Annotated in this window: 66 protein-coding genes, 2 tRNA genes, 2 rRNA genes and 1 other RNA gene (2 of these 71 running past the window's edge); 53 read left to right on the top strand and 18 right to left on the bottom strand. The window is 27.5% G+C overall.

From position 1 onward, the window contains the following. The 3 genes from aroB to trpS form a co-directional block, all read left to right on the top strand. Positions 1–924 carry the 3' portion of a 3-dehydroquinate synthase gene (gene aroB / locus D9V76_RS02765; protein WP_158337580.1) on the top strand. 159 nt of this gene lie to the left of the window's left edge, so the window shows 924 of its 1,083 coding nt (coding positions 160–1,083); the start codon falls outside the window, past its left edge; it ends in the stop codon at positions 922–924. Between the two features lie 623 nt (positions 925–1,547). Beyond that, positions 1,548–2,234 (top strand): ribulose-phosphate 3-epimerase, encoded by a 687-nt coding sequence (gene rpe / locus D9V76_RS02760; protein WP_158337578.1) that lies wholly within the window; start codon positions 1,548–1,550, stop codon positions 2,232–2,234. Between the two features lie 29 nt (positions 2,235–2,263). After that, complete coding sequence (gene trpS, locus D9V76_RS02755; protein WP_158337576.1) at positions 2,264–3,274, top strand: tryptophan--tRNA ligase; 1,011 nt, start codon at positions 2,264–2,266, stop codon at positions 3,272–3,274. Between the two features lie 75 nt (positions 3,275–3,349). On the opposite strand, the gene tsgA is transcribed toward trpS, so the two are convergent. Then, positions 3,350–4,513 carry an MFS transporter TsgA gene (gene tsgA / locus D9V76_RS02750; protein ID WP_158337574.1) on the bottom strand — a complete coding sequence of 388 codons (1,164 nt, stop codon included), beginning with the start codon at positions 4,511–4,513 and terminating at the stop codon, positions 3,350–3,352. A 265-nt stretch (positions 4,514–4,778) separates the two neighbouring features. Between tsgA and D9V76_RS02745 the strand changes: the two genes are divergently transcribed. Further along, positions 4,779–5,993 carry an aspartate aminotransferase family protein gene (locus D9V76_RS02745; protein WP_158337572.1) on the top strand — a complete coding sequence of 405 codons (1,215 nt, stop codon included), beginning with the start codon at positions 4,779–4,781 and terminating at the stop codon, positions 5,991–5,993. Between the two features lie 81 nt (positions 5,994–6,074). Here D9V76_RS02745 and D9V76_RS02740 read toward each other — a convergent pair whose 3' ends face one another. Further along, a complete protein-coding gene (locus D9V76_RS02740) occupies positions 6,075–6,275 on the bottom strand; it encodes a hypothetical protein (protein WP_158337570.1) in 201 nt (66 codons plus the stop codon). A gap of 140 nt (positions 6,276–6,415) precedes the next feature. Here D9V76_RS02740 and fkpA point away from each other — a divergent pair, with 140 nt between their 5' ends. The 36 genes from fkpA to rplQ all read left to right on the top strand — a co-directional run bounded on the left by fkpA (position 6,416) and on the right by rplQ (position 26,747). Continuing rightward, the gene (gene fkpA / locus D9V76_RS02735) at positions 6,416–7,174 is read left to right on the top strand and encodes an FKBP-type peptidyl-prolyl cis-trans isomerase (RefSeq protein ID WP_158337568.1); all 759 of its coding nucleotides are present in this window, start codon (positions 6,416–6,418) and stop codon (positions 7,172–7,174) included. A gap of 79 nt (positions 7,175–7,253) precedes the next feature. Then, positions 7,254–7,640, top strand: a complete 387-nt coding sequence (tusD, locus tag D9V76_RS02730; protein WP_158337566.1) for a sulfurtransferase complex subunit TusD — start codon at positions 7,254–7,256, stop codon at positions 7,638–7,640. 18 nt (positions 7,641–7,658) lie between these two features. Further along, complete coding sequence (gene tusC / locus D9V76_RS02725; RefSeq protein ID WP_158337564.1) at positions 7,659–8,018, top strand: sulfurtransferase complex subunit TusC; 360 nt, start codon at positions 7,659–7,661, stop codon at positions 8,016–8,018. A gap of 11 nt (positions 8,019–8,029) precedes the next feature. Then, complete coding sequence (gene tusB, locus D9V76_RS02720) at positions 8,030–8,317, top strand: sulfurtransferase complex subunit TusB (RefSeq protein WP_158337562.1); 288 nt, start codon at positions 8,030–8,032, stop codon at positions 8,315–8,317. A gap of 127 nt (positions 8,318–8,444) precedes the next feature. Continuing rightward, the gene (gene rpsL / locus D9V76_RS02715) at positions 8,445–8,819 is read left to right on the top strand and encodes a 30S ribosomal protein S12 (protein WP_158337560.1); all 375 of its coding nucleotides are present in this window, start codon (positions 8,445–8,447) and stop codon (positions 8,817–8,819) included. 57 nt (positions 8,820–8,876) lie between these two features. Next, positions 8,877–9,347: a 30S ribosomal protein S7 gene (rpsG, locus tag D9V76_RS02710; RefSeq protein ID WP_158337558.1), complete on the top strand. Its 471-nt coding sequence runs from the start codon at positions 8,877–8,879 to the stop codon at positions 9,345–9,347. Between the two features lie 101 nt (positions 9,348–9,448). Continuing rightward, positions 9,449–11,557 carry an elongation factor G gene (gene fusA, locus D9V76_RS02705; protein ID WP_158337556.1) on the top strand — a complete coding sequence of 703 codons (2,109 nt, stop codon included), beginning with the start codon at positions 9,449–9,451 and terminating at the stop codon, positions 11,555–11,557. A gap of 58 nt (positions 11,558–11,615) precedes the next feature. Then, complete coding sequence (gene tuf / locus D9V76_RS02700; protein ID WP_158337554.1) at positions 11,616–12,800, top strand: elongation factor Tu; 1,185 nt, start codon at positions 11,616–11,618, stop codon at positions 12,798–12,800. Positions 12,801–13,079: 279 nt separating this feature from the next. Further along, a complete protein-coding gene (rpsJ, locus tag D9V76_RS02695; protein ID WP_011054015.1) occupies positions 13,080–13,391 on the top strand; it encodes a 30S ribosomal protein S10 in 312 nt (103 codons plus the stop codon). 36 nt (positions 13,392–13,427) lie between these two features. Then, a complete protein-coding gene (gene rplC, locus D9V76_RS02690) occupies positions 13,428–14,057 on the top strand; it encodes a 50S ribosomal protein L3 (RefSeq protein ID WP_158337552.1) in 630 nt (209 codons plus the stop codon). 17 nt (positions 14,058–14,074) lie between these two features. After that, complete coding sequence (rplD, locus tag D9V76_RS02685) at positions 14,075–14,680, top strand: 50S ribosomal protein L4 (RefSeq protein WP_158337550.1); 606 nt, start codon at positions 14,075–14,077, stop codon at positions 14,678–14,680. Next, complete coding sequence (gene rplW, locus D9V76_RS02680; protein WP_158337548.1) at positions 14,677–14,979, top strand: 50S ribosomal protein L23; 303 nt, start codon at positions 14,677–14,679, stop codon at positions 14,977–14,979. Before rplD ends, rplW begins: the two co-directional genes overlap by 4 nt. 15 nt (positions 14,980–14,994) lie before the next feature. Further along, the gene (rplB, locus tag D9V76_RS02675; protein ID WP_158337545.1) at positions 14,995–15,816 is read left to right on the top strand and encodes a 50S ribosomal protein L2; all 822 of its coding nucleotides are present in this window, start codon (positions 14,995–14,997) and stop codon (positions 15,814–15,816) included. 16 nt (positions 15,817–15,832) lie between these two features. After that, positions 15,833–16,111 carry a 30S ribosomal protein S19 gene (gene rpsS, locus D9V76_RS02670; protein ID WP_158337543.1) on the top strand — a complete coding sequence of 93 codons (279 nt, stop codon included), beginning with the start codon at positions 15,833–15,835 and terminating at the stop codon, positions 16,109–16,111. Positions 16,112–16,130: 19 nt separating this feature from the next. Beyond that, a complete protein-coding gene (gene rplV / locus D9V76_RS02665; RefSeq protein ID WP_158337541.1) occupies positions 16,131–16,463 on the top strand; it encodes a 50S ribosomal protein L22 in 333 nt (110 codons plus the stop codon). A 19-nt stretch (positions 16,464–16,482) separates the two neighbouring features. Then, entirely contained in the window at positions 16,483–17,184 is a 702-nt protein-coding gene (gene rpsC / locus D9V76_RS02660; protein WP_158337539.1) for a 30S ribosomal protein S3, read from the top strand. A 12-nt stretch (positions 17,185–17,196) separates the two neighbouring features. Then, positions 17,197–17,607 carry a 50S ribosomal protein L16 gene (rplP, locus tag D9V76_RS02655; RefSeq protein WP_158337537.1) on the top strand — a complete coding sequence of 137 codons (411 nt, stop codon included), beginning with the start codon at positions 17,197–17,199 and terminating at the stop codon, positions 17,605–17,607. Continuing rightward, positions 17,607–17,804 carry a 50S ribosomal protein L29 gene (rpmC, locus tag D9V76_RS02650; protein WP_158337535.1) on the top strand — a complete coding sequence of 66 codons (198 nt, stop codon included), beginning with the start codon at positions 17,607–17,609 and terminating at the stop codon, positions 17,802–17,804. Before rplP ends, rpmC begins: the two co-directional genes overlap by 1 nt. Beyond that, positions 17,801–18,055, top strand: a complete 255-nt coding sequence (gene rpsQ / locus D9V76_RS02645; protein WP_158337533.1) for a 30S ribosomal protein S17 — start codon at positions 17,801–17,803, stop codon at positions 18,053–18,055. Before rpmC ends, rpsQ begins: the two co-directional genes overlap by 4 nt. A 129-nt stretch (positions 18,056–18,184) precedes the next feature. After that, the gene (rplN, locus tag D9V76_RS02640) at positions 18,185–18,553 is read left to right on the top strand and encodes a 50S ribosomal protein L14 (protein WP_158337531.1); all 369 of its coding nucleotides are present in this window, start codon (positions 18,185–18,187) and stop codon (positions 18,551–18,553) included. Between the two features lie 26 nt (positions 18,554–18,579). Beyond that, a complete protein-coding gene (gene rplX, locus D9V76_RS02635; RefSeq protein ID WP_158337529.1) occupies positions 18,580–18,894 on the top strand; it encodes a 50S ribosomal protein L24 in 315 nt (104 codons plus the stop codon). Positions 18,895–18,909: 15 nt separating this feature from the next. Next, on the top strand, positions 18,910–19,449 hold the full coding sequence (gene rplE / locus D9V76_RS02630; protein ID WP_158337527.1) for a 50S ribosomal protein L5: 540 nt from the start codon (positions 18,910–18,912) through the stop codon (positions 19,447–19,449). Between the two features lie 17 nt (positions 19,450–19,466). After that, positions 19,467–19,772: a 30S ribosomal protein S14 gene (gene rpsN, locus D9V76_RS02625; protein WP_158337525.1), complete on the top strand. Its 306-nt coding sequence runs from the start codon at positions 19,467–19,469 to the stop codon at positions 19,770–19,772. 30 nt (positions 19,773–19,802) lie between these two features. Further along, positions 19,803–20,195: a 30S ribosomal protein S8 gene (rpsH, locus tag D9V76_RS02620; protein ID WP_158337523.1), complete on the top strand. Its 393-nt coding sequence runs from the start codon at positions 19,803–19,805 to the stop codon at positions 20,193–20,195. Between the two features lie 10 nt (positions 20,196–20,205). Then, the gene (gene rplF / locus D9V76_RS02615) at positions 20,206–20,742 is read left to right on the top strand and encodes a 50S ribosomal protein L6 (RefSeq protein ID WP_158337521.1); all 537 of its coding nucleotides are present in this window, start codon (positions 20,206–20,208) and stop codon (positions 20,740–20,742) included. A 1-nt stretch (position 20,743) separates the two neighbouring features. Further along, the gene (gene rplR / locus D9V76_RS02610; protein ID WP_158337519.1) at positions 20,744–21,109 is read left to right on the top strand and encodes a 50S ribosomal protein L18; all 366 of its coding nucleotides are present in this window, start codon (positions 20,744–20,746) and stop codon (positions 21,107–21,109) included. 14 nt (positions 21,110–21,123) lie between these two features. Next, positions 21,124–21,627, top strand: coding sequence for a 30S ribosomal protein S5 (gene rpsE / locus D9V76_RS02605; RefSeq protein WP_158337517.1), 504 nt, complete (start codon positions 21,124–21,126; stop codon positions 21,625–21,627). An 8-nt stretch (positions 21,628–21,635) separates the two neighbouring features. Continuing rightward, positions 21,636–21,815 (top strand): 50S ribosomal protein L30, encoded by a 180-nt coding sequence (rpmD, locus tag D9V76_RS02600; RefSeq protein WP_158337515.1) that lies wholly within the window; start codon positions 21,636–21,638, stop codon positions 21,813–21,815. Between the two features lie 4 nt (positions 21,816–21,819). Continuing rightward, positions 21,820–22,254: a 50S ribosomal protein L15 gene (gene rplO / locus D9V76_RS02595; protein WP_158337513.1), complete on the top strand. Its 435-nt coding sequence runs from the start codon at positions 21,820–21,822 to the stop codon at positions 22,252–22,254. A gap of 10 nt (positions 22,255–22,264) precedes the next feature. Further along, positions 22,265–23,584, top strand: a complete 1,320-nt coding sequence (gene secY, locus D9V76_RS02590; protein ID WP_158337511.1) for a preprotein translocase subunit SecY — start codon at positions 22,265–22,267, stop codon at positions 23,582–23,584. A gap of 31 nt (positions 23,585–23,615) precedes the next feature. Then, positions 23,616–23,732 carry a 50S ribosomal protein L36 gene (gene rpmJ, locus D9V76_RS02585; protein WP_158337509.1) on the top strand — a complete coding sequence of 39 codons (117 nt, stop codon included), beginning with the start codon at positions 23,616–23,618 and terminating at the stop codon, positions 23,730–23,732. 112 nt (positions 23,733–23,844) lie between these two features. After that, entirely contained in the window at positions 23,845–24,201 is a 357-nt protein-coding gene (gene rpsM, locus D9V76_RS02580) for a 30S ribosomal protein S13 (RefSeq protein WP_158337507.1), read from the top strand. Positions 24,202–24,218: 17 nt separating this feature from the next. Beyond that, positions 24,219–24,611, top strand: a complete 393-nt coding sequence (rpsK, locus tag D9V76_RS02575; RefSeq protein ID WP_158337505.1) for a 30S ribosomal protein S11 — start codon at positions 24,219–24,221, stop codon at positions 24,609–24,611. Positions 24,612–24,636: 25 nt separating this feature from the next. After that, positions 24,637–25,257: a 30S ribosomal protein S4 gene (gene rpsD / locus D9V76_RS02570; protein ID WP_158337503.1), complete on the top strand. Its 621-nt coding sequence runs from the start codon at positions 24,637–24,639 to the stop codon at positions 25,255–25,257. Positions 25,258–25,285: 28 nt separating this feature from the next. After that, on the top strand, positions 25,286–26,275 hold the full coding sequence (locus D9V76_RS02565; RefSeq protein WP_158337501.1) for a DNA-directed RNA polymerase subunit alpha: 990 nt from the start codon (positions 25,286–25,288) through the stop codon (positions 26,273–26,275). A gap of 55 nt (positions 26,276–26,330) precedes the next feature. Then, positions 26,331–26,747 carry a 50S ribosomal protein L17 gene (rplQ, locus tag D9V76_RS02560; RefSeq protein WP_158337499.1) on the top strand — a complete coding sequence of 139 codons (417 nt, stop codon included), beginning with the start codon at positions 26,331–26,333 and terminating at the stop codon, positions 26,745–26,747. A gap of 111 nt (positions 26,748–26,858) precedes the next feature. On the opposite strand, the gene fmt is transcribed toward rplQ, so the two are convergent. Both fmt and def read right to left on the bottom strand, forming a co-directional pair. Beyond that, positions 26,859–27,803: a methionyl-tRNA formyltransferase gene (gene fmt / locus D9V76_RS02555; RefSeq protein ID WP_158337497.1), complete on the bottom strand. Its 945-nt coding sequence runs from the start codon at positions 27,801–27,803 to the stop codon at positions 26,859–26,861. A gap of 32 nt (positions 27,804–27,835) precedes the next feature. Then, positions 27,836–28,342, bottom strand: coding sequence for a peptide deformylase (gene def, locus D9V76_RS02550; RefSeq protein WP_158337495.1), 507 nt, complete (start codon positions 28,340–28,342; stop codon positions 27,836–27,838). A gap of 237 nt (positions 28,343–28,579) precedes the next feature. On the opposite strand from def, the gene D9V76_RS02545 reads away from it, so the two are divergent. The 7 genes from D9V76_RS02545 to cspE all read left to right on the top strand — a co-directional run bounded on the left by D9V76_RS02545 (position 28,580) and on the right by cspE (position 34,505). Then, a complete protein-coding gene (locus tag D9V76_RS02545; RefSeq protein ID WP_158337493.1) occupies positions 28,580–29,053 on the top strand; it encodes a DUF494 family protein in 474 nt (157 codons plus the stop codon). A 69-nt stretch (positions 29,054–29,122) separates the two neighbouring features. Beyond that, positions 29,123–29,656, top strand: coding sequence for a Sua5/YciO/YrdC/YwlC family protein (locus D9V76_RS02540; RefSeq protein WP_172599443.1), 534 nt, complete (start codon positions 29,123–29,125; stop codon positions 29,654–29,656). Next, on the top strand, positions 29,643–30,464 hold the full coding sequence (aroE, locus tag D9V76_RS02535; RefSeq protein WP_158337489.1) for a shikimate dehydrogenase: 822 nt from the start codon (positions 29,643–29,645) through the stop codon (positions 30,462–30,464). The genes D9V76_RS02540 and aroE overlap by 14 nt, the downstream gene beginning before the upstream one ends. Before the next feature lie 161 nt (positions 30,465–30,625). Then, positions 30,626–30,697: transfer RNA gene (locus D9V76_RS02530), tRNA-Glu, on the top strand. 166 nt (positions 30,698–30,863) lie between these two features. After that, positions 30,864–33,782 (top strand): 23S ribosomal RNA (locus D9V76_RS02525). A 101-nt stretch (positions 33,783–33,883) separates the two neighbouring features. Then, positions 33,884–33,999: ribosomal RNA gene (rrf, locus tag D9V76_RS02520) — 5S ribosomal RNA — on the top strand. A 296-nt stretch (positions 34,000–34,295) separates the two neighbouring features. Further along, the gene (cspE, locus tag D9V76_RS02515) at positions 34,296–34,505 is read left to right on the top strand and encodes a transcription antiterminator/RNA stability regulator CspE (RefSeq protein WP_009874442.1); all 210 of its coding nucleotides are present in this window, start codon (positions 34,296–34,298) and stop codon (positions 34,503–34,505) included. An 87-nt stretch (positions 34,506–34,592) separates the two neighbouring features. Here cspE and ybeD read toward each other — a convergent pair whose 3' ends face one another. Beyond that, complete coding sequence (gene ybeD / locus D9V76_RS02510; protein WP_011053982.1) at positions 34,593–34,856, bottom strand: DUF493 family protein YbeD; 264 nt, start codon at positions 34,854–34,856, stop codon at positions 34,593–34,595. 201 nt (positions 34,857–35,057) lie between these two features. Between ybeD and cysS the strand changes: the two genes are divergently transcribed. Continuing rightward, positions 35,058–36,449, top strand: a complete 1,392-nt coding sequence (cysS, locus tag D9V76_RS02505) for a cysteine--tRNA ligase (RefSeq protein WP_158337487.1) — start codon at positions 35,058–35,060, stop codon at positions 36,447–36,449. 14 nt (positions 36,450–36,463) lie between these two features. On the opposite strand, the gene folD is transcribed toward cysS, so the two are convergent. Next, on the bottom strand, positions 36,464–37,321 hold the full coding sequence (gene folD, locus D9V76_RS02500; protein WP_158337485.1) for a bifunctional methylenetetrahydrofolate dehydrogenase/methenyltetrahydrofolate cyclohydrolase FolD: 858 nt from the start codon (positions 37,319–37,321) through the stop codon (positions 36,464–36,466). Positions 37,322–37,470: 149 nt separating this feature from the next. Here folD and D9V76_RS02495 point away from each other — a divergent pair. Beyond that, positions 37,471–37,544 (top strand) — tRNA-Arg (locus tag D9V76_RS02495). A gap of 11 nt (positions 37,545–37,555) precedes the next feature. On the opposite strand, the gene adk is transcribed toward D9V76_RS02495, so the two are convergent. The 4 genes from adk to dnaX form a co-directional block, all read right to left on the bottom strand. Continuing rightward, positions 37,556–38,197, bottom strand: coding sequence for an adenylate kinase (gene adk / locus D9V76_RS02490; RefSeq protein WP_158337483.1), 642 nt, complete (start codon positions 38,195–38,197; stop codon positions 37,556–37,558). Positions 38,198–38,269: 72 nt separating this feature from the next. Further along, positions 38,270–40,147: a molecular chaperone HtpG gene (gene htpG / locus D9V76_RS02485; protein WP_158337481.1), complete on the bottom strand. Its 1,878-nt coding sequence runs from the start codon at positions 40,145–40,147 to the stop codon at positions 38,270–38,272. Between the two features lie 212 nt (positions 40,148–40,359). Further along, positions 40,360–40,689 carry a YbaB/EbfC family nucleoid-associated protein gene (locus D9V76_RS02480; protein ID WP_158337479.1) on the bottom strand — a complete coding sequence of 110 codons (330 nt, stop codon included), beginning with the start codon at positions 40,687–40,689 and terminating at the stop codon, positions 40,360–40,362. Positions 40,690–40,755: 66 nt separating this feature from the next. Beyond that, entirely contained in the window at positions 40,756–41,847 is a 1,092-nt protein-coding gene (gene dnaX / locus D9V76_RS02475; protein ID WP_158337477.1) for a DNA polymerase III subunit gamma/tau, read from the bottom strand. A gap of 200 nt (positions 41,848–42,047) precedes the next feature. On the opposite strand from dnaX, the gene ffs reads away from it, so the two are divergent. Next, positions 42,048–42,142, top strand: an RNA gene (ffs, locus tag D9V76_RS02470) — signal recognition particle sRNA small type. Between the two features lie 11 nt (positions 42,143–42,153). On the opposite strand, the gene D9V76_RS02465 is transcribed toward ffs, so the two are convergent. Together D9V76_RS02465 and D9V76_RS02460 are read right to left on the bottom strand one after the other, a co-directional pair. Further along, complete coding sequence (locus D9V76_RS02465) at positions 42,154–43,896, bottom strand: SmdB family multidrug efflux ABC transporter permease/ATP-binding protein (protein WP_158337475.1); 1,743 nt, start codon at positions 43,894–43,896, stop codon at positions 42,154–42,156. 23 nt (positions 43,897–43,919) lie between these two features. Further along, complete coding sequence (locus D9V76_RS02460; protein ID WP_158337473.1) at positions 43,920–45,665, bottom strand: SmdA family multidrug ABC transporter permease/ATP-binding protein; 1,746 nt, start codon at positions 45,663–45,665, stop codon at positions 43,920–43,922. Positions 45,666–45,914: 249 nt separating this feature from the next. Between D9V76_RS02460 and queC the strand changes: the two genes are divergently transcribed. Continuing rightward, positions 45,915–46,613, top strand: a complete 699-nt coding sequence (gene queC / locus D9V76_RS02455; RefSeq protein ID WP_158337471.1) for a 7-cyano-7-deazaguanine synthase QueC — start codon at positions 45,915–45,917, stop codon at positions 46,611–46,613. A gap of 58 nt (positions 46,614–46,671) precedes the next feature. Here the strand turns inward: queC and ppiD are convergent, their stop codons facing one another. The 6 genes from ppiD to D9V76_RS02425 all read right to left on the bottom strand — a co-directional run bounded on the left by ppiD (position 46,672) and on the right by D9V76_RS02425 (position 55,159). Then, positions 46,672–48,537, bottom strand: a complete 1,866-nt coding sequence (gene ppiD, locus D9V76_RS02450; protein WP_158337469.1) for a peptidylprolyl isomerase — start codon at positions 48,535–48,537, stop codon at positions 46,672–46,674. A 104-nt stretch (positions 48,538–48,641) separates the two neighbouring features. Beyond that, positions 48,642–50,975, bottom strand: coding sequence for an endopeptidase La (gene lon, locus D9V76_RS02445; protein WP_158337467.1), 2,334 nt, complete (start codon positions 50,973–50,975; stop codon positions 48,642–48,644). A gap of 185 nt (positions 50,976–51,160) precedes the next feature. Next, a complete protein-coding gene (gene clpX, locus D9V76_RS02440; protein WP_158337465.1) occupies positions 51,161–52,444 on the bottom strand; it encodes an ATP-dependent protease ATP-binding subunit ClpX in 1,284 nt (427 codons plus the stop codon). An 83-nt stretch (positions 52,445–52,527) separates the two neighbouring features. Beyond that, positions 52,528–53,121 carry an ATP-dependent Clp endopeptidase proteolytic subunit ClpP gene (clpP, locus tag D9V76_RS02435; RefSeq protein ID WP_158337463.1) on the bottom strand — a complete coding sequence of 198 codons (594 nt, stop codon included), beginning with the start codon at positions 53,119–53,121 and terminating at the stop codon, positions 52,528–52,530. Positions 53,122–53,247: 126 nt separating this feature from the next. Further along, positions 53,248–54,573, bottom strand: a complete 1,326-nt coding sequence (tig, locus tag D9V76_RS02430) for a trigger factor (RefSeq protein WP_158337461.1) — start codon at positions 54,571–54,573, stop codon at positions 53,248–53,250. A 277-nt stretch (positions 54,574–54,850) separates the two neighbouring features. Continuing rightward, positions 54,851–55,159 carry a BolA/IbaG family iron-sulfur metabolism protein gene (locus D9V76_RS02425; protein ID WP_172599436.1) on the bottom strand — a complete coding sequence of 103 codons (309 nt, stop codon included), beginning with the start codon at positions 55,157–55,159 and terminating at the stop codon, positions 54,851–54,853. 329 nt (positions 55,160–55,488) lie between these two features. On the opposite strand from D9V76_RS02425, the gene cyoA reads away from it, so the two are divergent. Together cyoA and cyoB are read left to right on the top strand one after the other, a co-directional pair. After that, positions 55,489–56,361, top strand: a complete 873-nt coding sequence (gene cyoA / locus D9V76_RS02420) for a ubiquinol oxidase subunit II (protein ID WP_158337459.1) — start codon at positions 55,489–55,491, stop codon at positions 56,359–56,361. 40 nt (positions 56,362–56,401) lie between these two features. Continuing rightward, positions 56,402–57,394, top strand: the 5' portion of a protein-coding gene (cyoB, locus tag D9V76_RS02415) for a cytochrome o ubiquinol oxidase subunit I (RefSeq protein ID WP_158337457.1). It continues 987 nt past the right edge of the window; only the first 993 of its 1,980 coding nucleotides appear in the window; it begins with the start codon at positions 56,402–56,404; the stop codon falls past the right edge of the window.

Raw genomic sequence — 57,394 nt, 5'->3', positions numbered from 1 at the left:
TTCTTTCATTTAAGAAAATCCGGCATAAAAATAGATCAAGTTATTCTTTCAGATGGAGAACAATTTAAGACATTAAATGAAATGGAAGTAATAATTTCTGCTCTATTAGAAAAAAAACATTCCCGTGATACAACTTTGATTGCATTAGGTGGAGGAGTAATAGGTGATCTAACTGGATTTTCGGCATCTATTTACCAGAGAGGTGTACGATTTATTCAAATTCCGACTACTCTTTTGTCTCAAGTAGATGCTTCTGTTGGTGGAAAAACCGGAGTCAATCATTTGCTTGGTAAAAACATGGTAGGCTCGTTTTGGCAACCTTCTTCTGTTATTATTGATATCGATTTTTTAAAAACTCTTCCGTATAATGAATTGGTTTCTGGTATGGCAGAAGTTATTAAATACGCTGTTATTTTTGATGCAAATTTTTTTAATTGGTTAGAAGAAAATATTGAAAATTTATTATTGTTGAATCATGAATTAATGTCTTATTGTATTAAAAAGTGTTGTGAATTAAAAGCAAAAATAATTTCTCTTGACGAAAGAGAAAATAATTTTAGAGCATTGTTAAATTTTGGGCATACATATGGTCATGCTATTGAAGCTCATGCAGGCTACGGTAATTGGTTACATGGTGAAGCAATTTCAGTAGGAATGGTCATGGCATCTCGTACATCAGAATTAATAGGATGTTTAAAAAAAACAGATTATAAAAGAATATTGTCTTTATTAAAAAAAACAGGATTACCTATTAAAGCACCTAAAAATATGTCTGCCGCTTCATATTTACCATATATGATAAGAGATAAAAAAGTTATGTCTGGAGAAATGAGGTTAGTTCTTCCGGTTTCTATTGGAAAAGCTGAAATTTATTCTGGAATAGACAAAAATATTATTTTAAGTGCAATTAAAGATTCTCAATAAAATTTTTAATATTTGGGATTAAAAATTATTTATTATAATTATAACTTTATAAGTTTTTTTTTAAAATAAAAATTTAGGTTTTTCATTTTATATAGTTTTGAAGTTTAATTACATATTACAATTTTTCTTCTAAACTATATTCTTTTTTAAAAATGTTTTCTTTTGTACAGATTAAATTTAATTTTTCAGTTTTTTATTAATATTTAAAAAAATAAATGTTGATAGATGAAAATAATTTTTATTTAAAAGTTTAACTTAATTAAATTTAATATACATTTTTTTAAAAGTTTTTTTGATAATAATTAGAGTATTATTTTTTTATCAAACTAACTTTTAATATTAAAAAAAATTTTATAAAATATTGTATTAATAACTTTACTTCTTACTAAATATAAAAATTTAGTATGTCTTAAAAAATATATTCCCTGTTTAATATTTAATTAAAATATCGTCAATCAATGCGTTTTTCATGCAAAAAAAATGTCAATAATATTATTATATTTTTTTAATTTTTATTATGAAAAATAAAAGAAATATTAAAATTAACTAATAATTTTTTTTATTTAAAATTTGTTTTGTCTATTTTTTATAAAATTATTTCAATCAAATATGGGATGACTAAGATGAAAAAGTTTTTTTTAGCGCCTTCAATTTTATCTGCTGATTTCGCTCGTTTAGGAGAAGATGCAAAAAAAGTTATAGATGCAGGTAGTGATTGGATACATTTTGATGTAATGGATAATCATTATGTTCCAAATTTAACAATGGGTCCTATGATTTTAAAAGCTTTACGAAATTATAACATTACTGTACCTATTGATGTACACTTGATGGTAAAACCAGTAGATAATTTAATTCCTCAATTTGCTGAAGCTGGAGCAGATTTTATTACTTTTCATCCAGAGGCGACAGATCATATTGATCGTACTTTAAATTTAATTAAGGAGTGCGGATGTAAAGCAGGTTTAGCTTTTAATCCGGCCACTTCTCTTAATTTTCTTGATTATGTAATGGAAAAATTAGATTTAATTTTATTAATGTCAGTAAATCCTGGTTTTGGTAATCAATCATTTTTACCATCTTCATTCAAAAAATTACGTGAAGTTCGCAAAAAAATTGAGTTAAATTCATCTAACATTCTTCTAGAAGTTGATGGAGGAGTTAAATTAGAAAACATTTCTGAGATAGCTTTTTCAGGAGCTAATGTTTTTGTGATTGGTTCAGGACTTTTTGGATATTCTAATTATGATATTATCATAAAAAAGATACGTGAAGAATTAAAACATGTTTATTCAACTTCTATTCATTGATATTTTTATATACCTTAGGATCATTTAATATGATTAACTCTAAACCAATATTATTCAGTGCTGTACAACCTTCAGGTAATTTAAGTATTGGAAACTATATAGGAACAATGCGTCATTGGTCTTCATTTCAAGATAATTATGAATGTTTATACTGTATTGCTGACTTACATTCTTTAACTACATTAAATAAAAATTTTTTTTTAAAAAAATCAGTATTAGATACATTAGCATTATATTTAGCCTGTGGAGTGAATCCGACAAAAAGTATTATTTTTATTCAGTCACATGTTTATCAACATAGTCAATTACATTGGATTTTAAGTTGTTTTAGCCAATTTGGTGAATTATCTAGAATGACACAATTTAAAAATAAAAGAAAAATAGAAGAAAATTGTGTTGAAAATATAAATATTGGATTATTTAATTATCCTCTATTAATGTCATCAGATATTTTATTATATCAAACGAATTTAGTACCAGTAGGAAAAGATCAGAAACAGCATTTAGAATTAACTCGTAATATTGCTAATCGTTTTAATCTTTTATATGGAGACATATTTACCTTACCTGATTCATTAATTACTAAAAATGGATCTAAAATTATGTCTTTATTAGATCCTACAAAAAAAATGTCTAAATCAGATACTATTAAAAATAATGTAATTTTTTTATTAGAAGATATTTCATCAGTTTTTTTAAAAATAAAAAACGCTGTTACAGATTCAGAAACACCACCTAAAATATACTATGATATAAAAAAAAAACCAGGTATTTCAAATTTATTAGAAATTCTTTCTGCTATTACAAACAAAAACATTTCTATCTTGGAAAAAGAATTAGACGGCATAATGTACAGTGAATTTAAAAATATTATTTTTGACAATGTATCTAAATTTTTATATAAATTGCAAAAATCTTACTTAGATTATCGAAACGACGAATCTTATTTAAAAAAAATAGCTAAAGAAGGAGCAATTAAAGCGAGATTAAAATCTGAAAAATTTTTAAAACGTGTATCTTCTGCTATAGGTCTAGATTAGTTATTTAAATAAACCAGAAGTCATTATTTATTCTAGTTTATTTAAAAAAATATAACTATTTAATGATAATAGTTTTTAAAAATAGTATTTATTTTTACTACTACTCAAAATCACAAAAGATAGTAAAAAAACTATTCCATACAATATATTTGAAAAAATTAAAGTTGCATATAATCCTTTTTTTGCAACAATTGGACTAGTGATGACAAATGTTAATAGTGTTCCAATGGTTCCAAAAAATAAAATTAAATTAATCAATTTCGCAGATGGTTTTTTAGTTTCTAATGATGCTAATGTTATAATAATAGTGTAAATTGCACTAGAAAAAAACCCTAAACTAATAATGGTATATTTTAGTGCGGAGTAACTTTTACTATAAATAAAACAGTACATAAGTATTGAAGAAACACCTGTTAAAAAAATAAACATACGTTGTAAATTAAAAAATTTAATTATAAAACTAAAACACCACATACCAATCATATATGCCATCCAAAAATTACTTACTAAAGTACCAGTTTTTTTGATATTGATATTTATGATTTCAGTAGCATATTGTGGAACCCAAGAAATAAAACTTAATTGTCCTAAAATATATAACAAAGCTGAAATAGATAATAAAATTATATTTATATTAAATTTTTTAATATTATCGTGATTTTTTGTTTTTTCTTCTAATATTGGAAATTGTGATTTTATTGTTAAAATAAAAATAAGGAAATAAATAATTCCTATAAATACATAAATCCAATACCATAAAAAATTTTTTTCTAATAGGTATGCGGAAATAATCGGAAATATCATTCCAGACATGCTAAAAAAAGAATCAGTAATTAACAATTTTGATCCTCTTTTTTCACCTGAATATAAATACGTAATAATGAAAGTACCAAGTGACATAGTTATTCCACTGACTAAACCAAGTATAAATATGTTTATAGAAAACACAAGTATATTACTTGAGAATACTATACCTATTATAGCTAATATTGAAAATAAAAAACCAAATATCAATTGTTTTTTTATTGATATAATATCCATTAGCCAAGAATTTAAAAAAATTGATATTAAAATACCTGCATTTAAAAAAGTAAAAATATTACTCATTTGTGATACAGATAAACTAAAATAATTGGCAATATCCCCCATTATCATTCCAGTAACAACAATTAACGCACCTGTGAAAGCGTATGAAAAAAAACTAATCCATGTAAGTTTTATTTGGTTGATATTTTTCATTTTTTTACCTTTTTTATTATAAAAATTAAAATTTTAAGATGTTTTATTTAAAATATCTTATTGGTAATTATTAAAATTATTGTATCAAGATGTTAAAATGTAAAATAGTTTTTTACTTTAATAAAATTTGTTTTGATGTTTTTAAGTTTGTTAATAAAATAAGTTTAAATTTAATAAAATATAATGTATATTTTAATTTTATCAGTTTATCTGTTTTAGCTGTAAAATGTTTTATTATTTTAGCAAATATGTTTTAGGAAAATTAATGATAAAAAAAATAAAATTAATTACGCGAGATAGTTTTAATCAATTAATTTTACCTGTTTATAATCCAGCATTTTTTATTCCAGTTAAAGGAAAAGGTAGTCGTATTTGGGATCAAAAAGGAAAGGAATATATTGATTTTTCAGGTGGAATTGCGGTGACATCGTTAGGTCATTGTCATCCCGTATTAAATAAAGTTTTAAATCAACAAAGTAAAAAATTATGGCATATTAGTAATGTTTTTACAAATGAACCAGCTTTACGTTTAGCCGATAAATTAATTTCATCGAGTTTTGCATCTCGTGTTTTTTTTGCGAATTCAGGTGCTGAAGCAAATGAAGCAGCGTTTAAATTAGCTCGTTATTATTCATCTAAAATATATAATTCAAAAAAAAATAAAATTATATCTTTTTATAATTCATTTCATGGACGAACTTTTTTTACTGTTTCTGTAGGTGGACAATCAAAATATTCTGATTTTTTTGGACCAAAACCTCCAGCAATTATGCATGCTAAATTTAATAAAATTGATACTGTTAAAGATATGATTGATGAAAATACTTCTGCTGTAGTTATGGAACTTATTCAGGGGGAAGGAGGAATTATACCAGCAGATGTTTCTTTTGTTAAAGAAGTTAGAGATCTTTGTTGTAAATATAATGCACTTTTAATTTTTGATGAAATCCAAACTGGAATAGGTAGAACTGGTAAGTTATATTCATATGAATATTATGAAGTACAACCTGATATTTTAACTATTGCAAAGTCGTTAGGTGGTGGTTTTCCAATAAGTGCAATGTTAACAACAAATCAAATTGCATCTGTAATGAAACCTGGTATTCATGGTACTACATATGGAGGAAACCCTCTTGCTTGTTCTGTTGCAGAATCTGTTATTGACATTGTTAATACAAAAAAAATTTTATCAGGTGTAGAAAAAAAATCAGAAAAAATTATTTCTGAATTACATTTTATTAATAAACGTTTTGAATTATTCACAGAAATACGAGGAAAAGGGTTGCTTATTGGTATTGTATTAAGACCAGAGTTTTCTGAAAAAATATATGATATTTTAAATTCTTTATTTTTAGAAGGTGTCATTGTTTTAACTGCAGGTAAAAATGTTATTCGATTAGCTCCTTCATTAATTATTAGTAAACGTGATATTGTTGAAGGTATGAAGCGTTTTTATCGTGCTCTAGAAAAATGTTTGTAGAAAACACGGTTTTATAAAGCTGTATTTTTAAAATTAATAAAATAGTGAAAAAAATTTATATTTTTTAATTTTTTAATATGTTTAATAATGTGGTGGTAGTTGAATTTTTGATAAACGATTAACACATAGTGTTATATAATTTAATTTCTTTGATAGTTCTTGCATTTTTTTTTGAATATTTATTATTTCCATTTGATATAGCAATATAGCTTCTTTAATTTCATTAATATCTTTTTTTTGAGTATCTAAAATTTTTCGTAAAATATGTTTTTTTTTATTCATTGTTAAAATTTTTTTTTAATTTTTAATATGTAAAATTATAATAATTAAATAATTTTATATTAAAAAATATGAATTTAATATAAAATTTTTTAAAAATAAAATAAATTTATTATTTTTTGCATTTTTTTTTGGAGTAATAAATGATTTTTTTTCTATTAAAAAGAATTTTATTGTTATATTTAATTTTTTTTATTCCAAAATCATTTTCAGAAAACCTACCTTTCTTTAAAATTCAATCTTATTCAGAAAAGAAAGAATTCTTTAAAAATGATAATGAGAAAATAGGATACTCTTTAGGAGTATCTTTAGGTAATTATGTAAACGAATCTTTTGAAAGACAAAAGAAAATGGGAATAAAACTAGACAAGTATAATATTTTATTAGGAGTTCAAGACGCTATTTCAGGCAATTTAAAACTATCACATGAAGAAATTTCTATTATTCTTCAAAAATTAGAAGAAAATTTAAAAAATATAGCAAAAATTCAATTTGAAAAAAGTGAAAAAGAAAATTTAATTCAAGGAAAACTATATATGAAAAATTTTTCTGAAATGAAAGGAGTAAATAAAACACCAAGTGGTCTTTTATATATTGTTGAAAAATCAGGTGAAGGTGAAGAAATAAAAACAAAAAATACAGAAATTACGGTTCATTATAAAGGATCGTTGATTAACGGTATGGAATTTGATAGTTCTTATAAACGAGGAAAACCTATAACACTAATGTTAAAAGATGTTATATTAGGTTGGCAAGAAGGTTTAAAGTATATTAAAAAAAGTGGTAAAATTAAATTAATTATACCTCCAAATTTAGGATACGGAAATAATACAATTAACGGAATTCCAGCAAATTCTATTTTAATTTTTGAAATAGAATTATTAGATGTAAAAAACATCTAATATTGTTTTTTTCTTTATTATTTATAGATATTAAATTCATTATACAAATAATATTCATTTTGAAACAAGATATTTTAACATGAATTATACAGTTTTAGTTACAGGTTCTGCTTATGGAACACAGAATGCCAGTACAGCCTTCCTATTTTGCCAATCATTAATAAAGATGTCTCATACATTAAATAGTGTTTTTTTTTACTGTGATGGAGTTCTTAATGCTAATAGTTTGAATAAACCAGCTGTCGATGAATTTGATTTACTTTCAGCATGGCAAGAATTAAATCAAAAAAATAAGGTAAAACTATATGTTTGTGTTAGTGCTGCTTTAAGACGAGGAATAATAGAAGATCAAAAAAAATTAAATATAAAAACTAAAAAAGGTAATTTTTCTTCTTTTTTTGAGTCGAGCGGATTGGTAGAATTAGCAAACTCTATAAAAATTTCTGATCGTATAATACAATTTTAATATAATATGTTTATTTCAATGAAAAAAATTGCTTTTGTTTTTTCTCATGCACCGCATGGGACTAGTTTTGGTAGAGAAGGATTAGATGCTGTTTTGGGTGTTTCTTTAATTATAGAAAAAATTAGTTTATTTTTTATTGGAGATGGAGTTTTACAGATTTTAAAAAGTTATAAATCCGAAAATATTTTAGCACGCAATTATACATCTTCTTTTCGTATATTACCTATATATGGTATTAAAAATTTTTATTGTTGCAAATCTTCATTGATTGATAGAGGATTAAATTTTCCTAATCAATTTATATTAAAAGTAAATATATTAAGTTCATATTTTTTTCGTCTAAAATTAGACGATCATGATGCAATTATTAATTTTTAAGGTACATAAATATGCTGCATACTTTAATGAAATCCCCTTTTGAAACTAACGTTTCTCTTTTTTCAAGTATGTTAAAAAAAACAGATGATTTTTTAGCTTTACAAGATGGGGTTTTAATTGCATTAATTGACAATATTTTTCTAAAAAATATCATTTTTTCTTCAGCAAATTTATATGTCATAAAAGAAGATGTTTACGCTAGGGGAATTCATAAAAATATTTCTAGTGATTTCATTTTAATTAGTTATATACATTTTGTCACTTTAACACTTAAAAACAAAAAACAAATGAGTTGGTAAAATATACTTATTTATTCTTTTGTTTATATATCCAATCCTAAAATTCTACATGATATAATATGACCTCAATTTTTTTATATTATCTTAATATTGCTCGTAGTATTAATTATTAATAAGGAGTTTATATATGGCCACGGTAAATCAATTGGTCCGTAAACCTCGTTTACGAAAAACAGTTAAAACGAACGTTCCTGCTTTAGAAAGTAGTCCTCAAAAAAGAGGTGTCTGCACTCGAGTTTATACAACTACTCCTAAAAAACCTAATTCAGCATTACGAAAAGTTTGTCGTGTAAGATTAACAAATGGTTTTGAAGTTACTGCTTATATTGGTGGAGAAGGGCATAATCTACAAGAACATTCTGTAATTTTAATACGTGGTGGTCGAGTAAAAGATTTGCCTGGAGTTCGATATCATATTGTTAGAGGTTCTCTAGATTGTGCTGGTGTTAAAGAACGAAAAAAGGGGCGCTCTAAATATGGTGTAAAAAAAGCAAAAGTTTAATTATATTTAATTTAGAGAATAAACAAATTTTTTATTTAATTTAATGGAGTGTTTTTGATGCCTCGTCGTCGTATTATTAGTACTCGTAAAATTTTACCGGATCCAAAATTTTCCTCAGAATTGTTAGCTAAATTTATTAATATTTTAATGGTAGATGGTAAAAAATCTATTGCAGAAGTAATTGTTTATACTGCATTAAAAAATTTATCTAAACGAACAGATAAAAAAGAATTAGAAGCATTTGAAATTGCTTTAGAAAATGTACGTCCAACAGTAGAAGTAAAATCTCGTCGTGTTGGTGGTTCAACATATCAAGTACCTGTCGAAGTTCGACCAGTTCGTCGTAATGCATTAGCAATGAGATGGATTGTAGATTCTGCTCGGAAAAGAGGGGATAAATCTATGGCGTTACGTTTATCTAATGAACTTTATGATGCCGTTGAAAATAAAGGAACATCTGTTAAAAAAAGAGAAGAAGTACATCGCATGGCTGAAGCAAATAAAGCTTTTGCTCATTATCGTTGGTAATTATTTTTAAAATATTTTCTAATTTATATAACATTGGGGCAATTGTTTTATTTTGCTCATACGGTGATAACTTTTAAAAACCTAAAGATGAGAAAACAATTATGTCTCGTACAACACCTATTTCTCAATATCGTAATATTGGTATCAGTGCCCATATAGATGCAGGGAAGACTACTACCACTGAAAGAATTTTATTTTATACTGGCATTAATCATAAAATTGGTGAAGTTCATGATGGTGCTGCTACTATGGATTGGATGGAACAAGAACAAGAAAGAGGAATTACTATAACATCTGCTGCTACTACTGCATTTTGGAGTGGTATGGCCAAACAATTTAGACCTCACAGAATTAATATTATTGATACACCTGGACACGTTGATTTTACCATAGAAGTTGAACGTTCAATGCGTGTATTAGACGGTGCTGTCATGGTTTATTGTGCAGTGGGAGGTGTACAACCTCAATCAGAAACTGTATGGCGACAAGCAAATAAATATAATGTTCCTCGTATAGCTTTCATAAATAAAATGGATCGTATGGGGGCTAATTTTTTAAGAGCAGTAAAACAAATTAAAACACGATTAGGAGGTAATCCTGTACCACTTCAATTGGCTATTGGATCAGAAGAAAATTTTAAAGGAGTGATAGATTTAATAAAAATGAAAGCCATTAAATGGAAAGATGTCGATCAAGGAATAACTTTTACTTATGATGAAATTCCATCTGATATGGTTGAATTATCTGAAAAATGGAATCAAAATTTAATTGAGGCAGCTGTTGAATCTAACGAAGACTTAATGGAAAAATATTTAAGTGGGATTACATTATCTGAACAAGAAATAAAATCAGAGTTACGAAAACGATCTTTAAATAATGAAATTACACTGATTACCTGTGGTTCTGCCTTTAAAAACAAGGGAGTACAAGCCTTATTAGATGCGATAATTGAATATTTGCCTGCTCCTAACGACATTCAAGATATTAAGGGGATTTTAAATGATCAAGTCAGCACTGTTTCCGTAAGATCATCAAATGATGAAGCCCCATTTTCAGCGTTAGCATTTAAAATTGCTAGTGATCCGTTTGTAGGAAACTTAACGTTTTTTCGTGTATATTCAGGAATAGTAAAATCTGGAGATACTGTTTTTAATTCTGTTAAATCTCAACGTGAAAGATTTGGTAGGATTGTTCAAATGCATGCAAATAAGAGAGAAGAAATAAAAGAAGTGTATGCAGGAGACATAGCGGCAGCTATTGGTTTAAAAGATGTAACTACTGGTGATACATTATGTGATTTAAATGAACCTATTATTTTAGAACGAATGGAATTCCCAGAACCCGTGATATCTATTTCTGTCGAACCTAAAACAAAGGCTGATCAGGAAAAAATGGGTTTATCATTAGCTAGATTAGCAAAAGAAGATCCTTCTTTTAGAGTTCGAACAGATCAAGAATCTAATCAAACAATCATTTCTGGAATGGGAGAATTACATTTAGAAATAATTGTTGATCGAATGAAACGAGAATTCAGTGTTGATGCTAATGTTGGAAAACCACAAGTTGCATATCGTGAAACTATTCTGAATAAAGTCACAGATATTGAAGGAAAACACATCAAACAATCTGGTGGAAGAGGTCAGTATGGTCATGTTGTTATAGAATTATTTCCATTAGAACCAGGAGGTAAGGGGTATTTATTTGTTAATGACATAAAAGGAGGTGTAATACCTAGTGAATATATTTCAGCAATTGATAAAGGGATTCAAGAACAGTTAAAATATGGGCCTTTAGCCGGATATCCTGTTGTAGATATAGGAGTACGACTATATTTTGGTTCATATCATGATGTTGATTCTTCAGAATTAGCTTTTAAATTAGCAGCTTCTTTAGCGTTTAAAAACGGATTTAAACAAGCAAAACCAATTTTATTAGAACCTATTATGAAAGTAGAAGTAGAAACACCAGATGATTATATGGGAGATGTAATTGGTGATTTAAATCGTCGAAGAGGAATTATTGAAGGAATGAAAGATTTAGAAATGGGTAAAATTATTAATGCATGTGTTCCTTTGTCTGAAATGTTTGGTTATGCTACTGATTTACGTTCTCAAACTCAAGGTAGAGCTTCTTATTCCATGGAGTTTTTAAAATATGTAGAAGCACCATCTGTTATTTCTGAATTAATAATCAAAAAAAGAGAGAGATAGAAAAAATTTTTCTATAAAATAATTTTTGATAAAATTTTAAATTTAAAAGGGTATAATAATGTCAAAAGAAAAATTTCAACGTTTAAAACCTCATATAAACGTAGGAACTATAGGTCACGTGGATCATGGAAAAACAACATTAACTGCAGCAATTACCACTGTCTTATCAAAAAAATATGGAGGTTCCGCTCGTGCTTTTGATCAAATAGATAATGCTCCAGAAGAAAAAGCAAGAGGTATTACCATTAATACTTCTCATGTAGAATATGATACTGAATTTAGGCATTATGCACATGTAGATTGTCCTGGTCATGCTGATTATATAAAAAATATGATTACTGGTGCAGCTCAAATGGATGGTGCAATTTTAGTCGTGGCTGCTACTGATGGACCAATGCCTCAAACTCGAGAACACATTTTACTTGGTAGACAAGTTGGAGTTCCTTATATTATTGTTTTTTTAAATAAATGTGATATGGTAGATGATGAAGAATTACTAGAATTAGTAGAAATGGAAGTTCGTGATTTATTGACACAGTATGATTTTCCTGGAGATGATACTCCTATTATTCGTGGTTCTGCTCTTAAAGCTTTAGAAGGTGATTCGGAATGGGAATCAAAAATACTTGATTTATCTAAATTTTTAGATACTTATATTCCAGAACCAAAAAGAGCGATTGATCAACCGTTTTTATTGCCTATAGAAGATGTTTTTTCTATATCAGGAAGAGGAACTGTTGTTACTGGAAGAGTTGAAAAAGGTATTATTAAAGTCGGAGAAGAAGTAGAAATTGTAGGCATTAAAAAAACAACTAAAACGACTTGTACAGGCGTTGAAATGTTTAGGAAATTATTAGATGAAGGTCGTGCTGGAGAAAATGTAGGTGTTCTGCTTCGTGGTACAAAACGAGATGAAATTGAAAGAGGTCAAGTTTTAGCAAAACCAGGTAGTATTCATCCACATACAACATTTGAGTCTGAAGTCTATGTTTTATCCAAAGAAGAAGGTGGGCGTCATACTCCATTTTTTAAGGGATATCGTCCTCAGTTTTATTTTCGAACTACTGATGTAACAGGTTCTATTGAGTTACCTGAAGGAGTAGAGATGGTCATGCCAGGAGATAATATTAAAATGACTGTTACTTTAATTCATCCAATCGCTATGACAGATGGTTTACGATTTGCTATACGAGAAGGTGGTCGTACTGTTGGAGCCGGTGTCGTTTCTAAAGTTTTAGTTTAATTTTTTATACTGTACTTAGTTGAATTTATTAAGAAAAGAGTATAAAATGCTCTTTTCTTGATTGATTGTAATTAAACATATCATAAATTTTGGATGGATATTTGTGAAATAAAATATTTTTAAAAAAATAAATTTTTATATATTTATATTCTAAAAACCCTACAATACTCCTAATATAGGAGTTATATAAGAGCAATTAATTTCATCTGATCTCTAAAAAATATATATAGAGATAGGATAAAATTTTTATTTTTAAAATAAAATTGGAGTTCTGGTCTAATGCAGAACCAAAGAATTCGTATTCGTTTAAAAGCTTTTGATCATAGATTGATTGATCAATCAACTGCTGAAATTGTTGAGACAGCTAAAAGAACTGGTGCGCAAGTTCGCGGACCAATTCCCTTACCAACTCGTAAAGAACGCTTTACTATTTTAATTTCTCCACATGTAAATAAAGATGCACGTGATCAATACGAAATTCGTACACACAAGCGATTAATCGATATAGTGGAACCTACTGAAAAAACTGTTGATGCGCTTATGCGTCTGGATCTTGCTGCTGGTGTAGATGTTCAAATCAGCCTGGGTTAATCAAATGTGTATATATGATTAAAAAGGGTTTGAAAAATGATTGGTTTAGTTGGCAAAAAACTCGGTATGACTCGTATTTTTACTAAGGAAGGAAGTTCAATTCCTGTTACAGTAATTGAAATACAAGAAAATCGAATAACACAAATAAAGAATATTAAAACTGATAAATATTGTGCCATTCAAGTAACAACTGGTCTAAAAAAATTAAATAGGCTTAAAAAACCAGAGTCAGGTCACTTTTTAAAATCAGGTGTAATTCCTGGTCGTGGTTTATGGGAATTTAGAATTAATAGCAATGAAAACTTTCAAATAGGTCAAAGTATAAAAATTAATATTTTTAATGATGTTAAGAAAGTAGATGTTACAGGTATTTCTAAAGGAAAAGGCTTTTCTGGTACTGTAAAACGTTGGAATTTTCGGACTCAAGATGCAAGTCATGGAAATTCTTTATCTCATAGAGTGCCAGGTTCTATCGGTCAAAATCAAACTCCAGGTAGAGTATTTAAAGGAAAAAAAATGGCAGGGCACTTAGGTAATAATCGTGTTACAGTGCAAAATTTAAACATAGTAAATATTGACCAAAATCGTAACTTACTTTTAGTAAAAGGTGCTGTTCCAGGACCTACCGGTAGTGATCTTATCGTTAAACCAGCTGTTAAGATTTGAGGAATAAGGAGTTAAGCATGGAATTAGTGATTAAAGACGTGCCAAGCCTTCTTAGTGTTTCTGAAATTATTTTTGGTCGAGATTTTAATGAAGCTCTAATTCATCAAGTAGTTGTTGCCTATTCAGCTTCTACTCGTCAAGGTACACGAGCTCAAAAAAGTCGTGCTGATGTTTCTGGATCAGGTAGAAAACCATGGCGTCAAAAAGGTACTGGTCGCGCACGTGCAGGTTCTTTTAGAAGTCCTATCTGGCGGTCAGGAGGAGTAACATTTGCTTCAAAACCACAAGAACATTCTCAGAAAATTAATAAAAAAATGTATCGTGGTGCGCTAAAAAGTATTTTTTCTGAATTAATACGTCAAAAAAGATTAATTATATTTGAAAAATTCTCGTTAAATTTACCTAAAACAAATCTTTTAGTCAAAAAATTGAAAGAAATAAATTTAAATAATGTTCTTATTTTAACTAAAGAGATAGAAAATAATTTATTTCTTGCTTCTAGAAATTTATATTCAGTTGATGTAAAAGATGTATGTTCTATGGATCCAGTTAGTTTAATTGCTTTTGAGCATATTATAATTACTGTTGAAGCATTAAAGAAGGTAGAGGAAATACTTTCATGATTTCTGAAGAACGTTTGCTTAAGATATTACTTTCTCCACATATATCTGAAAAATCGTCTATATCTATGGAAAAATTTAATACTGTCGTTTTAAAAGTTTCTAGAAATGCAACTAAAAATGAAATTAAATTTGCAGTACAAAATTTATTTAATATAGAAGTTGATAGCGTAAAAACAGTATATGTTAAAGGTAAAAAAAAGCGTCAATCTAATCGTGTTATTCATCGAAGCGATTGGAAAAAAGCTTATATTAAAGTCAAAAAAGGTCAAAACTTAGATTTTATGGGTAACATAGAGTAGTCGGAGGAGAAAACAATGGCAATTGTGAAATGCAAACCGACATCTCCCGGTCGTCGCCACGTTATTAAAGTTGTAAATAAAGAACTGTATAAAGGAAAGCCATATTCTTTCCTTTTATCAAAAAAAAGTAAAACTGGAGGACGAAATAATAACGGTAGAATTACAACTCGTCACATTGGTGGAGGACATAAGAGAGCATATCGAATAATAGATTTTAAAAGAAATAAAGATAATATAGAGGCATCTGTAGAACGATTTGAATATGATCCTAATCGTTCATCTAATATTGCATTAATATTGTATAAAGATGGAAAAAGAGATTATATTTTAGCACCTAAAAATTTAAAAGTAGGTGATACTATTTTATCTGGTATAAATATTCCTATTAAAATAGGAAATGCTTTGCCTATAAAAAATATCCCAGTTGGTTCGTTTATTCATAATGTAGAAATGAAACCAGGAAAGGGAGGTCAAATAGCTCGCTCTGCTGGAAGTTATGTACAATTAGTTGCATGTGACAAAGATTATGCCACCTTAAGATTAAGATCAGGTGAAATGAGAAAAACAGAGGCTAATTGTAGAGCTACGATTGGTGAAGTTGGAAATTCTGAACATATGTTGAAAGTTTTAGGAAAAGCAGGTGCTTCACGTTGGATGGGAATTCGACCAACTGTTCGAGGTACAGCTATGAATCCAGTTGATCATCCTCATGGAGGTGGTGAAGGAAGAAATTTTGGAAAACATCCAGTAACACCATGGGGACTTCAAACTAAAGGTAAGAAAACCCGGAAAAACAAGCGTACTGAAAAATTTATTTTGCGTCATCGTCATAAATAACTTTAGAGGATCATTTATGCCACGTTCTCTTAAAAAAGGTCCTTTCATCGATGTCAGTCTGTTAAAAAAAGTAGAAAAAGCAGTAAAGATGAATGATAAGAAACCTTTAAAAACATGGTCTAGACGTTCAACAGTTTTTCCGAATATGGTGGGTTTAACAATATCTGTTCATAATGGACGTCATCATATTCCAATTTTTATTACTGAAGAAATGGTTGGTCATAAATTAGGTGAATTTTCTTTAACTCGGACTTATAGAGGACACGTTGCCGATAAAAAAGTAAAAAAACGTTAGATAAAAAAATGAGGAACAAATGGAAACTTTAGCTCAACATCGTCAAGCCCGTTGTTCTGCTCAAAAAGTTCGTTTAATAGCAGATTTGATTCGTGGTAAAAAAGTCCCTAAAGCACTAAACATTTTAAATTTTAATAATAAAAAAGCTGCTGTTTTAGTAAAAAAAGTTTTGGAATCGGCCATAGCAAATGCTGAACATAATAACGGTTTAGATGTAGATCAATTACGAATAAAAAATATATTTGTTGACGAAGGTTCAACTATGAAAAGAATGATGCCACGTGCTAAAGGACGTGCAGATCGTATTTTAAAACGTACTAGTCATATTACTGTAATTGTGTCTGATCGTTAACATTTTGGAGAAGAGGTAAATGGGTCAAAAAGTACATCCTAATGGTATGCGACTAGGTATAATAAAAAAATGGAATTCTGTATGGTTTGCGAATACTAAAGATTTTGCTGATCATTTAGACAGTGATTATAAAGTTCGTCAATTTTTGATGAAAAAATTAATAAAAGCATCAGTTTCTCGAATTATTATTGAAAGACCAGCTAAAAGTATTCGTGTTACCATTTATACAGCTAGACCAGGTATTGTAATAGGAAAAAAAGGGGAAGATGTAGAAAAACTTAGGATTAAAATCGCAAGAATTACTGGTGTACCAGCTCAGATAAATATTTCTGAAGTTCGTAAACCGGAGTTAGATGCTAAACTTATTTCCGAGAGTATTACCTCTCAATTAGAAAGACGAGTCATGTTTCGACGTGCTATGAAAAGATCTGTCCAAAATGCCATGAGACAAGGTGCAAAAGGTATTAAGGTAGAAGTTAGTGGTCGATTAGGAGGTGCTGAAATCGCCCGAAGAGAATGGTATAGAGAAGGACGAGTTCCATTACATACTCTTCGTGCAGACATTGATTATAGCATTTCAGAAGCACATACAACATATGGTGTAATAGGTGTAAAAGTATGGATTTTTAAAGGAGAAATATTGGGTGGAATGTCAACTGTTGAAAAATTAGAAAAACCTTCTGTTCAAATAAAAAAGCAACATCGCAAAAATCGTAAGTAGGAGAACATATTAATGTTGCAACCAAAACGTACTAAATTTCGTAAAATGCATAAAGGTCGCAATCGTGGACTTGCTATTGGTGCTAATGTTAGTTTTGGTATGTTTGGATTAAAAGCAATTGATCGAGGACGTTTAACAGCTCGACAAATTGAATCTGCACGTAGAGCTATAACTCGCTGTATTAAAAGGCAAGGCAAAATTTGGATACGTGTTTTTCCTGATAAACCTATAACTCAAAAACCATTAGAAGTAAGAATGGGTAAAGGAAAAGGTAATGTTGAATATTGGGTTGCTTTAATTCAACCGGGTAAAATTCTTTATGAAATGGATGGAGTTTCTGAAGAAGAATCACGTGAAGCATTCAAATTAGCGGCAGCAAAATTACCTATTAAAACTACTTTTGTAACTAAAATGGTGATGTAATGAAGGAAATACTAAAATTGCGCAAAAAAAATCACCAAGATCTTAATGTAGAACTCTTACAATTATTAAGAGAACAATTTAATCTTCGTATGCAATCTGCATCTGGAAAATTAAAGCAACCACATTTATTGCGTAAAGTTAGAAGAAATATTGCACAGGTAAAGATGTTATTAACGGAAAAGGAATGTGCAAAATGAAAGAAAAAATCAGCACTTTACAAGGTCGTGTTACAAGCAATAAGATGAACAAATCTGCTGTTGTTGCAATTGAACGTTTTGTAAAACATCCAATTTACGGAAAATTTGTTAAAAAAACAACAAAATTACATATCCATGATGAAAAAAATGAATGTTCTCTTGGTGATTTAATAGAAATTCGTGAATCTAGACCCATTTCTAAAACTAAGTCTTGGGTTTTAGTTAGAATTATTGAAAAGAATATTTTTTAAAAATTATTTTTAAAAACATGAACAAACTTAGGTCTGCTCATGTTTTCTATTCATTCAAGATAACTGATGTTATAATATTTTAAACTTTTTTTTAATCAAATTACTATAATTATTCGGAATTTTATAAAAATGATTCAAGAACAAACTATTTTAAACGTAGCTGATAATTCTGGTGCTCGTTCGGCTATGTGCATTAAAGTACTCGGTGGTTCCCGTCGTCGATATGCTCGTGTTGGTGATATAATTAAAATTACAATTAAAGAAGCAATACCTCGTGGAAAAGTAAAAAAAGGAGAGGTATTAAAAGCTGTGGTTGTTAGAACAAAAAAAGGAGTAAGACGACCTGATGGTTCGATTATTCGTTTTGATAATAATGCTTGTGTTGTTTTAAATAACAATGAACAACCTGTTGGTACTCGTATTTTTGGACCAGTGACTCGTGAACTTAGAACTGAAAAATTTATGAAAATTATTTCCTTGGCTCCTGAGGTCTTATAACATAAAATTTTTTTAAGGAATAAAAAATGGCATTAAAATTACGTCGTAATGATGAAATTATTATTTTGACAGGAAAAGATAAAGGAAAAAAAGGTATTATTAAAAATATTTTATCTTCAAATAAAGCTATTATTAATGGTTTAAATTTAATTAAAAAACATCAAAAACCACTTCCTTCTCAAAATAAAAATGGTGGTATTCTTGAAAAAGAAGCACCTATTCACATATCAAATATTGCTATTTTCAATCCCGAATTAAGCAAATCTGATCGAATTGGTTTTAGATTTGAAGAAGGAAAAAAAGTTCGTTTTTTTAAATCTAATAGAAAAACGATTAAATAGTTTTGGAGTAATTTAATGGCTACATTTTATGATTATTATAAATCAAAAATAATTAAAAAACTTATGATGGAATTAAATTATAGTTCTGTTATGCAAGTTCCTAAAATTGATAAAATTACTTTAAACATGGGAGTAGGTGCTGCTTCTTCTGATAAAAAAGCACTAGATAATGCTGTTTTAGATTTGACCGCAATTTCTGGACAGAAACCTCTTATCACCAAAGCTCGAAAATCCGTAGCTGGTTTTAAAATTCGTCAAGGTTATCCTATTGGTTGCAAAGTAACTTTACGTAAAAAAAGAAAATGGGATTTTTTTGAGCGTTTAATTGTTATTGCTATTCCGCGTATTCGAGATTTTAGAGGTTTGTCGATAAATGCTTTTGATGGAAACGGAAATTATAGTTTAGGAATACGAGAACAAATTATTTTTCCTGAAATTGATTACGATAAAATTGATCGTGTTCGTGGTTTAGATATTACTATTACTACTACTGCAAAGTCTAATCATGAAGCTCGTTTGTTATTATCTTCTTTTAACTTCCCTTTTCGTAAGTAAATTAATAGGGTTATTCAATGGCTAAAGAATCAATGAAAGCACGTGAAATTAAACGTGTAAAATTAGCTAATAAATTTTACGCACAACGTGTTGCATTAAAAAATATTATTACTAATGTTAAATTGTCAGAAGAAGAGCGTTGGGATGCAGTTCTTAAATTACAAGTGTTTCCACGAGATTCAAGTCCATCTCGTCAGAGAAATAGATGCCGTCAAACTGGTCGTCCACATGCTTTTCTCCGAAAATTTGGACTTAGTCGTATTAAAGTTAGAGAAGCAGCTATGAAGGGTGAAATTCCTGGTTTAAAAAAAGCTAGTTGGTAATTTTTTTATAAATTTTGGAGTAGTTTAAAAATGAGTATGCAAGATCCAGTCGCAGATATGCTCACTCGAATTCGAAATGGTCAATCAGCGAATAAGTATTCTGTTAAAATTCCTTGTTCTAAATTAAAAAGTTCTATCATTAAATTATTAAAACAAGAAGGTTACATTAAAAATTTTAATATTCAAGGTAATAATAAATTAGAGATAGAAGTTATTTTAAAGTATTTTAAAGGAAAGTCTGTAATAGAGACAATTCAACGTGTTAGTAGACCTAGTTTAAGAATATATAAAAAAAAGAATAATTTACCTAAAGTAATGGCAGGTTTAGGAATAGCAATAATTTCTACTTCTAAGGGAATTATGACAGACCGTTCAGCACGTCGACTTGGTCTTGGTGGTGAAATTATATGTTATGTAGCTTAATGGAGGAAAAATGTCTCGTGTTGCTAAACGTCCAATCTTAATTCCTGAAGATATAAAAATTGAATTAAATTTACAATCAATATCTATTAAAGGAAAATATGGTCATCTCTTACGTACTATTCATGATTCAGTTAAGATGGAATATTTAAATGATAAAATAACTTTTTCAGTACGTTCAGGTTTTTCTGATGCTTGGGCTCAAGCAGGAACTTCAAGGGCTCTTGTAAATTCAATGATTATAGGAGTTTCAAGGAAATTTAGTAAAAAATTGCAATTTTCTGGAGTAGGATATCGTGTTTCAATAACAAAAGGCAATATTATTAATATGTCATTAGGTTATTCTCATCCTATTGTTTATTCTTTGCCTCCTTATATTGAAGCAGAAAACCCATCTCCAACAGAGATTATTATCAAAGGAGTAGATAAGCAATTAGTTGGTCAAATAGCTGCTAATTTAAGATCTTATCGTAGACCTGAACCTTATAAAGGAAAAGGAATTAGATATTCAAATGAAATTGTTCGTATAAAAGAGGCGAAGAAAAAATAAAATGATATTTCATAGAAATAAAAAAATAATTTCTCGTATACGTCGATCTGTTAAAGCACGTTGTAAAATGAAATCATTAGGTGCGATGCGTTTAGTTGTACATCGAACTTCTCGTCATATGTATGCTCAAATAATTTCTTCCAAATCAGAAGTTTTAGCTTTTGCTTCGACTTTAGAGAAAAACATTAAATTAGATTTACAACATACTGGAAACAAAAAAGCTGCAGAAATTATTGGTAAAATCATTGCTGAAAGAGCTTTATCAAAAGGGATATCCAATGTTTCTTTTGATCGATCTGGATTTAAATATCACGGACGCGTAAAAAAATTAGCAGATTCTGCACGTAATTTTGGATTAAAGTTTTAGGGTGAAAATATAGAATGGCTAACATCGAAAAAAAAAATAATAGTGAATTACAAGAAAAGTTAATTACTGTAAATCGTGTTTCAAAAACAGTGAAAGGTGGTCGTATATTTTCATTTACTGCTTTAACAGTTGTTGGGAACGGAGAAGGGCGCGTTGGTTTTGGTTATGGAAAAGCTCGTGAGGTTCCAGCTGCAATTCAAAAAGCTATGGAAAAAGCTAGACGAAATATGATCACTATACCATTAGTAAATAAAACTTTACAACATTCATTAAAAGGCTCACATACTGGATCTAATGTTTTTATGAAGCCAGCTTCAGATGGAACGGGGATAATTGCAGGTGGAGCTATGCGTGCAGTATTAGAAGTGGCCGGTGTGCATAATGTATTAGCTAAAACTTATGGTTCAACGAATCCTATTAATGTAGTTCGTGCTACTATGAATGGTTTAACTAACATGAAATCTCCAGAAATGATAGCTGCTAAAAGAAATAAATCTATTGAAGATATAATAGGATAAATTTTTTAATGAAAACAATCAAAATAACTCAAACTAAAAGTTCAATAGGACGAATACCTAAGCATAAAAAAACATTATTAGGACTCGGTTTGCGTCATATTGGGCATAGTGTAATACGTCAAGATACTCCTGCTATTAGAGGTATGATAAAAAAAATATCTTATATTTTAAAAATAAAAGAGGAATAATAAGATGCGTTTGAATACTCTTTCTCCAGCTTTAGGAGCTCGAAAAAACCACAAAAGATTAGGTCGTGGTATTGGTTCTGGTTTTGGAAAAACTTCAGGTCGAGGTCATAAAGGTCAAAAATCTAGATCTGGAGGTCATGTAAATCGTGGTTTTGAAGGAGGTCAAATGCCTCTTTATAGAAGACTTCCTAAATTTGGATTTAATTCCCGTAAAAAGAATATCACAACAGAAGTTCGTTTATCAGATATATCAAATTTATCTACTAGTATCATTGATTTAAGAGTTTTAAAAAAAGAAAAAATTATTAATAAAAACATTAAATATGTAAAAATCATTCTTTCAGGAAAATTAGAAGTTCCTTTAACATTACACGGCTTACGTGTAACTCGAGGTGCTCGTCTTGCAATTGAAAACTATGGCGGTAAAATTGAAGGATAAGCGGTAAATAATGATCAAGAAATTAGGATTAAATTTTAAAAACACTCAGAAAGGCACAAATGAACTTAAGCAAAGAATTATTTCTGTAATTATTGCATTAATTATTTTTCGTATTGGTTCTTTTATTCCTATTCCTGGAATTGACACTACAATTTTATCTAGAATATTAAATGATCAGAAAGGCACTATTATTGAAATGTTTAATATGTTTTCTGGTGGTGCTTTAAGTCGTGCCTCTATCTTTGCATTAGGTATTATGCCGTATATATCATCTTCTATTATTATTCAGTTGTTAACATTAGTCATTCCTTCTTTATCTGAAATTAAAAAAGAAGGAGAAGTTGGACGTAACAAAATCAACCAATACACACGGTATACTACTTTAGTGTTAGCACTATTTCAATCAATTGGTATTATTACAAGTCTACCTAAAATATCAGGTATGCATCAAATTATAATTCATCCTGATTTTTATTTTTATTTTACTGCTATTATTATTTTAGTTACTGGTACAATGTTTTTAATGTGGTTAGGAGAATTAATTACAGAATGTGGTATTGGTAATGGAATTTCTATTATCATTTTTATAGGTATAATAGCAGGTTTACCATCAGCCATTGTTCATACAATTGAACAAACTAGACAAGGCAATTTACATATATTATTATTTTTGTGTATTTTAATATTAATTTTTTGTGTTGTTTTTTTTGTCGTGTTTATTGAACGTAGTCAAAGAAAAATTATTATTCATTATGCTCAACGTCAAAAAGGTCGTCGTATTTATTCCACTCAAAGTACTCATTTACCTTTAAAAATAAATATGGCAGGTGTTATACCAGCTATTTTTGCTTCTAGTGTTGTCTTATTTCCTGTAACAATTATATCTTGGTTTGGAATAGATCGAAAATGGCCTTTACTAAAAACTATTTTTTTTTATTTTCAACCTAATCAACCTTTATATTTAGTATTATATATTTTTTCTATAATGTTTTTTTGTTTTTTTTATACTGGATTAGCTTTCAATCCTCGTGAAACTGCAGATAATTTAAAAAAGTCAGGTGGTTTTATTTCAGGAATTCGACCAGGTGAACAAACGGCTAAATATATTGATAAGATTATGATTCGATTAACACTTTTTGGTTCTTTATATATGACATTTATTTGTTTAATGCCTGAATTTATGAGAAGTGCTATGAATGTTCCATTTTATTTTGGTGGAACATCGTTATTGATTGTTGTTGTTGTGATTATGGATTTCATTTCTCAAATTCAAACTTTAATTATGTCTAGTCAGTATGAATCTGTATTAAAAAAAGCCAATTTAAATTAAACCATTTCTCGTTAAAGAAAAGGAAAATAGAGTGAAAGTTAAAGCTTCTGTAAAAATTCTTTGTCGAAATTGTAAAATAGTACGAAGAAACAATGTTGTTCGAGTTATTTGTAGTAATGATCCTAAGCATAAGCAGCGTCAGGGTTAAAGTTGTCTTTGTTAATAAAATATTCTAATAAGATACTTTATTAAAATTTATTAATATATTTTAAGAAAATTATTATATCAATAATTTTCATCAATTTAAAAGGTTTTATAAAATGGCTCGTATTGCAGGTATTAATATTCCTGAACATAAACATACTTTAATTGCATTAACCTCAATATATGGAATTGGAAAAAAACGTTCTAAAATAATTTGTTTTAATTCAAATATTTCTGAGAACTCTAAAATTTCTGATTTGAAAGAAGAAGAAATAGAATTATTAAGAGAAAACGTTGCTAAATATGTTGTTGAGGGTGATTTAAGAAGAGAAAAAACTTTAAATATTAAACGTTTAATTGATTTAAATTGTTATCGTGGCTTACGTCATCGAAGAGGTTTGCCAGTCCGTGGGCAAAGAACAAAAACTAATGCTCGAACTTGTAAAGGTCCTCGAAAAGCAATAAAAAAATAATTTAGGTGATATTAATTATGGTAAAAAATTCAGCTGTTCGAACACGAAAACGTGTAAAAAAACAAATTACAGATGGTATAGCTCATATTCATGCTTCATTTAACAATACTATTGTTACGATTACTGATAGGCAAGGTAATGCTTTAGGTTGGGCAACTTCCGGAGGATCAGGTTTTAGAGGTTCTCGGAAATCAACTCCTTTTGCAGCACAGATTGCTGCTGAACGATGTGCTGAAATAGTTAAAGATTATGGTATAAAAAATTTAGAAGTTATGGTTAAAGGACCTGGACCAGGTAGAGAATCTACTATTCGAGCTTTGAATGCCGCTGGTTTTCGTATTACAAATATTACTGACGTAACACCTATTCCTCATAACGGTTGTCGTCCTCCTAAAAAACGTCGTGTTTAAATTTTAGGAAATATTGGAGAATAAAATGGCAAGATATTTAGGTCCTAAATTAAAGTTAAGTCGACGTGAAGGTACTGATTTATTTTTAAAATCAGGATTTCGTTCAATAGATTCTAAATGTAAGTTAGAACATCCACCTGGACAGCATGGAATTAGAAAACCAAGATTATCAGATTATGCTATTCAATTACGCGAAAAGCAAAAGGTTCGTCGTTTTTATGGTGTTTTAGAACGTCAATTTAGAATATATTATAAAAAAGCGTCTCGTTTAAAAGGTAATACTGGAGAAAATTTATTACAATTGTTAGAAAGAAGACTTGATAACGTAGTTTATAGAATGGGATTTGGCTGTACTCGTTCTGAATCCAGACAATTAATAAATCATAAATCAATTAAAGTGAACAATAATATTGTTAATATTGCTTCGTATCAAATATCTCCTAATGATCGTATCTCTGTACGCGATAAATCTAAAAATCAATCTAGAATAAAAGCTGCTTTAGAACTTACTGAACAAAGAGAAAAATCAATATGGATTGAAGTTGATGCAACTAAAATGGAAGGAATTTTTAAACGATTTCCTGAACGTTCTGATTTATCTGCAGAAATTAATGAGCATTTAATTGTTGAACTTTATTCTAAATAAGAAGTTCACTCTTAATAGAGAGGATATTATGCAGAATTCTATTATCGGTTTTTTAAAACCACGTTTAGTAGAAATTGAACAAATTACTGCAACTCATACTAAAGTTACTTTAGAACCATTGGAAAGAGGTTTTGGTCATACACTTGGTAATGCACTTCGTAGAATTCTTCTTTCTTCTATGCCAGGATGTGCTGTAACTGAAGTTGAAATCGATGGAGTACTACATGAATATAGTACTAAAGAAGGTGTACAAGAAGATATTCTAGAAATTTTATTGAATTTAAAAGGATTGGCAGTAAAAGTACATGGAAAAGACGAAGTTTTTATTTCTTTAAAGAAATCAGGCATTGGTTCTGTAACGGCGGCTGACATAATTCATGATGGTGACGTAGAAATTATTAAACCAGATCATTTAATTTGTCATTTAACTGATGAAAATGCTTCTATTCAAATGAGAATTAAGGTACAACGTGGAAGAGGCTATATTCCCGCTTCTTCTAGAATTCATATGGAAGATGACTTAAGACCAATAGGTTGTTTGTTAGTAGATGCATGCTATAGTCCAATAAATCGTATTTCTTATAATGTAGAAGCTGCACGTGTAGAACAAAGAACAGATTTGGATAAATTAATTATCGAAATGAAGACAAACGGAACAATAGATCCTGAAGAAGCAATTCGACGTGCTGCTACTATTTTATCAGAACAATTAGAAGCATTTGTTGATTTAAGAGATGTGAGAGAGCCTGAAATAAAAGAAGAAAAACCTGAATTTGAACCTATTTTATTACGCCCTGTAGACGATTTGGAATTAACTGTTCGTTCTGCAAACTGTCTTAAAGCTGAATCAATACATTATATTGGCGACTTAGTTCAAAGAACAGAAGTCGAACTTTTAAAAACTCCTAACTTAGGTAAGAAATCGTTAACTGAAATTAAGGATATATTAGCAGCTCGAAATTTATCTCTTGGAATGAAATTAGAAAAATGGCCTCCATTAAGTATTTTAGAAGAATAATATTAAATATCAATTTAAAATTATTTCTCTTCTTTTTTTTAAAAAGGATAAATTCATGCGCCATCGAAAAATTGGTCGTAAATTAAACTGTAAGAGTAATCATCGTAATGCCATATTCAAAAACATGGCCTGTTCGTTGATTCTTAATGAGATTATTAAAACTACATTAGCAAAAGCAAAAGAATTACGAAGAATTGTGGAACCTATGATTACTCTATCTAAAATAGATAGCGTAGCACATAGAAGGTTGTTATTTTCTCGTATTCGTAATAATGAAGTAGTCGCTAAATTATTTAAAAAAATAGGTCCTGTTTTTTATAATAGATCAGGTGGTTATACTCGTATTTTAAAGTGTGGATTCCGATCTGGAGACAAGGCACCTATGGCTTATATTGAGTTAGTTGATCGTGTTAAAAAAAATGAAGAAAAAAAGAAATTGTTGAGTAATAAAACTCCTATAAAAAATAATTAAAATTTTTAAGAAAAGTATATTGACAGTTTTGATAATCAAAAGCAAACGGAAGTTCACCGTTTGCTCATCTTTTTAATAAACATTAAAGTAGTATATATTTTTATATATAATTTAGATAATTTTTCCTACATTAAACCAATCTTTCTTAGAAAAAACTATTTTTTCTATATTTGTAATTTTTTTTCCAGGAAATTGTATTTTTTGAAGGTTTAATATTTGATGAGCTGTATTTATTTGAATTCCATATTTGTCAAAAGAAAGAATTTCTCCTATATTAGCACTTTTTTTAATATTTTGTATAACGTTTGCTTTCCATACTCTTATTCGTGTTTGATTTATTATAAAGTAGCAGATAGGCCAAGGATTGAAAGCACGTATTAATCTTTCTAAAAGATACGCTTCAGTATTCCAATTTAGTAAAGCATCTTTTTTACATATTTTTTTTGAAAAAGTTGCATTTTTTTCATTTTGTTTTTTTTCAAAAACAATGTTTTTATTTATAAAATATAAAGTTTCTAATAATGCTTGAATTCCAATTTCAATTAATTTAAATGTTAATGTTTCAGTTGTATCTTCAGATGAAATATTACATTTAACTGAATTTATTATAGTTCCAGTATCTATTTTTTCATTCATTTTAATAATACTTATACCTGTTTCTTTATCTCCAAATAAAATTGCTGATTGAATGGGAGTTGCGCCTCTCCATCTAGGCAATAAAGAAGTATGAACATTAATGCAACCTTTTGGAAACATATTTAGTATTTTTTTTGGTATTAGTTTTCCATAGGAAACTACTATCATAATATCTGCATTAAGATTGAATATTTCATTTTGTATTTTCTCATTATTTAATTCTAATGGTTGAAAAAAAGGAATATTTTTTTTTATAGATAATATTTTTACAGGAGAAAAAGTTATTTTTTGACCTCTTCCCGAAGGACGATCAGGTTGAGTAATTACAGCTATTACTTCGTGTTTAGATTCTATTAATTCATTTAAATATTTCATAGAAAAATATGACGTTCCGGCAAAAATAATTTTTAGTTTTTTCAAATTTATTTTCTCTTTTCTACTTTTTTTAAAAATTATTGTTTTATTCTTTTTTTAATTTTATTGATTCTTTTTAAAATTCTTTCTTTTTTAAGTTCAGAAAGATAATCTATAAATAGTTTTCCATTTAAATGATCTATTTCATGTTGTATACAAATTGACAGAATTGAATCTGCTTCTATTTCTTTTTTATCTCCATTTAAATTTAAAGCTTGAATTTTGATATAATTAAAACGTGGTACAAAAGCACGATATTCTGGAATTGATAAACATCCTTCTTCAATACTGATACTGCCTTTTCTTTCAATGATTTTTGGATTGATAAGAATTAAATGATCTTCTTTTTGATTGATTTTATTAATTACAATTATTTGTAATTGAATATTTACTTGTATTGCCGCTAAACCAATTCCTTCCTCTTGATACATGGTATCTATCATGTTATTTGCAATGTTATGTATTTCTTTAGTTATTTTTTTAATAGGTTTAGCGATGAGTCTTAATCTTTGGTCAGGATATTGTAGTATTTTTAAAACAGACATGTTTTTAGATATAAAATAATTTAATTTTATATTAGTATAAACTTTTTTATTATAATTAAAAGTTAACTTTTAATTCTTTTTAAAATTTTTAGAAAAAAATCCAATGATTTTTTAATAAAAATTTATACCTAATTAAACATTACATGTTATGTATATAACAATATTGATGAAAAAGTAATATAATATATAAAATATTCTATAAAAATTTAAACTTTTTAATATGCAATTGAGGATGTAATGTTTGAAATATTAATATATTTATTTGAAACTTATGTTCATAGTGAATCAGAAATTTCTATTGATTATGAAAGTTTAACTAATGATTTGTCGGATATAGGTTTTCAATCAAAAGATATTTATAAAGCTTTACATTGGTTGAAAAATTTATCTTGCTGTAAAAAAAATATAATTTCATCAATTAACTTATCTTTAAATCATACTACAACTCGAATTTATACTAAAGAAGAAGAATTTAAATTAAATTCTGATTGTCGTGGTTTTATACTTTTTTTAGAACAGTTAGAAATATTAACATTAGATACACGCGAGATAATTATTGAAAAAATTATGGCTTTAGATATTAGTTGCTTAAATCTTGAGGATTTAAAATGGATTGTTTTAATTATATTGTTTAACATTCCAGGATGTGAAATTGTTTATAGAAAACTTGAAAATTTATTATTTAATTTTAAGACAGAAATTGTTCATTAAATTTTTATCACGAGAAATGTTTTAATGAGTAAAGACTATACTTTAAGTTCGTTAATTAAATGTGTGCGTATGCTATATGATAAAAAAATCATTGCATATCCTACAGAAGCAATGTTTGGATTAGGATGTGATCCTAGTAGTGAAAAAGCTGTTAAAAGGCTATTAGATTTAAAAAAGAGAAGTATAAAAAAAGGATTAATATTAGTTGCTTCAAATTATAATCAAATCAAAATGTATATTAATGAAAATAAATTATCGGTACAACAAAAAAAAATGATGTTTTTTTATTGGCCTGGACCTTATACATTTTTAGTTCCTGCGAATTCTTTAGTTCCTTATTGGTTGACTGGTGAATTTGATACAATAGCTGTTCGCATAAGTGCTCATTTAAGCATAATTAAGTTATGCAATGTTTTTGGAAAAGCATTAATATCTACAAGTGCTAATTTTTCAAACATGTCTCCATGTCTTACTCAAGAGGATGTTTTTAAAAATTTTGGAAAAGATTTTCCATTATTATGTGGTCATATCGGAAATGAACGTCATCCTTCTAAAATAATCAATGTTATTAATGGAAAATTAATTCGTTATGTGCAAACTTGAAAAATTTAATTATGCTTTATTTGGAAATCCTATTGATCATAGTGAATCTCCTAAAATACACAATTTTTTTTCTGTACAGACAGGTATTTTACATACTTATAAAGCCATTAATATTCCACTAGATCAATTTTCTTCAGTAGTTTCTGACTTTTTTAAAAAAAATGTTAAAGGTGCTAATGTTACAGCACCTTTTAAAAAAGAAGCGTATTTTTTTTCTAATAAGTTAACTGAAAGAGCAAAGATTGCTCAATCTGTAAATACCTTAAAGAAGATCAATAATAAATGTATTTTAGGAGATAATACTGATGGTGTAGGATTGTTGTCTGATTTAGTTAGATTAAAGTTTATAAAAAAAAATTTTTCTATATTAATACTTGGTGCAGGAGGTGCTGTTAAAGGAGTTCTTTTACCACTTTTATCATTAGGATGTTCAATTTATATTTTGAATCGAACTGTTTTAAATGCTAATAATTTAGTTAAACAATTTTATAAGTATGGAAAAATTTATGTTTTTGAAGAAAAAGTTTTTAAAAAACAAAATTTTGATTTAGTCATTAATGCTATGTCAAGAAATACTAAGAAAAAAAATTTCGCACCATTATCTTTGATTTCTTCTAAAACTTTTTTTTATGACATGAATTATAGTACAGAAAATACACCTTTTATTGATTGGTGTTCTAAAATAGGAGCAGATTCCATTTCTAATGGAATAGGAATGTTAGTTTTTCAAGCAGCTTATTCTTTTTTAGAATGGCATGATGTATTTCCAGAAACAAATTATGTTATTGATGCTTTAAGCATAAACTAATTTTTTGTGTTTATTTTTTTTTTAATTTTTAAAATTATATTTTTTTTATATATTCTATTATATATTAAAGAAAATACTTGACTCTTTTTTTTCGATCTGTATTATTTAATGTAATACTTTTTAAAATAATAAATTAAAAATTTGTTTGATATTTAAAAAAAGTCCCCTTCGTCTAGAGGTTAGGACATCGCCCTTTCACGGCGGCAACAGGGGTTCAAATCCCCTAGGGGACGAAAAATAAAAATATTTTAAAAAATATTGTATACTATTTTAAATTCTTGTGTTATGATTAAAAAAATATTGAAAGATATTTTAATTTTTTTAAAAAGCTCTTTAAAAATTCGGAAAACAAGCATATAAATTATATTTTATTGCAAAAAAAACACCTGTGGGTTGTAAGGTTAAGCAAATAAGCGTACATGGTGAATGCCTTGGCAGTCAGAGGCGACGAAGGACGTGCTAATCTGCGAAAAGCGACGGCAAGCTGATATGAAGCGCTACAACCGTCGATCTCCGAATGGGGAAACCCGATGCATTTTATGCATCATTATTAGTTGAATTAAATAGGCTAATAAAGCAAACCAAGGGAACTGAAACATCTAAGTACCTTGAGGAAAAGAAATCAACCGAGATTCCCCTAGTAGTGGCGAGCGAAAAGGGAAAAGCCCAGAACTATAATCAATTCTATATTATAGCAGAATGATTTGGAAAATTCAGCGATACAAGGTGATAGCCCCGTATGCGAAATAATTTTTATTGTGAGTTCAAAAAGTAGAGCGGGACACGAGAAATCCTGTTTGAATATGGGGGGACCATCCTCCAAGGCTAAATACTCCTGACTGACCGATAGTGAACTAGTACCGTAAGGGAAAGGCGAAAAGAACCCCGGCGAGGGGAGTGAAATAGAACCTGAAACCGTGTACGTACAAGCAGTGGAAGCATTGAGAATTTTTAAAAATGTGACTGCGTACCTTTTGTATAATGGGTCAGCGACTTGTACTCTGTAGCAAGGTTAACCGAATAGGGGAGCCGAAGGGAAACCGAGTCCTAAATAGGCGTTAAGTTTCAGGGTACAGACCCGAAACCCGGTGATCTAGCCATGGGCAGGTTGAAGGTTGGGTAAAACCAACTGGAGGACCGAACCGACTGATGTTGAAAAATCAGCGGATGACCTGTGGCTAGGGGTGAAAGGCCAATCAAACCGGGAGATAGCTGGTTCTCCCCGAAAGCTATTTAGGTAGCGCCTCGTGAATTCATCTGCGGGGGTAGAGCACTGTTTCGGTTAGGGGGCCATCCCGGCTTACCAATCCGATGCAAACTCCGAATACCGTAGAATGTTATCACGGGAGACACACAGCGGGTGCTAACGTTCGTTGTGGAAAGGGAAACAACCCAGACCGCCAGCTAAGGTCCCAAAGTCATAGTTAAGTGGGAAACGATGTGGGAAGGCATAAACAGCCAGGATGTTGGCTTAGAAGCAGCCATCATTTAAAGAAAGCGTAATAGCTCACTGGTCAAGTCGGCCTGCGCGGAAGATGTAACGGGGCTCAAACTATGCACCGAAGCTGCGGCAGTAAAAAATTATTTTTTTACTGGGTAGGGGAGCGTTCTGTAAGCCAATGAAGATATATTGTAAAATATGTTGGAGGTATCAGAAGTGCGAATGCTGACATGAGTAACGATAAAGCAGGTGAAAAACCTGCTCGCCGAAAAACTAAGGTTTCCTGTCCAACGTTAATCGGGGCAGGGTAAGCCGACCCCTAAGGCGAGGCTGTAAAGCGTAGTCGATGGAAAACAGGTTAATATTCCTGTGCTTGATTTTACTGCGAAGGGGGGACGAAGAAGGTTAGGTTATCCAGGTGACGGTAATCCTGGTTTAAATGTGTAGGTATGATAATTAGGCAAATCCGATTATCTTTAATCTGAGGCATGATGACGAGTCATTAAGGTGATGAAGTAACTAATACCACGCTTCCAAGAAAATCCTCTAAGCATCAGGTAAAATTAAATCGTACCCTAAACCGACACAGGTAGTTAGGTAGAGAATACTAAGGCGCTTGAGAGAACCCAGGTGAAGGAACTAGGCAAAATAGTGCCGTAACTTCGGGAGAAGGCACGCTAGTTTTAAGTGAAAGGATTTTACTCCTATAGCTGAAGCTAGTCGAAGATACCAGCTGGCTGCAACTGTTTATTAAAAACACAGCACTGTGCAAACACGAAAGTGGAAGTATACGGTGTGACGCCTGCCCGGTGCCGGAAGGTTAATCGAAGGGGTTAAAGGAAACTTGAAGCTCCAGACTGAAGCCCCGGTAAACGGCGGCCGTAACTATAACGGTCCTAAGGTAGCGAAATTCCTTGTCGGGTAAGTTCCGACCTGCACGAATGGCGTAATGATGGCCAGGCTGTCTCCACCTGGGACTCAGTGAAATTGAAATTGCTGTGAAGATGCAGTATATCCGCGGCAAGACGGAAAGACCCCGTGAACCTTTACTATAGCTTGACACTGAATTCTGAATTTTAATGTGTAGGATAGGTGGGAGGCTAAGAAGTTAAAACGCCAGTTTTAATGGAGCCAAACTTGAAATACCACCCTTTACAATTCGGTATTCTAACCTAGCGCCGTAATCCGGTGCAGAGACAGTGTCTGGTGGGTAGTTTGACTGGGGCGGTCTCCTCCCAAAGAGTAACGGAGGAGTACGAAGATTGGCTAATCACGGTCGGACATCGTGAGGTTAGTGCAAAGGCATAAGCCAGTTTGACTGTGAGCGTGATGACGCGAGCAGGTGCGAAAGCAGGTCTTAGTGATCCGGTGGTTCTGTATGGAAGGGCCATCGCTCAACGGATAAAAGGTACTCCGGGGATAACAGGCTGATACCGCCCAAGAGTTCATATCGACGGCGGTGTTTGGCACCTCGATGTCGGCTCATCACATCCTGGGGCTGAAGCAGGTCCCAAGGGTATGGCTGTTCGCCATTTAAAGTGGTACGCGAGCTGGGTTTAGAACGTCGTGAGACAGTTCGGTCCCTATCTGCCGTGGGCGTTGGAAGATTGAGGGGGGCTGCTTCTAGTACGAGAGGACCGAAGTGGACGCATCACTGGTGTTCGGGTTGTCATGCCAATGGCATCGCCCGGTAGCTACATGCGGAAAAGATAAGTGCTGAACGCATATAAGCACGAAACTTGCCCCAAGATTAATCTTCCCTGAAACAGAAATGTTTACTGTAGGGACGTTGAAGACTACAACGTTAATAGGCTAGATGTGTAAGCATAGTAATATGTTGAGCTAACTAGTACTAATGACCCGAGAGGCTTAACCTTACAACACCAGAGGTGTTTTTTTATAAAAAATGTAAAAAAAGCTTGTTTTACTGAATTTATTGTTGTATTAATATATATATATTATAATAGCATTAAAAATGCCTGGTAAAAATAGTATAGTGGTACCACCTGAATCCATTCCGAACTCAGAAGTGAAACGCTACAACGCCAATGGTAGTACGGGGTCTCCCCGTGTGAGAGTAGGTATTAGCCAGGCAAATACAAAAAAACCCGAAAATTTTCGGGTTTTTTTGTATTTGAAACAAAATCGTGTTAAATATTTATTTAAATAAATAATGTTAATATGTAAAAAAAGCAATATAATTTTTTTTAAATGAATGTAAATATTTTTTTAAAATAAATTACTTTCTAGCTAACAATAGATTTACATGTTAATCTATTAAAAAATTTCTATTATTTTTGATTTTTATTTTTTTTATAAAAAAATCATTTATAATTGTTCCAATGCGTTTTTTCAATTTAGTATATTTTTTTCATGTGAAGGTAATATAGATGTCCAAGATTAAAGGTAATGTTAAGTGGTTTAATGAATCTAAAGGGTTTGGCTTTATTACTCCGGAAGATGGAAGTAAAGATGTATTTGTTCACTTCTCAGCTATACAAAGTAATGGATTTAAAACTCTAGCAGAAGGTCAAAGTGTTGAATTTGAAATTACTGAGGGAGCAAAAGGGCCATCTGCTGCTAATGTTATTAGTTTATAGATTTTATTTTATTTTTTAACTAAAAAATAAAAATCTTTTCTAGTACGGCTCTTTATCGAGCTGTACTATGTAAGATTTTATATATTTTTATAAAACCATTCTAACCATATTTATTTTACTAATATCATGATACAACGTTTCAATTTGCTCAAAATTTTTTGCACATATTGTAATGGAAACAGAAAGATAATTACCTCTATTACTTGATTTTACTTGAGGTGTATAATCTCCAGGAATCTGAATTTGAATGACTTTTATTATTTGATCAACAAGTTCGGGTTGTGCTAAACCAATGATCTTATAAGTAAAAAAACAAGGGAATTTTAACATTTCTCGTAATTTTGTCTTCATTAATTAATCCTGGTTTTATTTTTAATGAATTTTTTAAATTTTAAAAAAATTAATTAATCTGTTATATTTTCATATAAACATATCATTTAAAAATTTTTTATAAAAAAATAGATATTAATATATATAATTAGTTTAGCATATTGATTATATAGAAAATAACATATTTTATATTATTTTTTTTAAACATTTCATGAGAAATTTATGTTAAAAATTTTTAACACAGCAACATCTAAAAAAGAAATTTTTAAACCTATCAAAAATAAAAAGATTAATTTATATGTTTGTGGAGTTACTGTATATGATTTTTGTCATATCGGTCACGCACGTACTTTTGTTGTTTTTGACATGATAGTACGTTATTTGCGCTTAGTAGGATTTCAAGTAAAATACGTTCGTAATATTACAGATATTGATGATAAAATTATTTTAAAATCATTAAAAGAAAAAATAGATATTAATACTTTTACAAATACTATGATAAAGGAAATGAATAAAGATTTTTCTTTATTAGGTATTTCCCCTCCTGATGTAGAACCTCGTGTTACCACTCATATTAGTGACATAATTACAGTTATTAAAAAACTAATTAAAAGTAAAAACGCATATATTAGTGATCAGGGTGACGTAGTTTTCTCAATAAATAGTGATAAGTTGTATGGGACTTTGTCTGGTCAATTCTTAGATAGATTAATATCTGGAACACGTATTGCAATAAATAAAACAAAAAAAAATTCGTTAGATTTTATACTTTGGAAAAAATATAAAAAAGAAGAAAAATTTTTCTGGGATTCGCCTTGGGGTAAGGGACGTCCTGGTTGGCATATTGAATGTACAGCTATTACTAATGTTTTTTTTAAAGATTACATAGATATTCATGGAGGGGGGGCAGATCTTCTTTTTCCTCATCATGAAAACGAAATATCTCAGTCAAGATGTTTAAACAAAAAATTCCGAGTAAAACTCTGGATGCATTCAGGATTGGTAATAATTAAAAATCAAAAAATGTCTAAATCTTTAGGTAATTCATTTTTTTTAAAAGATATTTTAATAAAATATGAGGCTGAAGTTTTGCGTTTTTTCTTTTTATCTACTCATTATCGGCATCCTATTTATTATACTGAAGAAAATTTAAAAAAATCTCAAATATCATTAAAATATTTATATATGACATTGTATGGTACAAAGCCTGTATTTGATCCTGTAGAAGGTTTAAATTTTGAAATGGATTTTTATAAAGCTTTGAATGATGATTTTAATACACCTCAAGCGTTTTCTGTTTTATTTAAATTAGCTCGAAAAATTAATTATTTAAAAAAAATAGATTTGTCTAAATCAAATTTTTTTGCTTTTAGATTACAAAAATTAGCTGGTTGTTTAGGTTTTTTGTTGAATACATCACGATTTTTCTTACAAAAAACACCATTTCTTGATAAGAAAACTATAGAAAAAATCGAATTTTTAATTGAAAAAAGAAATTTTGCCAGAAAATCAAAGTTATGGAAAGAAGCTGATAAATTACGTGATGAATTGACAAAATTAAATGTCTTTTTAGAAGATTTTCCTGAAAAAACCTTATGGTATTTCAAAAAATAATATATTTTTTGAAATTAAAAATCATGATATTTTTCACAAGCTTCTAAAGTATTTTCAAGTAATGAGATAACTGTCATAGGACCAACTCCTCCTGGAACTGGAGTAATATAAGAAGCTTTTAGACATGCTGATTTAAAATCTACATCACCTACTATAGATCCATTTTTTAATCTATTAATACCTACGTCTATCACTATAGCACCTTCTTTTATCAAATCTCCATGTAAAAAATTTGGTTTTCCAATTGCTACGACCAATAGATCAGCATTTTTGATATGATTTTCTAAATTTCTAGTAAATCTGTGTGTAACTGTAGTTGTACACCCAGCTAATAATAGTTCCATACTCATAGGTCTTCCTACTATATTAGAAGCTCCAATCACGACTGCATTTAATCCATGAGTTTTAATTTTTTTATAGTTTAACATTGTAATTATCCCCTTAGGTGTACAAGCTCTTAAAGTAGGATTTCTTTGACATAAAGAACCTGTATTGTAGGGATGAAAACCATCTACATCTTTATCAGCTCTTATACTGCTGAATATTTTATAATAATTTATTTTTTCAGGTATAGGTAGTTGTACTAAAATACCATCTATATTGACATCGTTATTTAATTTTTCAATAAGATTTAATATTTCTTTTTCACTAACATTTATAGGAAAACTCCAATATTTAGAAATAAACCCAATATTTTTACATGCGGATATTTTTCTTTTTACATAAATCTCGGAAGCAGGATTCTTTCCTATTAAAATTACTGCTAATCCTGGTATTCTTTTTTTATTTTTTTTTCTTTTTTCTATTTTTTTTAAAATATCTATCTCTATTTTTTTTGCAATTTTATTGCCATTTATGATTATTGCTGACATTGTCTCATAGCTCAGTTAATTTTTTTTAAAATAAAAGATTATTTAAATTTTAAATATAATTTATTTGTATTAATATATAACATATTAATATTAATTTAGTTGCATATATGTTGTTTTAGTGTTAAATTTTACTTTCATCAATTTTATGTGCGTTCTTAGCTCAGCTGGATAGAGCAACGGCCTTCTAAGCCGTAGGTCACAGGTTCGAATCCTGTAGAACGCAAAAATAAATATTTATCTTTTTTTTAAAACCATTGCTATTTTTTCTTGAATATTCCAAATATCTTGTTTTCCATCAATTTTAAAATAGTTTATTTTTTTTTGTTTTGAATAATATTGATTTAACAAATAAGCATTTTCTTCGTAAGTTTCTAATCTTTTTTTAACAATTTCAATCTTATCGTCTTCTCTTATAGTTAATTTTTCCTGAGTTAAATCATCTTTTCCTTCTTCTTTTGGAGGATTATAATTTATGTTATAAATTCTTCCAGATGCAGTATGTACTCTCCTTCCGCATATTCTTTTTAATATTAATTCATATGGAACTATTAATTCTAAAACATAATCAATTTTTATTTTAAGATTTGATATATATTCAGCTTGTTCCTGTGTTCTCGGAAATCCGTCTAATAAAAAACCATTAATACAATCTTTTTTTTGAATTCTTTCTCCTATTAAATTACATACAATTTTATTGGGAACTAATTCTCCATTCTTTAAAAGATTATTTATTTTTTTACCAATTATATTTTTTTTTTGAATATTTTCTCTTAAAATATCTCCTGTTGATATTTTAGAAATATTATAATTTTCTGCAATCAATTTTGCTTGTGTTCCTTTTCCCGTACCAGGAGCACCTAATAAAATAATACGCATAATTATCTTTTCATATTTAAAAAGTTATGTTGAAAGTAAGATTACTACTATAAAAAAGTAGTAATCATATTTTTATTGTTCTAAAATCAATTTATTCATTCTAGCAATAAATTTATGTGGATTTTCTAAACTTCCTTTTTCAGCAAATAGTGCTTGATCTAACAATAATTTAATCCATTCATCAAATTTTTTATTTTCTTCTATTTTACATATTTTTTTTATTAATTTATGTTCTGCATTAATTTCAAATATATATTTTAATTCTGGAACAGTTTGTCCTGCTGCACTAAAAAGTTTTGCCATTTGAGTACTCATTGCATTTGAGTCACTTAATACAATACACGGAGTTTCTGTTAATCGATATGTTAATCGTACTGATTTAACTTTATCACCTAAAGTTTTTTTTACTTTTTTTAAAAATTCCATCATTTCTGTTGATGTTTCTTTTTTATTTTCGTCATCTTTTGTTAATTTATTTAATGATAAATCTTCTTTACTGATAGATTGAAATTTCTTTCCTTCAAATTCAGTAAGATAATTCATCATCCATTCATCAATTCTATCTGATAGTAATAAAACATCAATATTTTCCTTATTAAACAATTCTAAATGAGGACTATTCTTTGCCGACATATAGCTATCTGCAGTAATATAATATATTTTTTCTTGTTTCTCATGCATATTAGATATATAATTTTCTAGTGAAATAGTTTGTTCAGAACTTTTGTTTTTAATAGATGTAAAGCGCAAAAGACTGGTAATTAAATTTAAATTTTTACTATCTTCTGCAGGTCCTTCTTTTAAAACTAATCCGAATTGATTCCAAAATGTTTGATATTTTTTATTATCTTTTTTTGATAACGTTTGAAGCATTTTTAATGATCTTTTTATTAGTGCTTTTTTTAGATTTCTTGTAATAGAGTTATCTTGTAATATTTCTCGAGAAACATTTAAAGGTAAATTGTTTGAATCTATTAATCCTCTAATAAATCTTAAGTAGTTTGGAAGAAACTCTTGGGAGTTATCCATAATATAAACACGTTTTACATACAATTTTAAACCAGATTTATTATCTCTATTCCAAATATCCCAGGCTGCTTTTTCAGGAACAAATAACAAACTAATATATTCATTAGTTCCCTCTACATGATTATGAGTCCAAAAAAGTGGATCATTTTGATCATTTGTAAGATGTTTATAAAAATCTTGATATTCTTTTTCACTTATAGAGGATTTATTTTGTGTCCACAATGCTTTAGCTTTATTAATTTTTTCCCAAAAATATATTTTGTTTTTTTCGTCATATTTTTGTATTTGTACTGGTACAGTAATATGATCAGAATATTTACTAACTATATTTTGAATTCTCCATAATTCTAAAAATTCTTCTTCTTCTTTTTTTAAAAATAAAGTAATTTCAGTACCTCTTGTTTTTTTCTTTACGTTAGTAACGTTATATTCCCCTTCTCCCGATGATTCCCATAATACACCTAGATCAGATTTATTTCCTGCAAATCTAGTTCTTACTGATACTTTTTTTGATACTATAAAAGACGAATAAAAACCAACTCCAAATTCTCCAATTAGTTCGTTTTTTACATTTTTTTCTTTTTTTTCTAAAGATTTTATAAATGACTTAGTTCCTGATTTAGCAATTGTTCCTAAATTTTCAATTACGTCTTGCCGTGTCATTCCAATACCATTGTCACTAATAATTAAAGTTTTTTGAGATTTATTAATAGAAATTTGAATTTTAACGTCACTATCATTTTCATACAACTCTGGATTTGATATAGATTGAAATCTTAATTTATCTATTGCATCAGATGCGTTAGATATTAGTTCTCTTAGAAATATTTCTTTATTTGAGTATAAAGAATGAATCATTAAATGTAATAGTTGTTTTACTTCCGATTGAAAACTATATACTTCTTTTTTTTGTACATTCATATAAAATATCTCTTTTTAAAAAATAAAATGTATAATTCTTTTTAAAAATTTTTTTATTAAAAATTCAAATGAACTTTTAATAGATTTTAATCTTTTAAGTGTATTAAACAGAAAAATATGAAGTATAATATTAATTATAAATTTTAAAAAAATTACTTATTAAAAAGTTATAATCTAATTAATAATATTTTTTATTGTCTTATACAATGTGTTTATATTGGTAAGTTAAATCCTGTAGGCAATTGCATTCCTGTAGATATAGCAGACATCTTTTTCTTTTGAACTTCAGATATTCTTCTAGTTGCATCATTAAAAGCAGCTGCAGCTAAATCTTCTAGCATATCTTTATCATCCTTTAGTAAACTGGGATCTACTTCTACACGTCTGCAATTATGCGCTCCATTAATAGTTACTTTTACTAATCCTGCACCTGCTTCTCCTGTAACTTCCATTTTAGCTATTTCTTCTTGTATCTTGGCCATTTTTTCTTGCATTTGTTGAGCTTGTTTCATAAGATTTCCTAATCCACCTTTAGTAAACATATTTATTCTCTCTTTTTAAATTGTGATAATAATCAGTGTTATAGATAACTTCTATAGAATATATTTTTATTTTTTTATTTCTGTAATGGCTCGGAGTAAAGTCATTTCTACTCCTATTTTATGATTAGGTGAAAAAAATAATTCTTTTCTACCGTTTAATAGAATTTTATAGCATAACTGAATATTATATTTGCTGTTATTTTCTGCAATTTTTTTAATTTCATTTTCGCTGTTTTTTATAAAAATTTGATTCCATGTCTTTGGATAAGATTTTACCATAGCAATATGGTGTAAAAAACGTAACATTTCTATTAAAACATTTTTCCATTCTAAACCTATCTTACTTATTTTATTTAATAAACACATCATTTTTTTTGAATCTTTTTCTAACAAAAATTTTGTTAACAAAAAAGCATTTTTTTTGTTTGGTATACCTAACATTTCAGTTGTGTTTTTTAAATTAATATTATTTTTACTTAAATGTATAGCATGTTCTAATAAGTTTAGTGCATCTCTCATGCTTCCATTGGCATAATAAGTTATTATTTTTAATGCTTCTTCATCAAAATTATAATTTTCTTTTTCTAAAATATATTTTATAAAATTAAAAATATCTTCTTCAGACAATATATTTAATTTAAAATGCAAACAACGAGATATAATAGTTTTAGGTATTTTTTCTACATTTGTTGTAGCTAAAATAAATTTTATATGTTCAGGAGGTTCTTCAAGAGTTTTAAGAAGTGCATTAAAACTATGTCTAGATAGCATGTGAACTTCGTCAATTAAATATATTTTAAAACGACTTTTAGAAGGAGAGTAATAAATATTATCCAAAATTTCTCGAATTTCTTCTACTTTTGTACGTGAAGCAGCATCTATTTCAATAAAATCGAGACAAATACCTTTTTCTATTTCTTGACAAATAGTACATTTTCTGCATGGAAAAGGTGTAATACCTATTTTACAATTTAAGCTTTTAGCAATTAGACGAGCAATTGTAGTTTTTCCTACACCTCTTGTTCCAGACAATAACCATGCATGATGAATTTTTTTAAGAGAAAATCCATTAGATATAGCTTTAACAATATATTTTTGACCTATTATTTCTTTAAAAGATTGAGGGCGCCATTTTCTTGCTAGTATTTGATAATTCATATGTTATTTTTTTTTATAGAAATACTATTATGCTATCAACATTTCTTAGAATATGAAAGTATTCTCTTTTTTTTATAAAAATTTTATTTAATTTTTATAATATTAAAAATATTAGTTGTCAAATATATATTTGGTCTATAAAATATAGAGTTATATTCTATGTTATAGAATTTAAAAATTAATTATAAACTGGAGTTTTCTGTTAGCCCTAAACACTGTTAAATTGAAAAATTGGTCAGATCTGGAAAGAAGCAGCCACATCAATCGATACAGGTGTTTTGTACAGCTAACAGAATCTCCCGTATTTTAGCACTTAGATAGTTGAAAGTTATACATTTTCCAATAAAAACCCTTTTTTTCTAATAGTTGATTATGTGTTCCAAATTCAACAACTTTTCCTTTATTTAGTACGACAATAGTATCTGCTTCAATAATAGTCGAAAGTCTATGAGCTATGACGATTAACGTGGTTTTTTTCCGTATGGAAGATAAAGTTTTTTGAATTAATTGTTCAGTTCCTGAATCAATATTAGCAGTTGCTTCGTCTAATATGAGTATTTTAGGATTTCGTACTAGTATTCTCGCAATAGCCAATAATTGCTTTTGTCCAAGAGATAAATTATTTCCTTCTTCTCCTAATATAGAGTAAATACCTTGTGGCATTGATTGCACTAAAGAAGAAAGATGAACAGTTTTTAACACGTCCCATATTTTTTCTTCAGATATTTCTTTTCCTAGTGAAATATTAGAAAAGAAAGTATCTGCTAGAACTATTGGATCTTGTTGTACCATTAATATATTTTTTCGTAAAACATCATGAGATATGCAATCAATAGATGTATTATCTAAATATATTTTACCATTTTTTATAGGATAATATCCCATTAATAAATTAGCTAAAGTGCTTTTTCCACTTCCAGTCTGACCTACAAATGCAACAAAACTTTTAGACGGAATATATATGTTAATATTATTAAGTATATTTTTTTCATTTTTTTTGTATTTAAAGCTGAGATTTTTAATATTTATTTTACCACTTTTTAGTTCTTCTTTATTTTTTCCATATTTTTGTTTTGGTGAATCTATAAGAGAAAATATTCTTTCTCCTGCTACTATGGCTTGTTGTAATATAGATTGTTGAATAGTAATTGAAATCAAAGGCTCATTGAGACGACCAAGATACGTAATAAAAGCGTATAGTACACCTACTTCAAAAACTCCAATAGAAAAATAACTAAATAAAAACATAAAACTACAAAGTACTAAAGCTGACAATAAACTTAATAATGGTCTTAATAAAAAACCATCTAATTTTAATATTTTCATTCTAGCTAAATAATGTAATTCACTGCTTTCTTTTATGTTTTTTTCAAATCTCATTTGTTGTCTAAACTGTTGAATAACGTTCATTCCATTGATGGTTTCATTGAATTTATTATTAATATTGGCTACATAATAGCGTACATTTCTTAATAATGGAGTACTATAATGTTGATATAGTGACATTAAGATAATTACTAAAGGAATAATCAATATAGCTATTATTGCCATATGCCATTCGAGAGTAAACATTGCAAATAATATAATTATAATTAAAGTAATACTTCGAAAGAAAGTAGGACCAACAGTATCATATAGTTCTTTAATGACTTCAGTATCATTAGTAACTTTCGAAATCATTTGTCCAATAGGTTGAGAATCAAATTGATTTATAGGTTGATTTAATGCTGCGTTCATGACATCATTGCGGAGTTTATTAATAATTCCTACAGCTATTTTATTAAAGAAAATACTTTGAAAATAATTAAAAAAAACTGCTAATATTTGTAATATAATAAATATTATTATAATAATAAGTATTAACTCAAAATTTAATTTATGTTTAGATAAAACATTATTAATAAAATAACTTATTAAAATTGGTCCTAAAACTTCAGAAGTTGCACCGCTGAAAAGTAAAAAAAATGCTAATATTATTTTTTTTTTCCAAGGTATTGCATAAATTATTAAACGTTTTAAAATTGGCCAAAATTGTATTAAATGATCCATGTTATAAATTTCTCACCTATTTTTTAAATATCCTCAATTTCTGTTTCTAACTTTTGATAGTCATACATAGATTTATACCAATTTTCTTCTTTTATTAGTTTTTTATGATTTCCTCTTTGAATAATAGTACCTTTTTTTATGACTATAATTTCATCTGCATTAATCAATGCAGATAATCGATGTGCTACAATTATTAAAGAATATCCTTTATCTTTCCATTTTTTCAAATTTTTTAAAATATTATTTTCTGTTTTACCGTCTACAGCAGACAAAGCATCATCTAAGATTAATATTTCTGTATTTAATAACAGTGCACGTGCTATAGCAATTCGTTGTTTTTGACCACCAGATAGCATTACACCACGTTCTCCTACTTGAGTGTTATATCCTTGAGGTAAAGAGATAATATCTTTGTGTATATCGGCTAATTTAGCTGCTTTTTCAATTTCTTTTTTTGAAGCATTAGGTTTACCTAAAGAAATATTGTTTGACACACTATCTGAAAATAAAAATGAAGTTTGATTGACAACTGCTATTTTACTTCTCCAAGAATCAATTTTTAATTCTAATAATGATAAAGAATTATAAAGTATTTCTCCTTTATTAATTTTAAATTGTCGTTGAATTAGTTTTAATAGAGTACTTTTTCCAGATCCTGTAGGACCACAAATTCCCAAAGTTTTTCCTGGATTAAGATTTAAATAAATGTTTTTTAAAGATGGCATTTTGCTTTTAGGATAAAAAAACATATCAATATTAATACTTAATTTTCCATTTATATTTATAATTGTTTTGTTTCCATCTTCTATATATAAATTTTTATTAATAATAGAATGGATTCTATCCCATGCTGCGCTACCTCTTTCAACAATATTAAACATCCATGCTAAAGCCAACATTGGCCAAATCATTAGACCTAAATACATAATGAAACTAGTTAATTGTCCGATCGTAATAGTATTATTCCAAACCAACCATCCTCCTGCTGTAATAGCTAATAAATTAGAAAATGCAACTGACAAGTAAATTACTGGATCAAAACGAGCATCTATCTCTGCAACTTGCATGTTTTTTTTTCCAGTTTCATTGACAATCTTATTAAACTTTTTTAATTGATTTTTTTCCAATCCAAATGCTCTAATCATTCGAATACTAGTTAATATTTCTTGTGTTTGATTGTTTAATAGAGAAAACGCACTTTGAGCATTGCGGAAAGTATTATGGAGTTCCTTCCCATATTTTTTTATTAAAATCGCCATGATTGGCATTGGTATTAATGAAATTATCGTTAATAACCAACTAATTTGAGTCACCATTACTATTAATACTGAAAAACCCATTACAGATGAATCTACTAATGTTAAAACTCCTTCTCCTGCCGCAAATACGACACGATCAACATCATTAGTAGCTCTGGCTATTAGATCTCCAGTACGATTCTTTAAAAAAAATATTTCACTTTGTTTACTAAGGTAAGAATAAAATTTTACTCGTAATTCTGTAGCTAATTGGTATGAGGCACCAAATAAAAGAATTCTCCATAGATAACGTAGGATATAAACTACAATGGCAATTAAAAGGATAATTGAAATCCAAGGTAGTATTTTAAAACCGCTCATTTTTTCTTTTATAATTAAATCTATTAAAATTCCAATTATCTTAGGTGGTAACAATTGTAAAAAAGCTATTATTATCAATAATACAATTGATCCTAAATAGCGTTTCCATTCTTTTATAAAATACCATTTTAGTTGATTGAACAATCTCACAAAGAAATCCTAAAATTTAAACATTTAAAATATATATTTTTAATATTACATGTTTTTTTTCTTTATTTTTAATTTTTTATAAATTAAAGAAAAATTATATTTAAATTACTTTTATTAAATTAGAAACTTAAATTTTTGTTAAAAAATGAATTCATATTTAAATATATTTTTGTAAATTAATCATATACAATATTAATTTCTAAATCATTTTGATAAATTACCTATAAATAGTTTAATGACTTAAAAATCATGAAAAAAGTACTAATTATTTTTAGTGGTGGACAAGATTCAACTACTTGTTTAATACATTACACTAATATATATAAAGAAGTTTACTGTATTACATTTGATTATAATCAATTACATAAATCTGAAATCGATTCTGCTCGTTTTATATCAAATTATTTTAATGTTAAAAAACATATATTTGTAGATATTAAATGTTTAAAAAATCTTTCAATAAGTAGTTTAACAGATGAAAAAATTTCTATTCTTGATAATCATCCGTTAAATTGCTTATTACCAAGTACTTTTGTTCCAGGTCGTAATATTTTATTTTTAACTTTATCTTCTATATATGCTTTTAACAATCAAATTGATTCAGTTGTTTTAGGGGTAAATGAAATTGATTTTTCTGGTTATCCAGATTGTAGAAACGAATTTTTAAAAAAAATGAATGATGTCATTCAAATTGGTATGAATTGTAAGATTAACTTTGAATCTCCTTTAATTAATTTAAGTAAAGCAGAAATATGGGCTTTATCAGACTACTGGAATTCTACTCAATTTATTCTTGATAATACAGTAACTTGTTATAAAGGTGTTCAAGGAAAAGGATGTAGTCAATGTCAATCATGTATTCTTCGGAACGATGGATTTAATAAGTGGAAATCCAATCCTTCTTATTATATGAAAAGATTAAAAGAAAAATTTAATTTCTATAATTAATTTAAAAAAAATATATTTAATGATTTAAACTTATAAAAAAATTATACTTAATAATTTTTTAAAAATTATCTATTTTATTATATAAAATTGTTGATTTTTTATGTAAATTTTGAAGAACACATTGAAATATTGTATCTATATTATTTTTTTCTAAATATTTTATAATAATTTTTTCTTCTTCTTTTGAAAATTTTTCATTATAAACTCTATCTAACAATGCGATAACAAAATTTTTATTTTTATCTTGATAAACAGTATAAATTTTTTTCCCTTTTACTGGATATGGCATTGAAAAGATTATAGATAAATTTGGATTTTCATCATATCGAGATATAGTTTCATATTCTTTAAAAACAACATTTTCTTTTTTTAAAATATTTTCATTTCCATTTTTTAACTGAAACAAAATTTTTTTCGATTTATTTTTTGTTTTTTCTATAGCCTTTATATATTGAAGTTTACTTATAATATTTTTTTTAACATCTTTCAGTTCTTTATTTTTTTTCTTTTGGAAATTTTTTATACTTAATAAAAAAGATTGACGATTATTTAATATAATTAGACCAGAATGCGATTTTAGTTTTTTTTGTCGGTCTAGTAGACCTTTTTTAAAAATAAATTTTTTTAATATAGGATTTTGTAACTCTTTAGGAATAGTATTTTCATCAAACCAATTAGTTTCTGAAGGAATGATATTAGTCTCTTTAAGAATTAAATCAAATCTGTTAATATTTTTCTTTGCAATGAGAGAAATTTTATTTTGTAATTTTTTATACATATTTAAAGATTTTTTATATTTTATTTCGTTTTCAATAATATCTGATACTTCATATATTTTCTTATATTTTTTTGGTAATATTTTGTTTAATTTAATTATTAAAAAGTTATTGTTAAATTTAATAATATTAGAAATTTGATTTATTTTTTCTAAATTAGAAATTTTTATTTCATTTGGTATTGAGTTTTTTGCTATCCATCCAATATTGCCTCCTTTTTTAGAAGAAATAGGATCTATTGATTGTTCTTTTGCTATTTTTGAAAAATCTGCTCCTTTTTTTAATTTTGATAAAATTGATAATGCTTCATTCTGATTACTAGTTTGAATAATACTGTATTGTCTTTTTTCTTGATTTAAATATTTATTTATATTTTTTTTATACCAATTTTTTATTTCTTTATTATTGCATTTTATTTTAAATTGATTAGGTGTAAGCTGAATGTAACTAATTTTAAATTTTTCTGGAACATAAAATTTGTTTTTATGTTGATTGAAATAATCATGTATTTCTGATTCACTTACTTTCTGACTATTAACAATAGGATTGATTTTTAGAATTGCTTTTTTTATAATTCTTTTTTCAGATAATAATTCTATTATCTTTGTTTTTTCATTATCTAATATAAAGTTTGTATTAGAAATGGCGTTTATCAAATATGTAGTGTTAAGTTTTTTTCTAATTAAATTTATATATTCATAATGTGTTAAATTTTTTGAAGAAAGATAATTTAAATATTTCTTTTTATTAAATTCATTGTTTTCTTGAAATATCGACATGTTTAATATTATTTTTTTTATTTCATTATCTTGTATATTAAAATGAATTTTTTCCGCATATTGTTCTAAAAGAATATTATTTATTAATTGAGATAATACATAGTTATATGTTTCTTCTTTAAATTTTTTATTTTTTTTAATTTTAAAAAAATTTTTTCCTAGTATTTTTTCTTGTTTTTCTCTTTCATCAATATACATTTTTTGTAATGTTGTAAAACTAATTTCTTCTCCATTTACTTTGGCAATGTATTTTGCTGTATCTCTATTAAAATAATTATTTATAGTACCAAAAACTAATGATAAAATAATTATTCCCAAAATAGATTTAATTATAATAACATTTAATTGGGATTTTAAATATTTAAGCATAATATAACTATCCTAGATAGTTTCAATTTTATATTGAAATTATTATTTTTTTTTATTTAAATTATAAAGGCTGACGGTTTTTTGTCAGCCAGATTTAGATTTTTTTATACGTAAGGTGTATTTTCTAGTGATATTGTTAAAACTTCTTCAATGTTTTTTACCGGATGAATTATTAGTCCTTCAATAATATTTTTTGGTATTTCTTCTAAATTACGTTTGTTTTCATATGGTATTAATACAGTTTTGACGCCTCCACGATGTGCTGCAAGCAATTTTTCTTTTAGTCCTCCAATTGTTAATACCTTTCCTTGTAATGTAATTTCTCCTGTCATAGCAATATTAGATTTGACAGGGTTTTTTGTTAAAGAAGACACTATAGCTGTACACATTGCAATACCTGCACTCGGTCCGTCTTTTGGCGTGGCACCTTCAGGAACGTGGACATGAATATCATGTTTTTCATGGAAATCTTTTTTAATTCCTAATTTTTTAGCTTGAGAACGAACTACAGTTAATGCCGCTTGAATTGATTCTTGCATGACTTCACCTAAAGAACCTGTATAAGTGAGTTTACCTTTTCCTGAAACACATGCTGTTTCAATTGTTAACAATTCTCCGCCCACTTCTGTCCATGCCAATCCAACTACTTGTCCAATTTGATTAGAATTATTTGTTTTACCATAATCAAATCGTTTTATTCCTAAAAATTTTTTTAAATTTTTACTGTTTATTTCTATGTTTTTTAAAGATTTATTTAAAATTAATAGTTTTACTACTTTTCTGCATATTTTAGAAATTTCACGTTCTAAACTACGAACGCCTGCTTCACGAGTATAATATTGAATTATACTAATTATAGCGCAATCAGTAATTGTAAGCTCATTCTTCTTTAATGCATTTCTTTCTATTTGTTTGGGATATAAATAGCACTTTGCTATATTTAATTTTTCGTTTTCTGTATAACCTGAAAGACGAATTATTTCCATTCGATCAAGTAATGGTGCAGGTATATTCATAGAGTTGGAAGTTGCTACAAACATAACATCTGAAAGATCGTAGTCTACTTCTAGATAATGATCGTTAAAATTTATGTTTTGTTCAGGATCTAGTACTTCTAATAATGCAGATGCTGGATCGACTCTTATATCACAAGACATTTTATCAATTTCATCAAGTAAAAATAAAGGATTTTTTACCTTTGCTTTTACCATTTTTTGGATTAATTTTCCAGGCATTGATCCAATATATGTACGACGATGACCTCTAATTTCAGCTTCGTCTCGTATCCCACCTAAAGCCATTCTTACATATTTTCTACCTGTTGACCTTGCAATAGATTTTCCTAACGATGTTTTACCTACTCCAGGAGGACCTATTAAACATAAAATAGGACCTTTGACTTTATTAGTTCTACTTTGTACAGCTAAGTATTCTAATATTCGTTCCTTTACCTTTTCTAAACCAAAATGGTCTATATCAAGAATTTTTTTAGCTTCTTGAATATCTTTCTTTATTTTTGTTTTTATATTCCAAGGAACTTGTATCATCCAATCAATGTAACTTCGTACTACTGTTGCCTCTGCTGACATTGGTGACATCATTTTTAATTTTTGTAATTCTGATTCTGTTTTTTCTTTTGCTTCTTTTGGCATTTTTGAGTTTTTAATTTTACGTTTTAAAACTTTATTTTCATCTGGAATTTCATCCATATCGCCAAGTTCTTTTTGAATAGCTTTTATTTGTTCATTTAAATAGTATTCTCTTTGACTCTTTTCCATTTGTTTTTTAACACGATTTCTAATTCTTTTTTCAACTTTTAATAAATCTATTTCTGTTTCCATTATAGCCATTAAGAATTCCAATCTTTCATTTACGTTGTATATTTCTAGTACTGATTGTTTATCAGCTAGTTTTAATGGCATATGAGCAGCAATTGTATCTGCAAGTTTTTCTGCATTTTTTGTATTGCTAAGGGTATTAAGTATTTCTGATGGAATTTTTTTATTCAGTTTAATATAAGACTCAAATTGATTAACTGTTGTTCGAATTAATACTTCTTGTTCTTTATTTATATTAGTAGGAGAAGTAATGAGTTCTACTTCTGCAAAGAAATGTTCACCGTTATTTTCTATATCTTTAATACAAGCACGTTGTAAACCTTCTACAAGTACTTTCATTGTGCCATCAGGCAGTTTTAACATTTGTAAAATAGAGCTAATGGTTCCTATATTAAATAAATCATTTTTGCTAGGTTCGTCTTTTGATGCTTCTTTTTGTGCAATTAACATGATTTTTTTATCATTATTCATAGATGTTTCAATACATTGAATTGATTTTTTGCGACCTACAAATAATGGAATAACCATATGAGGATACACAACTACATCTCTTAATGGTAAAACGGGAATTTTAATGCGTTCAGAACGCTCAGAATTCATAGAGCTCTCTCTTAGTTGAATTTCCGCTATTTATATTTATTAAAAACTGCAATATATTGAAATATGCAGCTATATTTATAATTAAGCCAAGTATATTGGAATGGTCGCTTGACATTTTAATCTGAAGCGTTTGGCAAAATAAAGGGAGAATGCCCTTTTTTGAGATTATCTGATGTCTTTATTTTTTATTCACCGGATGCTTTTTTGGATTTGTTTTTTTCTTCATATATTATTTTTGGTAACGAATGAGAATTTACAACTAATTCATTGATTAATACTTTTTCTACATTTTTCATAGACGGTAACTCATACATGATATCTAATAAGATGTTTTCAATAATAGATCTTAATCCTCTGGCTCCTGTTTTTTTAGACAGTGCTTTTTTTGCAATTGATATAATAGCTTCTTTTGTAAATTCTAATTTTACTTTTTCTAGATTAAACAATGTTTGGTATTGTTTGATTAAAGCATTTTTAGGTTTACATAATATCTTAACGAGAGCATCTTCATTTAATTCGTTTAAAATAGTAACTATAGGTAAACGACCAATAAATTCAGGAATTAATCCAAATTTTATTAAATCTTTTGATTCGACTTGTTGCAACAAATATTGTTCTGATTCTTTCTTTTTTTTCTTTTTAAGACTAGTATTAAAACCAATTGTATTACCAGTATCAATTCTTTTAGAAATAATTTTAGAAAGTTCTGAAAATGCCCCTGCACATATAAATAAAATATTTGAAGTATTAACTTGTAAAAATTCTTGTTGTGGATGTTTTCTTCCACCTTGTGGTGGAATTGATGCTAAGGTACCTTCAATTAATTTTAACAAAGCTTGTTGTACTCCTTCCCCAGAAACATCTCTAGTAATAGAAGGATTATCAGATTTTCTTGAAATTTTATCTATTTCGTCTATATAAACAATCCCTAATTCTGCTTTTTTGACATTGTATTTACATTTTTGCAATAGTTTTTGTATGACATTTTCTACGTCTTCTCCGACGTATCCTGCTTCAGTTAAAGTAGTTGCGTCAGCAATGCTAAATGGTACATTTAATAATTTTGCCAGTGTTTCTGCTAATAAAGTTTTTCCACTACCAGTTGGTCCAATTAATAAAATATTACTTTTACCAAGTTCAACATTATCTGAATTTTTAGAAATGTTACGGATACGTTGATAATGATTGTAAACAGCTACAGATAAAACTTTTTTTGTATGGTTTTGACCTACTACATAATTGTCAAGATGTTTTTTAATTTCACGTGGTGTAGGTAAGTAACTTAGTTCATCATCTTCTATTTCTTTTGTGGTTTTTGTTTCTTTAATAATATTATTACATAATCTTATGCATTCATCGCATATATAGACTGCTGGACCGGCTATTAATTTTTCTACTTCTTTTTGATTTTTCCCACAAAAAGAGCATTGAAGCAGTTTTTTAGAATTGTCTTTACTCTTATCTGTCATATTTTTTAACCTTTTTATTAATATATTTATTGATTTTTTGAGTAAATAGATTCTATTTTATTCTCTTTAATAAAAAATTTTTGTTAACGTTGAGTTAAAATTAAATCAATTAATCCATATTTTATAGACTCTTTTGCTGATAAAAAACAATCTCGTTCTGTATCTTTATTGATTTTTTTAATAGATTGACCGGTATGAAAAGACATTAATTGATTTAATTTCTTTTTCATTTTTATAATCTCTTGTGCATGAATTGCAATATCTGATGCTTGTCCTTGATATCCACCCAATGGTTGATGAATCATAATTCTTGAATTTGGTAAACAAGATCGTTTACCCTTAGTTCCAGATGAAAGTAAAAAAGCTGCCATTGAACATGCTTGTCCTATACAAATAGTATTAACATCAGGTTTTATAAATTGCATGGTATCGTAAATAGACATTCCTGATGTAATAATTCCACCTGGTGAATTGATATACAAAAATATATCTTTTTCTGAATCTTCTGCTTCTAGAAATAGCATTTGTGCTACAATAGTGCTTGCCATGTTATCTTCAATGGTACTTGTTATAAAAATTATCCGTTCTTTCAATAATCTAGAATATATATCATATGAACGTTCCCCTCTTGAATGTTGTTCAACTACCATGGGAACTAATACTGAATTAGATGTCATTTAATTTTCTCTGTAGAATATTGTAGTATATATTTCAATTAAAATTATTTAAAATTTAATTTTTTAATATAAAGTATATTTTTTAAAAATTATATTCTTAATATATTAGAATTTAAAAAACTAATTTTAGATAAAAGTTTCTTCATTATGTCTCCAGTTATAATTCATAATTTCATCCAGAGTCCACTGTTTTTTAATAATTTTAATGTTTTTTATCAGGAATTCCATAACTTGCATTTCTAATTCTATATCTTTTATAGTTTGTTTTAATCTTGCGTTATTTTTATATATATTAATAATTTCTAATGGTTTTTTATAGTTTAAAGATATTTTTTTTATTAACAATTCTACTCTTTTTTCATTTACTAACATTTTATTATTATTGATAATTTTTTCTATAATTAATTTTATTTGTAATCTTTTTTTAGCTTTTGATTCGAGATCAGTATGATATTTTTTTTCTAAAATATTATCTTTTTTTTCTTTATATTCTTTTGTATATTTATTATATAAAAAATTTATTTCTTCTTTTAATAAAATTGAAGGTATGTTTATAGGATTTTCTATTGTTAATTTTTTTATGATTTGATTTTGTAAATGATTTTGAGTTAAATTTTTTATTTGATCAATAATATTTTTTTTTATAGTTTTATAGTTTAATTCGGTCAGTTCATTTTCTTTAATTTTTTTTATGTTTTGTTGTATTTCAATATTTTCTTCTTTTTCTTCAATATTTAATATTTTAATTTTAAATGTAATGTCTTTACTACGTAATTCTTCTTCTGGATGAAATTTATAAAAATTTATTTTTAAAAAAATAACATCGTTGATAAAATGGTTTATTATTTTATTATTTAATTCAGGTATAAAATTATTTTGAGAAACGATAAACTTAACTTCTTCTGTATCGAATTTTTCTATTTTTTTATTGTTTTCATAAATACAATAATTAATTGTTACTAGATCGTTAATTTTAACTGCTCTATTAACTTTATTCCACTTATCTTCTTTATATTTTTGTTTATCTACGTTTTTTCTTATATCTTCATCTGTAACATTCACTATTATTTTTTCTGCTGTAATAAGTTTTACATCTTTTATTTTAAATTCTGGATAAACTTCGTAGTCTACAGAATATTTAAAATATTCTTTTTCATCTTCATTTTCGTGCATAAAATATTTTGGAAAACCAATAATTTTTATTTTTTCTTTTTTTATAAATTCATAAAAAAATTTTTGCATTAGTTTATTAAATACATCATAATAAACTTCATTACCATATTTTTCTTGTATAATTTTAATAGGAGTTTTTCCTTTTCTAAAACCATTTATTTTTGTTGTTTTATTAATTTGAACAAATTTTTGTATAAGATCGTTATTAACTAGCTTTTTTGGAATCTTAATTGTGACACGATCACTATTTTTTTTATTTTTTTCCATAAAAAATTTCATTTTTTGCCTCAAATTGTTTTAGATATTCTATAACTTTAAAAAATATTCTACATTTTTAATATTTCATATTCTTTATGAGATTTATTTTAAATAAAAATCAATTTTTTCAAATCTATAAAAATTTCTAGTATATTTTTAATTTAATTAATTATTTTTAGATATTTTTTTAAAAACTTTATAATTTAAAGTTTATCTTGCTAGATAATTTTTTTAAACATTTGTTTTCATAATTTGAAAAATATATTAAATAATTGGCTTCTTAAAACAAAATTTTTTGTTATTTTTTAACACATTTTATAGAATTAAATTCTTGATATTTTTTATCTTTCCATTCGTTTAGAGTATAAGTATATAGTGTAATTGAATATATACTTTCCTTTTCTATTTCTTTTAAAGATTTAAAAATTATACGGTGTCTAAAAACTAAATTTTTATCAATAAAATCATCGCTAACGATAATAATTTTTATATGACTAATTATGTTCGTATTCGTAGAATAGTTATGCAGTTTGCTATCATCGTAAATATTAATAGAACTTATATTGATTTTAGATTCTAAGTGTTTTTTTATTTTTTTTAGATACATGGAATTATTGTTATATCCTAACTGATTTTAGATAAAAGATAGAAATTGTGATAAAAAATATTTTGTATTATATTTATATATGTTTTTTTTTAAACATTTTTTTTTGAATAAAAATTTAATGAACAATTGATTTTATTGATAAAAATATATTTTTTTATTTTAAATGTTATCAATTTTTAAAAAATAATTCAATTATTTCACAAATTATTGATTTTATAAGATAATAGTATTCTTTAATTTAATTTATATTAAATAAAAAATTTAATTAAAAATAATATTTTATAAGATAAAAATTTTTAATAATAAATATTATATTTTGAGGTTTTTTAATGATATCTATAAATTTTAATAATTTTTTTAAGACATTATTATTAATTTCAATTGTTTTTATGTTACACGGTTGCAATAGTGTTTTATTAAATCCTCATGGAACAATTGCTATTCAAGAATGTTCAATATTATTAATATCTTTTTTAATGATGCTATTTGTAATAATTCCTGTAATTTTTATGACTGTATATTTTTCGGTAAAATATCATGCGTCTAATGTAAATGAACAATATAAACCAAATTGGTCTGATTCTAAAAAAATAGAAGTAGTAGTATGGACAGTTCCAATTTTAATAATTTCCTTTTTGGCTTTTTTAACATGGAATTATAGTCATATATTAGATCCTCAAAAATCTATAATTTCTAAATATAAACCTATAAAAATAGATGTTATATCATTAGATTGGAGATGGTTGTTCATCTATCCTGAATATCGTATTGCAACTATTAACGAAATTATGTTTCCTGTAAATAGACCTATAATTTTTCATATTACTTCTAACTCTGTTATGAATTCTTTTTTTATTCCTTCTCTTGGTAGTCAAATATATGCTATGCCTGGAATGATGACTAAATTGAATTTAATTGCTAATGCTCCCGGAAAATATAAAGGAATATCATCTAATTATAGTGGTAGAGGTTTTTCGAATATGAAATTTACTGCAATATCTGTATTAGATACTAAAAAATTTGAAAATTGGATTAAAAAAGCACAAAAATCCCCTAAAAAACTAAATCAAATGAATATTTTTAATACCATTTCTTTACCTAACGAAAATCATTTCATAGAATATTTTTCGGATGTTAAGAAAAATTTATTTAATGAGATAATTAATCAAACTTATTTAAAGAACAAAGTATTCAAACATTAGAAAACTTTAATATAAAATGTTAAATGTAGAGGAAATAAAAATGTTTGGAAAATTGACATTAAACGCTATACCTTTTAATGAGCCAATTATAATGGTTACATATATTTCCATTATTCTAATTGCATTATGTGTTTCTTTGAGTATTACTTATTTTAAAAAATGGAAATATTTATGGTTTGAATGGTTTACTACGGTAGATCATAAAAAAATATCTATTATGTATGGAATACTTGCATTTATTATGTTGTTTCGTGGTTTTGTTGATGCAATATTAATGCGAACTCAACAGGTAATTGCATCTTCAGGAAATACAGGTTTTTTACCACCGCACCATTATGATCAAATATTTACAGCTCATGGTGTTATAATGATTTTTTTTGTAGCCATGCCTCTTGTAATTGGATTAATGAATTTAGTGATTCCATTACAAATTGGAGCTCGTGATGTGGCTTTTCCCTTTCTCAATAATTTAAGTTTTTGGTTAAATGTAAGTGGTGCTATTTTACTCACTCTTTCTTTAGGAATAGGTGAATTTGCACAGACAGGATGGTTGGCGTATCCTCCATTGTCTGGAGTTAAATATAGTCCAGGAGTAGGAGTAGATTACTGGATTTGGAGTCTTCAAATTTCCGGGATTGGCACTACTTTGACAGGCATTAACTTTTTAGTAACAATTTTAAAAATGAGAGCACCAGGAATGTGTTTTTTTAAAATGCCAGTTTTCACTTGGGCTTCTTTATGTACTAATATTCTGATTGTAATTTCTTTCCCAGTTTTAACTATAACTCTTTTATTGTTAACTTTAGATCGTTGTTTTTCTTTTCATTTTTTTACTAATGAATTTGGTGGAAATGCAATGATGTATGTTAATTTAATATGGATTTGGGGTCATCCAGAAGTTTATATTTTAGTTCTTCCTGTATTTGGTGTTTTTTCAGAAGTAGTTGCTACTTTTTCAAAAAAACGTTTATTTGGATACGTATCTTTAGTTTGGGCAACTTTAGCTATTACTGTTTTATCCTTTATTGTTTGG

The organism is Buchnera aphidicola (Rhopalosiphum padi) (assembly GCF_005080845.1).
In the GTDB taxonomy this organism is placed as follows: domain Bacteria; phylum Pseudomonadota; class Gammaproteobacteria; order Enterobacterales; family Enterobacteriaceae; genus Buchnera; species Buchnera aphidicola_AO.
The sequence above is the reverse complement of the archived record's forward strand: the minus strand, read 5'-3'. Positions and strand labels throughout refer to the sequence as shown.

Bases quoted from the DNA above. Each gene is read 5' to 3' on its own strand.
- rpe (WP_158337578.1), top strand. From the start codon at position 1,548: ATGAAAAAGTTTTTTTTAGCGCCTTCAATTTTATCTGCTGATTTCGCT.
- trpS (WP_158337576.1), top strand. From the start codon at position 2,264: ATGATTAACTCTAAACCAATATTATTCAGTGCTGTACAACCTTCAGGT.
- tsgA (WP_158337574.1), bottom strand. From the start codon at position 4,513: ATGAAAAATATCAACCAAATAAAACTTACATGGATTAGTTTTTTTTCA.
- D9V76_RS02745 (WP_158337572.1), top strand. From the start codon at position 4,779: ATGATAAAAAAAATAAAATTAATTACGCGAGATAGTTTTAATCAATTA.
- D9V76_RS02740 (WP_158337570.1), bottom strand. From the start codon at position 6,275: ATGAATAAAAAAAAACATATTTTACGAAAAATTTTAGATACTCAAAAA.
- fkpA (WP_158337568.1), top strand. From the start codon at position 6,416: ATGATTTTTTTTCTATTAAAAAGAATTTTATTGTTATATTTAATTTTT.
- tusD (WP_158337566.1), top strand. From the start codon at position 7,254: ATGAATTATACAGTTTTAGTTACAGGTTCTGCTTATGGAACACAGAAT.
- tusC (WP_158337564.1), top strand. From the start codon at position 7,659: ATGAAAAAAATTGCTTTTGTTTTTTCTCATGCACCGCATGGGACTAGT.
- tusB (WP_158337562.1), top strand. From the start codon at position 8,030: ATGCTGCATACTTTAATGAAATCCCCTTTTGAAACTAACGTTTCTCTT.
- rpsL (WP_158337560.1), top strand. From the start codon at position 8,445: ATGGCCACGGTAAATCAATTGGTCCGTAAACCTCGTTTACGAAAAACA.
- rpsG (WP_158337558.1), top strand. From the start codon at position 8,877: ATGCCTCGTCGTCGTATTATTAGTACTCGTAAAATTTTACCGGATCCA.
- fusA (WP_158337556.1), top strand. From the start codon at position 9,449: ATGTCTCGTACAACACCTATTTCTCAATATCGTAATATTGGTATCAGT.
- tuf (WP_158337554.1), top strand. From the start codon at position 11,616: ATGTCAAAAGAAAAATTTCAACGTTTAAAACCTCATATAAACGTAGGA.
- rpsJ (WP_011054015.1), top strand. From the start codon at position 13,080: ATGCAGAACCAAAGAATTCGTATTCGTTTAAAAGCTTTTGATCATAGA.
- rplC (WP_158337552.1), top strand. From the start codon at position 13,428: ATGATTGGTTTAGTTGGCAAAAAACTCGGTATGACTCGTATTTTTACT.
- rplD (WP_158337550.1), top strand. From the start codon at position 14,075: ATGGAATTAGTGATTAAAGACGTGCCAAGCCTTCTTAGTGTTTCTGAA.
- rplW (WP_158337548.1), top strand. From the start codon at position 14,677: ATGATTTCTGAAGAACGTTTGCTTAAGATATTACTTTCTCCACATATA.
- rplB (WP_158337545.1), top strand. From the start codon at position 14,995: ATGGCAATTGTGAAATGCAAACCGACATCTCCCGGTCGTCGCCACGTT.
- rpsS (WP_158337543.1), top strand. From the start codon at position 15,833: ATGCCACGTTCTCTTAAAAAAGGTCCTTTCATCGATGTCAGTCTGTTA.
- rplV (WP_158337541.1), top strand. From the start codon at position 16,131: ATGGAAACTTTAGCTCAACATCGTCAAGCCCGTTGTTCTGCTCAAAAA.
- rpsC (WP_158337539.1), top strand. From the start codon at position 16,483: ATGGGTCAAAAAGTACATCCTAATGGTATGCGACTAGGTATAATAAAA.
- rplP (WP_158337537.1), top strand. From the start codon at position 17,197: ATGTTGCAACCAAAACGTACTAAATTTCGTAAAATGCATAAAGGTCGC.
- rpmC (WP_158337535.1), top strand. From the start codon at position 17,607: ATGAAGGAAATACTAAAATTGCGCAAAAAAAATCACCAAGATCTTAAT.
- rpsQ (WP_158337533.1), top strand. From the start codon at position 17,801: ATGAAAGAAAAAATCAGCACTTTACAAGGTCGTGTTACAAGCAATAAG.
- rplN (WP_158337531.1), top strand. From the start codon at position 18,185: ATGATTCAAGAACAAACTATTTTAAACGTAGCTGATAATTCTGGTGCT.
- rplX (WP_158337529.1), top strand. From the start codon at position 18,580: ATGGCATTAAAATTACGTCGTAATGATGAAATTATTATTTTGACAGGA.
- rplE (WP_158337527.1), top strand. From the start codon at position 18,910: ATGGCTACATTTTATGATTATTATAAATCAAAAATAATTAAAAAACTT.
- rpsN (WP_158337525.1), top strand. From the start codon at position 19,467: ATGGCTAAAGAATCAATGAAAGCACGTGAAATTAAACGTGTAAAATTA.
- rpsH (WP_158337523.1), top strand. From the start codon at position 19,803: ATGAGTATGCAAGATCCAGTCGCAGATATGCTCACTCGAATTCGAAAT.
- rplF (WP_158337521.1), top strand. From the start codon at position 20,206: ATGTCTCGTGTTGCTAAACGTCCAATCTTAATTCCTGAAGATATAAAA.
- rplR (WP_158337519.1), top strand. From the start codon at position 20,744: ATGATATTTCATAGAAATAAAAAAATAATTTCTCGTATACGTCGATCT.
- rpsE (WP_158337517.1), top strand. From the start codon at position 21,124: ATGGCTAACATCGAAAAAAAAAATAATAGTGAATTACAAGAAAAGTTA.
- rpmD (WP_158337515.1), top strand. From the start codon at position 21,636: ATGAAAACAATCAAAATAACTCAAACTAAAAGTTCAATAGGACGAATA.
- rplO (WP_158337513.1), top strand. From the start codon at position 21,820: ATGCGTTTGAATACTCTTTCTCCAGCTTTAGGAGCTCGAAAAAACCAC.
- secY (WP_158337511.1), top strand. From the start codon at position 22,265: ATGATCAAGAAATTAGGATTAAATTTTAAAAACACTCAGAAAGGCACA.
- rpsM (WP_158337507.1), top strand. From the start codon at position 23,845: ATGGCTCGTATTGCAGGTATTAATATTCCTGAACATAAACATACTTTA.
- rpsK (WP_158337505.1), top strand. From the start codon at position 24,219: ATGGTAAAAAATTCAGCTGTTCGAACACGAAAACGTGTAAAAAAACAA.
- rpsD (WP_158337503.1), top strand. From the start codon at position 24,637: ATGGCAAGATATTTAGGTCCTAAATTAAAGTTAAGTCGACGTGAAGGT.
- D9V76_RS02565 (WP_158337501.1), top strand. From the start codon at position 25,286: ATGCAGAATTCTATTATCGGTTTTTTAAAACCACGTTTAGTAGAAATT.
- rplQ (WP_158337499.1), top strand. From the start codon at position 26,331: ATGCGCCATCGAAAAATTGGTCGTAAATTAAACTGTAAGAGTAATCAT.
- def (WP_158337495.1), bottom strand. From the start codon at position 28,342: ATGTCTGTTTTAAAAATACTACAATATCCTGACCAAAGATTAAGACTC.
- D9V76_RS02545 (WP_158337493.1), top strand. From the start codon at position 28,580: ATGTTTGAAATATTAATATATTTATTTGAAACTTATGTTCATAGTGAA.
- D9V76_RS02540 (WP_172599443.1), top strand. From the start codon at position 29,123: ATGCTATATGATAAAAAAATCATTGCATATCCTACAGAAGCAATGTTT.
- aroE (WP_158337489.1), top strand. From the start codon at position 29,643: ATGTGCAAACTTGAAAAATTTAATTATGCTTTATTTGGAAATCCTATT.
- cspE (WP_009874442.1), top strand. From the start codon at position 34,296: ATGTCCAAGATTAAAGGTAATGTTAAGTGGTTTAATGAATCTAAAGGG.
- ybeD (WP_011053982.1), bottom strand. From the start codon at position 34,856: ATGAAGACAAAATTACGAGAAATGTTAAAATTCCCTTGTTTTTTTACT.
- cysS (WP_158337487.1), top strand. From the start codon at position 35,058: ATGTTAAAAATTTTTAACACAGCAACATCTAAAAAAGAAATTTTTAAA.
- folD (WP_158337485.1), bottom strand. From the start codon at position 37,321: ATGTCAGCAATAATCATAAATGGCAATAAAATTGCAAAAAAAATAGAG.
- adk (WP_158337483.1), bottom strand. From the start codon at position 38,197: ATGCGTATTATTTTATTAGGTGCTCCTGGTACGGGAAAAGGAACACAA.
- htpG (WP_158337481.1), bottom strand. From the start codon at position 40,147: ATGAATGTACAAAAAAAAGAAGTATATAGTTTTCAATCGGAAGTAAAA.
- D9V76_RS02480 (WP_158337479.1), bottom strand. From the start codon at position 40,689: ATGTTTACTAAAGGTGGATTAGGAAATCTTATGAAACAAGCTCAACAA.
- dnaX (WP_158337477.1), bottom strand. From the start codon at position 41,847: ATGAATTATCAAATACTAGCAAGAAAATGGCGCCCTCAATCTTTTAAA.
- D9V76_RS02465 (WP_158337475.1), bottom strand. From the start codon at position 43,896: ATGGATCATTTAATACAATTTTGGCCAATTTTAAAACGTTTAATAATT.
- queC (WP_158337471.1), top strand. From the start codon at position 45,915: ATGAAAAAAGTACTAATTATTTTTAGTGGTGGACAAGATTCAACTACT.
- ppiD (WP_158337469.1), bottom strand. From the start codon at position 48,537: ATGCTTAAATATTTAAAATCCCAATTAAATGTTATTATAATTAAATCT.
- lon (WP_158337467.1), bottom strand. From the start codon at position 50,975: ATGAATTCTGAGCGTTCTGAACGCATTAAAATTCCCGTTTTACCATTA.
- clpX (WP_158337465.1), bottom strand. From the start codon at position 52,444: ATGACAGATAAGAGTAAAGACAATTCTAAAAAACTGCTTCAATGCTCT.
- clpP (WP_158337463.1), bottom strand. From the start codon at position 53,121: ATGACATCTAATTCAGTATTAGTTCCCATGGTAGTTGAACAACATTCA.
- tig (WP_158337461.1), bottom strand. From the start codon at position 54,573: ATGAAATTTTTTATGGAAAAAAATAAAAAAAATAGTGATCGTGTCACA.
- D9V76_RS02425 (WP_172599436.1), bottom strand. From the start codon at position 55,159: ATGTATCTAAAAAAAATAAAAAAACACTTAGAATCTAAAATCAATATA.
- cyoA (WP_158337459.1), top strand. From the start codon at position 55,489: ATGATATCTATAAATTTTAATAATTTTTTTAAGACATTATTATTAATT.